The organism is Roseovarius sp. MS2 (assembly GCF_051447875.1).
GTDB classification, from domain to species: Bacteria; Pseudomonadota; Alphaproteobacteria; order Rhodobacterales; family Rhodobacteraceae; genus Roseovarius; species Roseovarius mucosus_A.
Map to the genome: position 1 here is coordinate 3090870 of NZ_JBKHVF010000001.1, position 55470 is coordinate 3146339.

The following is a 55470-nucleotide window of genomic DNA, read 5'->3' on the forward strand; positions in this document are numbered from 1 at the left end:
CGCCAATGTCGGCAACAAGACCTCGCCGCCGCTGCCAAAGACGGTGATGAGCACCAAGAGAGGCAGGATGCCGGGCAGGGCGAGAAAGGCATCGACGAGGCGCAGGGTTATTTCGTCCTCCCATCCACCGCGCAGGCCGAGGTAGACGCCCAAGAGACCGCCCCAGAGAAGGGCGATGGGGATGGCGATGCCGGTGATCAGCAGTGCTTCGCGCCCGCCCAAGAGCACTCGGCTGAATACGTCGCGGCCCAGATGATCGGTGCCGAACCAATGTTCGGATGAGGGACCGGCGAGCGTTTGGAGTGCGTTCATCTCTTTGTAATCAAAGGGAACAATCCAAGGGCTGATGATTGCCAGACAGAGATGAAAGACAACAATGCCAAGCCCGATGGCACCGGATGGGCGGTGCGTCATGGCGCGCAGGATTTCCAAAAACCGGATCACCCTTGCCTCATATGGTGGCTGCGCAGGCGCGGGTTGAGCGCGAGGCTGAGGATGTCGGCGATAAGGTTGATCGCCACATAGGTCGCGGCGACAATAAGGGTGATGGCCTGCACCACAGGCAGGTCACGACCCGAAATCGCATCAATCAGCAATCGACCAAGCCCCGGATAATTAAAGACAACTTCGACCACAACAACCCCGCCCAAAAGCCATGCCACAGTGAGCGCGATGATGTTGATCGCGGGCAAGAGGGCGTTGGGTAGCGCATGGCGAAAAACGATTTGCCAGTAGGGAACGCCCTTGAGTGTGGCCATTTGCACATAGTCGCTGGCCATCACGTCGATCACCGAAGAGCGCACCATGCGCATGATATGGGCCACCATGAGCATGGTCAAAACCACCGCTGCGAGGATGAATTCCGGAAAGAATTCAAGAGGTTGGGCATCGGCCGGCGTGAGGACGATAGCCGGAACCCAGCCAAGCCAGATCGCGAAGACTAGGATCAAAATCGTGGCGGCGACGAATTCGGGGATCGTCATCGCGAGGATCGCACCAGTTGAAAAGAGGATGTCGAGCCATGTGTCGCGCCGCAGTCCAGCCACAGCACCAAGAAAAATTGACAAGGGAATTCCAACACTTAGCGCTCCAGCGGCGAGCATCAGGGAATTGCGAAGGCGGTAGCCTACCAGGTCGCTAATGCGTTCTTGTCCATTGGCGGAAACCCCAAATTCGCCCTGTACCGCAGAGGCCGCCCACGAGAGATAACGGCTGAGCGCAGGCGCGTTTAAGCCCATGACTTCACGACATTTTTCCAAGGCCTCACCATGGGCATCGCGTTCTAGAACGGCGGTGCAGGCATCCCCGGGCAGGGCCTCGACCCCAAGGAAAATGAGCACAGAGACCAGCCAAATGGTAACCAGCCCAAGCGCCAACCGCTTAAAAATCAGAGAAAACATCTGTTCTGTCCCCAATGCGGCAAAGGTCCCCAACCCCCGCCTGCTGGCAGACTAGACCAGTCGTGACGCAGCCGTCGAGAAATTCTTGAGCGCAAACCTTACAGAGCTTACAAATCGGGGCGAGTTTTGTAAGGTCCGGCGATATTCTAGACACCAAGATAGGTATCGGTGATCTCTGGGGTGAGCGCGCGAAAGGTTCCGGTCCAGACGGAGCGCCCTTTTTCAAGGATCACGGCGCTATCGGCGACGCGGGCCAGTTCGCGGATGGATTTGTCGATCACCAAAAGCGCCATGCCGGTTTCGGATTTGAGGCGGGCGAGCGCTGCCCAGATTTCCTGACGCACAACGGGGGCCAATCCTTCGGTCGCCTCGTCGAGGATCAGAAGACGGGGGTTGGTCATCAGCGCGCGTCCAATTGCCAGCATCTGTTGTTCGCCGCCCGAGAGGGACGCGGCGATCTGATCCTGCCGTTCAGCTAAACGCGGAAAGAGCCGGGTGACGGCGGCCATGTCCCAAGGGCCGGGGCGAGCGGCGGCGATCAGGTTCTCGCGCACCGTAAGGCTGGCGAAGCAGCGCCGCCCCTCGGGGACAAGGCCGATGCCCGCGCGGGCGGCGCGGTGCGCGGGCATGCCGCTGAGGTCTCGCCCGGCAAAGGTGGCGGTGCCGCCACTCTGGCGCAGGAGGCGGCAGATCACTTTGACGGTGGTGGATTTGCCCATGCCGTTGCGGCCCATAAGGGCCACCACCTCGCCTTCGCTGACAGAGAGGTTGACATCAAAGAGCGCCTGACTTGCTCCGTAAGAGGCGGTGATCTGGCTGAGGGAGAGGAGTGTCATGCCGTAGCCTCGTCCATGTCGTCACCCAAATAGGCGCTGCGCACCTCGGGGTCGCGCCGGATCTTGTCGACGGTGCCGGTGGCGATGATCTGGCCATAGACCAGCACGCTGATCCGGTCTGCGAGAGCAAAGACCGCGTCCATATCATGCTCGACCAGCAGGATTGGGGCCTCGGCGCGCAGGCCGTCCAGAAGCGTGGTCAGGGCGCGGGTGCCATCGGCACCAAGACCGGCCATGGGTTCATCCATGAGAAACGCGCGGGGGCGGAGCGTAAGGGCAATGGCCACCTCCAACTGCCGGCGTTGGCCGTGCGACAGCTCGGCGCAGCGGGTGTTGCGGGCGTCTGACAAGCCCACGGTATCCAGGGCCGCTTCGGCGCGGGTGCGCAGATCGGCATCGCGCAACACGGGGCGCAGGAAGCGCACGACATCGCCACGTTGGCCAAGCGCGCCCAGAATGGCGTTTTGCAGCACGGTATATTCCATCGGCAGGGCCGAAATCTGAAACGTGCGGGCCATGCCAAGCCGCGCGCGCGCTGCTGTATCGAGGGCTGTCACATCCTGCCCGGCAAAGAGAATGCGGCCTGCGTCGGGGCGCAGCGCGCCTGCGATTTGGGCAATCAAGGTGGATTTTCCCGCGCCATTGGGGCCGATCAGGGCGTGTATTTCGCCCGGCCTGAGATCAAGGGAAATATCGCGGCTGGCGGTGAGCGCGCCAAAGCTTTTGCTGAGGCCTGATATAGCGAGAATGGGATCAGTCATGCGGCTGCCCCCGTCCCGCAAGTAGCCCGAAAAGCCCGCCGCGTGCGAAAAGCACGGTGCCAAGCAGGATCGCGCCCAAGTAGATGTGCCAATAGTCGCTGAGCCCGCCCAAGCTGTGTTCGAGCAGGATAAAGAGTGCCGCCCCTGCGACCGGGCCAAAGACGCGGCCCACCCCGCCTAAGATCACAAACACCATGATCTCGCCCGAGGTTTGCCACGAGAACATCACCGGGCTGACGAAGCGATTGAGATCGGCAAAAAGAGCGCCTGCAAGCCCGGTGATCGCGCCTGAGAGCGTGAAGGCGATGAGATAAAGGCGATAGGGGCGTTGGCCCACGGCGGCAACGCGCGCCTCGTTCTGCCGCGCGGCCCCCAGCATGAGGCCGAAAGGAGAGCGGGCAAGGCGGGCGGTGAAGAAAAGGATCAACGCCAGCAGGCCATAGCAGAGCGCAAAGAACTGGATCGGGTCCATGGTGTTGAGGCCCGGAAAGCCGTTGCGGACATAGATCGAGAGACCGTCTTCACCGCCATAGGCGGGCCAGGAGATCGCGAAATAGTAGAACATCTGCGAAAAAGCGAGGGTGATCATGATGAAATAGACGCCCGTGGTGCGCAACGAAAGCGCGCCTACGGCGAGGGCGGCGAGGGCCGAGGTGAGTGTGGCAATGATCCAGATCACCGGCATGGATTTGGTGCCGGGAATCGTCTGGGGCCAGTCGGTGACGCTGGTGTAGGTCTGGGCGTGATAGGCCAGAATGCCCATGGCATAGCCGCCCAGCCCGAAAAAGAGCGCGTGACCAAAGCTCACCAGCCCACCAAAGCCAAGCGCGATGTTAAGGCCGACACCGGCGATGGCGAGGATCACGGCGCGGGTGGTGAGGGTGATGAGAAACGGCTCGTCCGTGGCCCAAGCGTAGAGGGGGAAAAGCAGAAGTATGGCCATGAGGGCGGCGTTGAGCAGGGTTTCACGGCTCATGTCGCGGCCCCGAAGAGGCCACGGGGCCGAAAGATCAGCACGCCCGCCATGAGGATGTAGATCGCCATAGAGGCCAGCGACGCGCCGACCGAATTGGCCGCTGCTGGCTCCAGGAAGGTGGCGAAAGCTGAAGGCAAGAGGGCGCGGCCCAAGGTATCGGTGAGCCCGACCAGCAGCGCGCCGATAAAGGCCCCCTTGATCGAGCCGATGCCGCCGATCACGATGACCACGAAAGCAAGGATCAGCACCGGCTCGCCCATACCCACCTGCACCGATTGAATGGCGCCGATGAGTGCGCCAGCAAGGCCCGCAAGAGCTGCACCGAGGGCAAAGACCAGTGTATAGAGCGCCGAGATATTGACGCCCAAGGCCGCGATCATCTCGCGGTCATTTTCGCCTGCGCGGATGCGGATGCCGAGGCGGGTTTTTGAGATCATGGCAAAGAGCGCGGCGGCGATCACCAGCCCTGCGCCGATCATCGCAAGGCGGTAGCGTGAATAGTCGATGCCAAACGGCAGGCGCAGCGTGCCCGACAGCCAGTCGGGCGTATCGAGATAGAGCGGAAAAGAGCCAAAGACCCAGCGGGTGCCCTCGGACAGGATGAGGATCAGCGCAAAGGTGGCCAAGACCTGATCGAGGTGGTCGCGGTCGTAGAGGCGGCGGATGACGAGCAACTCAATGAGCACGCCCGCCACCGCGGCGGCGGCGAGGCTGGCGGCGAGGGCCAAGAGGAACGAGCCGGTCAGCCCCGCCACCCAAGCGGCGGCAAAGGCCCCGATCATATAGAGCGAGCCATGGGCGAGATTGATCAGCCCCATCACGCCGAAAATGAGCGTAAGCCCGGCGGCCATGAGGAACAACATAACCCCGAATTGCAGCCCGTTGAGGGCCTGTTCGATGAGCAGGACGGCGGACATTGCCTGTGTCAGCCTTTGGGTTTGAGGCCGATACGACGGCCGATGCCATCGGGGCGGGGCAGGGCGGCATGCGCCTTTGCCATGGCGGCCACGCGGGCGGCGACATCCTCGGGCATGGGCACGACGCGTGGGCCGTTCAGGTCTACATGCAGGGTCAGCCCCTCGCCGGTGGCGGCGATCCAGCCGTCGCTGTGATAGAGTTGCTGAAAGAAGTGAAAGCGTTTGCCGTCGTGGTCGAGCAGATAAAAGCTGCTGCGCAGCTGATCGCCCAATTTCACCTCGCGCAGGTAGCGGATGTGGAATTCAGCGCTGAAGGTGGTGAGGTTGCGGGTGGCGCGGTAGTCGGGGCCAAAGCCCATCTCTTCGAACGCCTCATCGGCGCAGCGGTCAAAGAGCACGGTGTAATAGCCCATGTTCATATGGCCGTTATAGTCGATCCAGCCCTCTTCGACCGGGTGGAACGCGGAGAGGAAGGGCAGGGCGTCTGGCATCGGGCCTCCGGGCGGTTGGTTTGCCAGTCTTTTAGGGGATTTGCGGCGGGAATGGCAATGGCAAGGGGGCGCTGGCGATTTCGTGATTTGGATTTCAGGGCGGCGTGCTTAGCTATGGCGCAGGATGGCTTAGCACGGGATGGGTAGGATGATCACACGGCGCAGGATTTTGGCGGGGGCGGTTCTGGTTGGGGCCGGTGCGCTGGGCTATTTTGTCTGGGGACGGGCCGGGTTGGAGGAACTGGCCGCGGTGCCGGTATTTGCCACAGAGGGCGTGGCGCTGGGCGGCACCGATCCGGTGGGGTATTTCACCGAAGGCCGCCCGGTGGCGGGATTGCCTGCGCATAGTTTCGACTGGAACGGGGCGACATGGCATTTCGCCAGTGCCGAGAACCGCGATGCCTTTGCCGCCGACCCCGCCCGCTACGCGCCGCAATATGGCGGGTTCTGCGCGTGGGCGGTGGCGGAGAAGGGCCAGCTCTTTTCCACCCAGCCAGAGAATTGGGCGATTGTGGAGGGCAAGCTTTACCTCAATTACAACGATGACATTGCCGCGAAATGGCAAGCGGATGTGCCGGGGTTCATCGCCCGTGGGGATGCACGGTGGCCGGAGGTGTTGAAGGGGGAGGGGTAAGGGGGGGCTTACAGGAGCCTTGGGTTTTGTCCGTGTGTGACGGAAGTCAGCCCTTTCGCGAGACGCGCGCATCGTCCAATATGCGGCTAGCAACTAAAGCAAGTCAGCAACTAAGATCGTGAAACTTACCGTCTATCTTGATACCTCGTCTTGGAACTATCTTCTTAGTGGGCAGATGCCGTCGCTGCGACGTGCATTTGGCAGATCGGGTTCTTGCATTCCTTGTTATTCGATCCAAAGCATAGAAGAACTTCTTGGGGTGCGCGACGAAAGGAAAAAAGCCGAACTGGACCTTCAACTTGATGCGGTTGGTGCCAGATACTTTGAAACCCTTTCCGATACCGAAGGTGGCGTGCCAACAGGCCATAGGATAACCGTAATCAATCGAGAAGAGCGATGCCAAATCTACGAGGATATGCAGAAATTCTCATTGGTCGGCGGCTTTGGACTTGGTGACTTGATTCAAAAGTTCATTGGCGGAATTGGTTCAACATCCTTTGAGGACGTCTCCAAGATGGCGCTCGCAGACATTGAGGGACTGCTCGATTTTGATGTTTCAGAGCTTCCTCCCGAACTAGCGGCGATGGTCACGAGCGAGGCGGAAGCGATGAAGGAGCAGGCGCGAAAGGCACAGCACGATCTTCTGGAACAATTAAACCGACAGGATGATATTCGGCTTCAACAGTTGGATCCTGCCCGCATCAACAACTTTACTGGAACTGGGGCTTTTGAACGGATTATTGAAGTAGCTAGAGACCAAGCAGGCACCTCTAAGATGGTTGAGGTATTTCTTGGGGGACCGCCTCGCGTATCGTCAAAGCGCGCTGATGCGCACCTTGGCACTCCAACTTGGGAGCAATTTTATCGGCTCGCCCAGCTTTTGTTTTTACTTGGTTATTGGAGGGAATCGAAGCACCTGAAGGATCGGGAGAGAGCGCGGATTGATTTCGCAGGAGGACAAGCTGATATTTTTCACATCGCAAATGCATCCTTCTGCAGTATTTTTCACACAACAGACAAGCCACAGGCCCACCTCGCAGCGGCGGTCTATGATCACCTTAATGTTCCGACACTGGTTTTGCTCTACACCCCAAAGACCGGCGCTGAAACGACGCTTTACGCACCAAAGAGCATTCAGGCACTTGGTGCGTAAAGCGTCTTTTTAGGGAAAAGAATCTTCGAAGTCTGTATCCGACTGAGGCGTGCTGCGGCGTCATTTTCTATGCGCGCAATCAAGGCACCGTAGGTGCCGCCGCGCGGCGCCCGACCGCCCCCTCGGGCGGGCGCCTTTGCAACGGCGCGCCATCCTGCCAGTGTGGAGGTGTTTGGCTGGGATTAATTGCCAGACTGCGCGGGTTCAGCGCCCACCCGGCGGACGGGCACCGCGCGGCGGCACTCCGCCCCCCTCACGCCCAAGGTCCCCTTTGGGCGCGCTCTCCTGCCATCTCGCGCAGGGCGCGGATGCGGTTGGCGGGGTTGGGGTGGGTGGAGAAGAGTTTGTCATGGGCATGGGCGTGCAGCGGGTTGATGATGAACATATGCGCTGTGGCCGGGTTGCGCTCGGCGGCGTCATTGTCGATGCGGGCGGCGAGGCCCGAGATTTTCTCGAGCGCCGATGCGAGCCAGAGCGGGTTGCCGCAGATTTCGGCCCCGATGCGGTCGGCCTCGTATTCGCGGCTACGGCTGATCGCCATCTGCACAAGGCCCGCCGCAAGGGGGGCGAGGATCATCAGCGCCAGCGTGCCAATGAGGCCCATGCCGTTGTTGCGGTTGCCGCCGAAGAACATCGCGAAATTGGCCAGCATCGAGATGGCCCCGGCAAAGGTGGCCGTCACGGTCATGATCGTGGTGTCGTGGTTGCGGATATGGGCCAGCTCATGCGCCATGACGGCGGCGATTTCCTCGCGGCTGAGATGGCGCAAGAGACCGGTGGTGGCGGCGACAGCGGCATTGGCCGGGTTGCGCCCGGTGGCAAAGGCGTTGGGCTGATCGTTGTCTAGGATATAGACCGCCGGGCGCGGCATGCCGGCGGCATCGGCCATGTCATGCACCATTTGCGTAAGCGCTGCGCCTTCGGGGCCAGAGGCGGGGCGGGCATTGTGCATGCGCAGCACCATCCGGTCTGAATTCCACCAGCTAAAGGCGTTCATGGCGAGGGCCACGATCAGCGCAAAGAGCGCGCCGCCCATGCCGCCCAAAAGCGCGCCGATGCCCAGAAAGAGCGCGGTCATCGCCGCCATCAAAATGCCTGTGCGCAGATAGCCCATCGGGTTCCCCCTCTTGTTTCTGCGCCAAATATGGCGGTTGGCACGGCGCTTGCAAGCCTCTCGCGGGAGGCTGGGTTCGTTAAAATCCAAGGTAATCGGGGCATGAGGGTGCTCTGGCATTAAACGGTCCTTGGGGTTTACGCGGCAGGCTTTCCGTTGAGTCCGACGGAGATATGAGATGGCCACAGCCGCAGAACTGCCGATTGATACCTCTGCCAGTGCAATGGACATGGCCGAAGCCGTGTTCGGTCACGGCATCACGATTGTCTCGGCCAGCTATACAGGGGCCGCCAGCGCCTCGGGGATTTACAGCAATGGCGACACGGTTTCGCCGGAACTGACACCGTCGGATACGGGCGTGATCCTTTCCACGGGCATGGCCACGTCGGTGACCAACGAGGTCAGCCTGCTTAATTTGCTGGGGGATCCGAACCTTTTGCTGGACAGCTCGACCGATCATGGCTTGGCGGGGGATGCCGATCTATCGACGATCTCGGGGCAGGAGACCTTTGACGCGGCGATTTTCGAGGCAGAGTTCATCCCCGAAGGCAGCACGCTGACCATGCAGATCGTGTTCTCGTCCGAGGAATATCTTGAATGGGTCAACACCGGATTCAACGACTCGGTCGGGGTCTGGGTCAACGGGGTGCAGGCCGAGTTGACGGTGGGCACAGGCGACATCACCATCAACAACATCAACAATATAAGTAACTCTAACCTCTACATGGACAATTCCTCGTCCGCAGATACCTACAACACCGAGATGGACGGGTTCACGGTAACGCTGACCCTCAAGGCACCGGTGGTGCCGGGCGAGGTGAACACGATCAAGATCGGTATTGCCGATGGTGGCGATGGGGCGCTGGACAGCAACCTGTTGATTGCCGGGAACTCGATCCAGACATCGCTTGTTGCGGGCGACGATATCATCGACGTGACGCGGTTTTCGCAAGTTGAAACGGATCTTTTGGCGAATGATTCGAATGCGGCGGGCGGCACGCTGACGATCACCGAGGTCAATGGTCAGCCGGTGGTTGCCGGCGATACGGTGATCCTCAGCACCGGGGAGACGCTTCAGATCACGGCGACGGGCTTTGTTCTTGTGTCGTCGGGAGAGGAGGTGGGCGCGTCGAACATGCTGTCCTATACAGTGGCAGACACGTTCGGCAATACCGATGTCGGGTTCATCACGATCAATACGGTGGCCCCCTGTTTTACCGAAGGCACGCAGATTGACACGCCCGAGGGCGCAGTCGCGATCGAGACATTGAAGCCGGGGGATCTGGTGCTGACGTTGGATCACGGCCCCCAAGCTGTGCGCTGGATCGGGCGAAGCCTGCGACGGGCAGAGGGCGCGGATGCGCCGGTGGCGCTTGCGGCCAATGCGCTGGGGCTGCATGACGCGTTGGAGCTGTCGCCCAATCACCGCATCCTGTTGGCGTCGCCACATGCGGAATTGCTGTTTGGCACGCATCAGGTTTTGGTCAAGGCGGCGGCGCTGATCAATGAGTGCTCTATCACGCGGCGGGTTGATGGCGCGCCGGTGGTGTATGTGCATCTGCTGTTTGACCAGCACGAGATCGTGCGGGGTAACGGGCTCTGGAGTGAGAGCTATCATCCCGGGCCGGTGACGCATGGCAGTTTCGATGCCGCGACCGAGGCCGAATTGCGGCGTCTTTTTCCGGTGATATTTGCCGAGGGTGGGGCAGGCTATGGGCCAAGCGCGCGCTCTGGGTTGCGGGCGCATGAGGCGCAGGTGTTGGTTGACGCAATGCGTTGAGGCGCGCGCGAAAAGGGCTTTCACGTCGCGGCGCAGCGGCTAGGGTAGCGGCATGATTATTTCGCCCGGACGCAAGTTTATCTTTGTGCATATCCCCAAGACTGGCGGCACCGCGATGGCGTTGGCGCTGGAGGGGCGGGCGCAGGCCGAGGACATCCTGATCGGTGACACGCCCAAGGCGCGGCGCAGGCGGGCGCGGTTGAAGGGGGTTGAGGCGCGCGGGCGGCTTTGGAAACATTCGACCTTGGCCGATATCGACGGGCTGGTGAACCAAGAGACGCTGAGCGCGGCCTTTGTCTTTACGTTGGTGCGCAACCCTTGGGACCGGATGGTGAGCTATTATCACTGGCTGCGGGGCCAAGAGTTTGATCACTCGGCGGTGCATCTAGCCAACGACCTGCCTTTTCCTGCGTTTCTGGCCGCGCCAGAGACACAGGCCGCGCTGCGCGCAACCCCGGCGCGGCATTATGTGACGGCGGCGGATGGGCGCGAATATTGCCGTCTTTTCATCCGGCTAGAGCATTTGGAGACCGATGCCGCCCCGCTCTGGGCGCATCTGGGATTCGCGGTGACGGTGGCACCGTTCAATACGTCGGAGCGGGGGCCGTATAAGGACTATTACGATAGCCGCACAGCGCAGATCGTAGCGGATTGTGCCGCCGAAGACATCGCGCGATTCGGGTATCAGTTCTGACCGTCCTTGATCGTTTGTTAAGATTGCATGGGGTGTTTGTGCCAATCGCACGGCTTTGGCGGTGTTGTCCACTTGGCCGCAACGGTGCCTTATTCCTGCCGGAATCCGAGCAAAAACGGGTCATGCTAACCATGACTTAGTCAGCTTATCGGAGTGTTGGCCTGTTGACGAAACAGGATGGGTTGTATCGGGAAAGGGATCGACGCGGGTATGCTGGGGTGGTTTGGCATCAGTGAACGCGGGGCGGCGCGGACGCAGGTCGAAGAGCCTGCGGGCGTGCAAAGCGGGCTTTTGAGCGGGACGCGGGTGGCCACGGGCCATGGCTGGCGTCCGGTTCAGGCGCTCTGTGCGGGTGACCGGGTTGTGACCTTTGATGCGGGCGTGCAACCGCTCTGTGGCGTTACGCGGATTCCGGTCTGGACGGGTGAAGGCGCTTGCCCTTCGCGGTTTTGGCCGCTGGATGTGGGGCGCGGGGTGCTGGGAAACCGCGCGCCGGTGCGGGTTATGCCACATCAGGTGCTGATGCTTGAAAGCGATCTGGCCGAAACGCTCTGGGGGGATCCCTTTGCGCTCTTGCCCGGTGTGGCGCTAGAGGCGGTGCCGGGGGTCACGCGGGTGCCGCCCGCTCAGGGCGCAGAGGTGGTCGTGCTGCATTTCGAGAACGAACAGGTGATCTTTGCCGAAAACGGGTTGATGGCGCTTTGCCCGGCGTCGTGCAACCTTCTGGATTACGCGCAGGAGCTTGCAGGGCCACGGTATCACGTGCTGCCGCTGGCCGAGGCGCGGGGTTTGGTTCTGGCAATGGCGCGGCTGGAGACGTCTACGACCCTGCAGGATGGGGTGACGCCGCCCGGCCCTAGGGTTTCTGTCTGACCGGCAGGCCGATACGCTGAATTTGATCAAATTGTGTTTCGGGGCTGGTGTTTCCAGACGGCGCGCAGCAATGTCAGACGTATTGACCTGTCTGCTCGGAGGATGCCATGTCAGAGGACCCCATTCGCATTGCCATCAACGGGTTTGGCCGGATCGGTCGCACAATCCTGCGGATATTGATGCGCGAGGGGGCTGCGTTTGAACTGGTGTGCATCAACGATATCGAGCCGCTGGAGACCTGTGCCTATCTGTTTCAATATGACAGCGTCTTTGGCCCCTGGCCCGGTGTCGTAACCACCCGTCCCGGTGTGCTGATCGTGGATGGGCAGGAAATCCCGTTTCATGCGGCTCGTGATCTGAGCACGCTCGATTTGAGCGGGGTTGATCTGGTGCTGGAGTGTACCGGCATGGGCGGCACGCGCGCCGTGGCCGAGCGGGGGCTGGTGGCGGGGGCGCGGGCCGTGTTGGTTTCGGGCCCATCGGCAGAGGCGGATGCGACGTTGGTGATCGGGGCCAATGAGGGCGATCTTGGGTCGCATCGGATCATTTCCAACGCCTCGTGCACCACGAATGCCCTGGCACCTTTGGCGCGGCTCTTGGATGAGGCCTATGGCATTGTCAGCGGGCAAATGACGACGGTGCATTGTTATACCGGCAGCCAGCCTACAGTGGACAAGCCCCGCGATGCGCCCGAGCGCAGCCGTGCCGCCGCCCTGTCGATGGTGCCCACGACGACAAGCGCCCAGCATCAGACCGGGCTGGTTCTGCCGGGGCTAAAGGGGCGGATCGAGGCTCGGGCGATCCGGGTGCCGGTGGCGAGCGTGTCCTGTATTGATCTGGTGGTGCAATTGCAGGCCGATGTGACGGTCGCGGGGGTCAACACGCTTTTGCAAGAGGCGGCGGAACGTCATGTATGGCTGGGCTGGACCGAGGCACCGCTGGTGTCGTCGGATCTGCGCGCGCGTCCCGAGAGCCTGATCGTAGCGGGGCCGCAAACCTCTGTATCGGTGGGCGGATTGCTGCGCGTCTTTGGCTGGTATGACAACGAATGGGGATTTTCCTGCCGTATGCTGGATATGGCGCGGTTGATCGGGCGGCGGGGATAGGCCGCCGCCCGGAGTTTATTTGCGCAAGCTCACATTGGCAAAGCCCATCGCACGCAGGCGATCAGCCCCGGCGTCGAGCTGCGATTGTGTGGCAAAAGGACCAGCTAGAACGAGGGTCAGGGCGCGTCCGTCGCGTGTCACAGTGCCACGCCGCGCTGGAAGCCCTGCGGCCGCGATGCGCTGTGCGGCGGCCTGAGCCTGCGCCGCATCGGCAAAGAGACCGGCCTGAGCGTAGCGATGGCTGGGCGCAGTCTGGGCGGTCGTCGCAGGCGCTGAGCGGGTCGAGACTGTGGTGCGCGGGGCTGCTTGCGCAGACTCGGTGCGCAGTTGCGCCAGTTGCCGGGTCGTCATCGGGGCGGGCACGTGGCGCCCTTGGGTTGCGACGGTGACACCGGCGGCGCGCTGCGCCTCGAAGCTGGTGTAGGGCGGTTGCAGGCCGGGGAATTGGTGAATCACATCGGCACCCGTGCGCCGGTCGATAAGGCGCTGCGGCACGGTGTTTGTCCACATCACCAACATCTGTTCGCGCCCTTCAAAGGTTTGGTGCGCGCGGTAGGGGTTGAGGCGGTCATCCTCCCACACCGGCTGCATGCCGGGGGGAACCGAGATACCGACGAGGCTGGTCTTTTGGCTGGCATAGACACGCGCCGGGGCGACGCGGGTATAGGCGGGCACGGTTTCAGGGGTGGCCGGGGTGCCGGGGCGTGGGGCAAGCGTGCGGCCCGTGTTGCTGCCGCTGGCATAGGTCACATGCGGTGATCTTTGCGGGCCGCAGCGCACCGGCGAGCCATTATGCTGCACAGTATAGGCCGCCGAGACCGCAGTTAGGTTCGCGCAAGCGCTTTGTGCCGGGTCAGGCTGTGTCAGGCGCACGGCCTTGCCAGAGGTTTTGGCAATTGGTGTGGTTTTGGGCGCGGTCGCCGGTGCCGCGGCGCGGGCCGTCACGGGACGAAGGGCCAAGGGGCGCGGATCAGCCTCGGGCCGAAGCGCGCTGAGCGGCGCTTGGGCAGAGGCGGTGCGGCGTTGTGGTTGGACCGCAGCGACGGGGGCCGGTTGCCGGACGACGCGCGGTGCGGGGGCCGGTGCCGTGGCGACGCGTGGTGCGGGGGCAGGTGCCGTGGCCGTGCGCGGCGCTGGGGCTGGTGCCGTGGCGACGCTTGGCGCTGGGGCGGCTGGCTGCGTGCGTGGGGCGGCCTGTGCCACGGGTTGCGCCGGGGCAGGGGCGGCGGCCTGAACGCTGGGCGCAAGACTGGGCTGGAAGCCACAGAGATGGTCGCGGCCACGTGTCATGCGTGGCACCCAGGTTACATTTCCCGCAACGCCCGCGCGCACGAACACACAGCCGGCACTGTCGACATATTGCCGACCCTGAAAGCTGGAGGGTGGAAACTCCGCCGGCTCCGAAGAGCCGCGAAGAGACTGCGCGGAAAGGTCGACCGTGCCAAGCAGCAGCACTGTCGAGGCCAGAATGGCAAGTGATGAAAATCTCATTACGCCCCCAACATCAATTGGGTGCAGGTTGCCTTATTTTTGCCGTTTAGTAAACAGTGATTGGCTTATTTAGTGCCGAACATGCGGTCACCCGCATCCCCTAGTCCCGGAAGGATATAACCCTTGTCATTCAAGCGCTTGTCGAGCGCGGCTGTGACGACGGGCACATCAGGATGCGCCTCTTGCATGCGCGCGACACCTTCGGGGGCGGCGAGCAGACAGAGAAAACGGATGTCACGGGCCCCTGCATCCTTGAGCATAGAGACAGCCGCCGCAGAGGAATTGCCTGTGGCCAGCATCGGATCGACCACAATCGAGAGGCGCTCGCCAAGTTGTTCGGGCACCTTGAAGTAGTATTTCACGGGTTGCAGCGTTGCCTCGTCCCGGTAGAGCCCGACAAAACCCACGCGTGCTGAGGGGATCAGTTCCAACATGCCGTCGAGCAGGCCGTTGCCCGCGCGCAGAATCGAGATGAGCGCCAATTTGCGCCCGGCCAAGACTGGCGCGTCCATTTCCATAAGCGGCGTGTCGATGGCGCGGGTGGTCATCGGCAATTCGCGCGTGACCTCATAGGCGAGCAACTGGCTGATTTCGCGCAAGAGCTGGCGGAAGACGGCTGTGGAGGTTTCCTTTTGCCGCATCAGGGTCAGTTTGTGCTGAACGAGCGGGTGATCGACGATGGTGAGATTCGGAAACATGACGGGCCTCTTGCGCTGCGGTGTAATCCGTCATTCCAGAAAACGCCGCCAAGGGCAACGCTGCGATGCAGGCATGCAATCGGCATTGCGCGGCGCGGCGCGGCGGTGCAAGCTCGGGCTTGAAAAATCGCGGGGGCATGGTATGAGCATGCCGTAGCGGTAGTTTAATATTAAACTATATTGCCCGCAGGGAGATGAGGACCATGACCGACAGCCAAAAGGAAGCCACCCGTCAGGCGGCGCTCGATTATCACGCGCAGCCCCGACCCGGGAAGCTGGAGATCCGCGCGACCAAGCCGATGGCCAATGGACGCGATCTGTCGCGCGCCTATAGCCCCGGCGTGGCGGAGGCCTGTTTGGAGATCAAGGCCGATCCGGCCAATGCCTCGAAATACACCACGCGGGGCAATCTGGTGGCGGTTGTCACCAATGGCTCGGCGGTTCTGGGGCTTGGCAATATCGGCGCGCTGGCCTCTAAGCCCGTGATGGAGGGCAAGGCGGTCCTTTTCAAGAAGTTCGCCAATATCGACTGTTTCGACATCGAAGTGAACGAGAGCGACCCGGAAAAGCTGGCGGCGATTGTCTGTGCGTTGGAGCCGACCTTTGGGGCGATCAACCTTGAAGATATCAAGGCACCGGATTGTTTCATCGTTGAACGAATTTGCCGTGAGCGGATGAATATTCCGGTATTCCATGACGATCAACATGGCACGGCAATCGTGGTGGGCGCGGCGGCCACCAATGCGTTGCATGTTGCGGGCAAGACGTTTGAGGAAATCAAAGTGGTCTCGACCGGTGGTGGGGCGGCGGGCATTGCCTGTCTCAACATGCTGGTCAAGCTGGGCGTGAAGCGCGAGAATATCTGGCTGTGCGATATTCACGGGCTGGTGCATGTGGGCCGTGAGGCAGACATGAACCCGGAAAAGGCGGCCTTTGCGCAGGCGACGGATTTGCGCAGCCTTGACGATGTGATCGCGGGCGCGGACCTGTTCCTTGGGCTATCGGGCGCGAATATCATGACGCCGGAGATGGTAAAGAAGATGGGCAAGCGGCCTATTGTCTTTGCTCTGGCCAACCCAAACCCCGAAATCATGCCGGATTTGGCGCGTGAGGCGGTGCCGGATGCGATTATTGCGACCGGGCGCTCGGATTTCCCAAATCAGGTCAATAACGTGCTGTGTTTCCCGTTCATTTTCCGGGGCGCGCTGGACGTGGGCGCAACCGAGATCAACGATGCGATGCAGGTGGCGTGTGTTCAGGGCATTGCAGAATTGGCGCGCGCCTCGACCAGTGCGGAGGCGGCGGCGGCCTATCATGGCGAGCAGATGACATTCGGCGCGGATTACCTGATCCCCAAGCCGTTTGATCCGCGCCTGTCCGGGGTTGTGTCGACCGCCGTGGCGCGGGCGGCGATGGAGAGCGGCGTGGCGACGCGGCCGATGGCGGATCTGGAGGCCTATAAGGCGGGTCTGGATGCCAGCAAGTTCAAATCGGCGCTGCTGATGCGGCCGGTGTTTCAGGCGGCCTCCACCGCTTCGCGGCGCATCGTCTTTGCCGAGGGCGAGGATGAGCGGGTTTTGCGCGCGGCGCAGGCCATTCTGGAGGAAACGACAGAGCAGCCGATTCTGATCGGACGTCCCGAAGTGATCGCGCGGCGGTGCGAGCGGGCCGGGCTGTCGATCCGGCCAGAGCGGGATTTCAATATCGTGAACCCGCAGGATGACCCGCGCTATCGCGACTATTGGGAGACCTATCACGGCGTCATGGCGCGCAAAGGGGTCACGCCTGATCTGGCGCGGGCAATTATGCGCACCAATACCACCGCGATTGGCGCAGTGATGGTCTATCGCAATGAGGCCGATAGCCTGATCTGCGGCACCTTTGGCGAGTTCCGCTGGCATATGAAATATGTGACCAATGTTCTGGAAGACGTCAGCCGCCGTCCGCATGGCGCATTGAGCATGATGATCCTAGAAGACGGGCCGCTCTTTATCGCCGACACCCATGTGCGCGTGACGCCGAATGCGGCGCAATTGGCTGAGACCGCGATTGGTGCGGCGCGGCATGTTCGGCGGTTCGGCATTGCGCCCAAGGTGGCGTTTTGTTCGCAGTCGCAATTCGGCAACCAGCCAGATGAAGGTGCGGAAAGGTTGCGGCAGGCGATTGCGCTCTTGGATCAGGCGCCGCGCGATTTCACCTATGAGGGTGAGATGACGATTGATGCCGCCCTTGACCCCGAATTGCGCGAGCGGCTGTTGCCGGGCAACCGGATGCAGGGCGCGGCGAATGTGCTGGTCTTTGCCTATGCTGATGCGGCGTCGGGGGTGCGTAATATCCTCAAGATGAAAGCGGGCGGTCTTGAAGTGGGGCCGATCCTCATGGGGATGGGCAACCGGGCTCATATCGTCACGCCGTCGATCACCGCGCGGGGGCTGCTCAACATGGCGGCGATCGCAGGAACGCCGGTGGCGCATTACGGGTAGAATCAGGGTTTGCAGGCGAATTCTTTGCAGGTTTGCAAAGTCGCTGGCAATTTCCGGTGAGATGAACAAAAAAAGCCGCTTTGCAAAAATTTGCAGGGCGGCTTTGGTCATTTCTGCAAAATTTCTGCGGCCATCTGTCCCGTGCCCCTGCATGATGCTTGCCCCAAGGCAGGGTGATCCGTAACACATATTCAACGGACCGGAGGAGGATACCATGGGATACACTGAGGTTTACGAGCGGTCGCTTGCAGATCCCGAAGGCTTTTGGATGGAGGCGGCAGAGGCGATTGATTGGGTGAAGAAGCCCAGCAAGGCGCTGTTTGAGGCCAACGCGCCGCTCTATGAATGGTACAAGGATGCAGAGGTCAACACCTGCTGGAATGCGGTTGACCGGCATGTGGCGGCGGGGCGGGGCGCGCAGACCGCGATCATCCATGACAGCCCCGTGACAGGCATCAAGCAAAAGATCAATTATTCGCAACTGCGCAGCCGCGTGGCGCGGCTTGCGGGGGCGTTGCGCGCCCGAGGCGTGGAAAAAGGCGACCGCGTCATCATCTACATGCCGATGGTGCCCGAGGCATTGGAGGCGATGCTGGCCTGCGCGCGGCTGGGTGCCGTGCATTCGGTGGTGTTTGGCGGGTTTGCCGCGCATGAATTGGCGGTGCGGATCGACGATTGCCAGCCCAAGGCGATTATCGCCGCCTCTTGCGGGATCGAGCCGGGGCGGGTGGTGCATTACAAGCCGCTTTTGGATGGCGCGATTGAGCAATCCAGTCACAAGCCCGAGTTTTGCGTGATCTTTCAGCGCGAAGAAGAGGTGGCCAAGCTGATCGAGGGGCGCGATTACGATTGGCATGCGTTTCAATATGGGGTGGAGCCTGCGGACTGTGTGCCAGTGTCGGGCGATCATCCGGCCTATATCCTTTATACATCGGGTACCACCGGCGCACCCAAGGGCGTGATCCGTGCCACGGCAGGGCATCTGGTGGCGCTCAACTGGTCGATGAAGAACATCTATAACGTGAACCCCGGCGAGGCGTTCTGGGCCGCGTCCGATGTGGGCTGGGTCGTGGGGCACAGCTATATCTGCTATGGGCCTCTGATCCATGGCAACACGACGATTGTGTTCGAGGGCAAGCCGGTGGGCACACCCGATGCGGGCACGTTCTGGCGGGTGATGTCCGAACACAAAGTGCGTAGTTTCTTTACCGCGCCCACGGCGCTGCGCGCGATCAAGCGGGATGATCCCAAAGGCGAGTTGATCAAGAATTACGACATGTCGCATCTGCGCGCGCTTTACCTGGCAGGAGAGCGGGCCGATCCGGATACGATCGAATGGGCGCAGCGGGTGATGCAGGTGCCGGTCTATGACCATTGGTGGCAGACCGAAACCGGCTGGGCGATTGCGGGCAATCCGGCCGGCTGTGAGGCGCTGCCGGTCAAGATCGGGTCGCCGACGGTGGCGATGCCGGGCTATGACGTGCGGATTCTCGACGAGGGCGGGCATGAGGTGGCACCGGGCACCTTGGGCGCGATTGCGGTCAAACTGCCGCTGCCGCCGGGCACCCTGCCAACGCTGTGGAATGCTGAAGAGCGCTTTCGCAAATCCTATCTCAACACCTTTCCCGGCTATTACGAGACTGGCGATGCCGGGATGAAGGACGAGGACGGCTATCTGTGGATCATGGCGCGCACGGATGATGTGATCAACGTGGCGGGCCACCGCCTCAGCACTGGCGCGATGGAAGAGGTGCTGGCCAGCCATCCCGATGTGGCCGAATGTGCGGTGATCGGCGCGGCAGATGAGTTGAAGGGGCAGACGCCAGTCGGCTTTCTGTGTCTGACCAAGGGCGTCAACCGCGCGCATGAGGAGATCGTGAAAGAATGTGTCAAGCTGGTGCGTGACCAGATTGGCCCGGTCGCCGCGTTCAAGCTGGCAGTGGTGGTGGACCGGCTGCCCAAGACACGTTCGGGCAAGATCCTGCGGGCGATCATGGTCAAGATCGCGGACAGTCAGTCGTATAAAATGCCTGCAACCATCGACGATCCCGCCATTCTGGACGAGATCAAGAGCGCCCTGCAAAGCCTTGGTTTGGCGAAATAATCAAAAAAAGAGGGTTCCGGAGGAAGCCGGAACCCTCATCCCCCAGAAGGGACATCTGGAAGAAATGCTGTCTGGCGCGACGCACTCACAAACGTCAGGCCAGACAGCGAGACCGGCCGATAAGTTCCCGTCATGAAGTCCGGGTGGCACTTGACCGGTGTATCCCGCACAAAAGGGTAAGGGTTTGCGATAAGAAAAGGGCTTGGGACACCCCTACACGCGAGATACCCTTACTGTATGGCAGCTTGTGCGCGAAGGTTCTGTGAGGCATCTCACAGGAATGGTTAAAAAAGGAGTCTGGCAGATGTCAATTCGGGCCACGCCGCAATGCGACGCACCGGGGCTGGTCGGCATTCTGGAGCGGCATGGCCGTGCGGTTGACTATCCCAAGGGCCAGATGATCTATTCAGCGGGTGCCCATGACAGCACAATGATGCTGATCCTCAAGGGCCGGGTCGAAATCAGCCGCAGTTCGGTTGATGGGCGGCGGTCTATTCTGACGCATCTGGGGCCGGGGGACATGCTGGGCGAGTTGGCGGCGCTGGATGGCGGCGCGCGCAGTGCTGACGCGGTGGCGGCCACCGCAGTGCGGGGCCGTATTCTGGAGGGGGCGCTGGTGTTGCAACGCCTGCGCGAGGAACCCGACGCGGCGCTCGACGTGATCGGCATGCTGTGCCAGCGTCTGCGCCAGACCTCGGGGATGTATACTGCGCATGTGTTGGCGGATGGTCAGGCGCGTCTGGCGCGGCTATTGCTGCATCTGTCGGAAAAATGGGGCGAGACCTTGCCGGGGGGCAAGTTGCGGTTGGCAGAGCGGTTTTCGCAATCGGATCTGGGTGATCTGGTCGGGCTGAGCCGCGAGAGTGTGAACCGGCAGATTCGCGATTGGGAACAGGCCGGTTTGATCGAACGACAGGGCATGGGCATCGTGCTCTGTGATCCGGCGGCATTGGCGCGCACGGCGGAGCGGGCGGAATGAGGCATATTCTGGCCCTGCTGATCGGACTGTTGGCAGCGCCCGCTGTGGCGCAGGAGGGCGGCATGCTGGAGTATATCCCACCCCCGGCTGAGAACTGGCGCTATGTCAGCGATCAGGTGATGGGGGGCGTGTCCGAGGGGCAGGCTCAGATCGTGGGCCCAGAGGGGGCACGGTATCTGCACCTGAGCGGCACGGTGAGCACGGCCAATCGGGGCGGTTTCATTCAAATACGCGGCGATTTGATGACGCCTCTGCCCGAAGGCGCGCAGGGCGTTGTGGTGCGCGTCAAGGGCAATGGCGAGGGCTATTTCATCCATCTGCGCACGCGCGGTACGATGCTACCCTGGCAATATTATCAGGCCCCGATCCCAAGCGGAGCGGCGTGGCAAGAGCTGCGCGTGCCCTTTACCGCCTTTCGCGCCTCGGGGGCGATGCTGCGGGATGTGCCGCGTGCGGGCGATATCAAGAGCCTGGCAGCGGTGGCCTATGGGCGGGATCATCAGGCCGATCTATCGTTTCAGTGGCTTGGGGTGTATTGATGTATTTTGTAAATAAAGTGGCTTATTTCAGGGGATAGTTCCACAATAAAGTTCGATTAGGTAAACTGCTCACGCAGCAACCGCTCTTCCAGGCCATGGCCCGGATCGAACAGGATGCGATGCTTGATGCGGTTTTCCGAGCGGATCTCGACCCAGAGCACGTTTTCAACCCAGCGACTGTCGGCGTCGGCCATGACCGGGCGTTTCTCGGGATCGACCACATCGAACCGCACCACGGCGGTCTTGGGCAAGAGCGCGCCGCGCCAGCGACGGGGGCGGAATGCCGCCACCGCCGTCAGCGCCAGCACATCCGAGCCAATAGGCAGGATCGGGCCATGGGCGCTGTAGTTATAGGCAGTAGACCCGGCCGGAGTGGCGACAAGTGCGCCGTCGCACACGAGTTCCTCGAGGCGCAGGCGCCCGTCGATGGTGATGCGCAACTTGGCCGCTTGCGGACCGGCGCGCAGGAGCGAGACTTCGTTGATTGCCAATGCCTCGTGCAGGGTGCCGTCGAGGGATTCGGCGCGCATGGCCAGCGGGTTGATCACCTCTTCTGCGGCGGCGACGAGGCGCTCGATCAGGTCTGTTTCGCTGTATTCGTTCATCAAAAAACCAACGGTGCCGCGATTCATGCCGTAAACGGGAATATCGAGCGCCTGTGTGCGGTGGAGCGTGTGCAGCATGAAGCCATCACCGCCAAGCGCCACGATCACATCGGCCTCATCCTCGGGCGCATGGCCAAAGCGGCTGGCAAGGGTGGCGCGCGCGGTCTGGGCGATGGGCGCATCGCTGGCGACGAAGGCGATCTTGCGGGGCATGGGGTGTCCTGTTTCCAAAAGGCGATGGCATGCGGCGGATCGAACCATAATTCCCCCGCCAAGACCAGCCATGCCGGTGATACAGGTGAAATCGTCGCTTTACATTCTTTCAAACCGGACGAGTTTCCTTTAGGAAAATGACCAATTCACCCCTTTCCGGAGTTGCCCCTATGCCCCATGACGGACACCAGCCTGTTGCAGATCAAGGCTTTTTCACCGAATCTCTGGCCTCACGCGATCCCGACCTCTTTGGCGCGATCCGCTCTGAACTGGGGCGGCAGCGCGACGAGATCGAGCTGATCGCGTCTGAAAACATCGTCTCTGCCGCCGTGATGGAAGCGCAGGGCAGCGTGATGACCAACAAATATGCCGAAGGCTATCCCGGCAAGCGCTATTATGGCGGCTGCCAATATGTTGATATCGCGGAAAATCTGGCGATCGAGCGGGCTTGCGCATTGTTTGGCTGTAGCTTTGCCAACGTTCAGCCGAATTCCGGCTCGCAGGCCAATCAGGGCGTGTTCACGGCGCTGTTGCAGCCGGGCGATACGATCCTTGGCATGAGCCTTGATGCGGGCGGTCACCTGACCCATGGGGCAGCGCCGAACCAATCGGGCAAATGGTTCAACGCCATTCAATACGGCGTGCGGCGCGAGGACAATCTGATTGACTACGATCAGGTGCAAGCGCTGGCGACCGAGCATCAGCCCAAGCTGATCATCGCGGGCGGATCGGCCATTCCGCGCCAGATCAATTTTGCCCGGATGCGCGAGATTGCCGATAGCGTTGGGGCCTATCTGCTTGTTGATATGGCGCATTTTGCCGGTCTGGTGGCCGCCAAAGAGCATCCGAGCCCGTTCCCCCATGCGCATGTGGCCACCACCACGACGCATAAGACATTGCGCGGCCCGCGCGGTGGCATGATCCTGACCAATGACGAGACGCTGGCCAAGAAATTCAACTCGGCGATTTTCCCCGGTATTCAGGGTGGTCCGCTGATGCATGTGATTGCGGCCAAGGCTGTGGCCTTTGGCGAGGCGCTGCGCCCGGAGTTCAAGAGCTATATCCAGCAGGTGATCCGCAATGCGCAGGCGCTGTCGGATCAGCTGATCAAGGGCGGGTTGGACACGGTGACGCATGGTACTGATACGCATGTGTTGCTGGTCGATCTGCGCCCCAAAGGCGTGAAAGGCAATGACACCGAAAAGGCGTTGGGCCGCGCACATATCACCTGCAACAAGAATGGTGTGCCGTTCGATCCCGAGAAACCGACCGTAACCAGCGGCATTCGCTTAGGCTCGCCTGCGGGGACGACGCGCGGTTTTGGCGAGGCGGAATTCCGTCAGATCGCGGATTGGATTATTGAGGTGGTTGATGGGCTGGCGGCCAATGGGGCCGATGGAAATGGCGCGGTCGAGGCCAAGGTGAAAGCCGAGGTCGAGGCGCTGTGCAAGCGGTTCCCGCTCTATCCGAACCTCTGATTTCTGCGCAGGAACATGCCCCGCGTGAGCCAAGGCTTGCGCGGGGTTTCTATTTCATTTCAGGATATTTGTGGGCGCTTTTAAAGCGGGGACTGCCAGCGGATCAGCGCATAGATCAAACCTGCGAGAAGCATCAGGTTAAGCACGATCCCCCCGACGAGGCGCAGAACGGCGGTCTTGCGCGCCTCTTGCGGGTCGAGCGTATCGAGATAGGCGTGCAGATCCGAAAAGGCGCGATCAACTTGGCCCATGTCGAGCACGCGGGCGAGTTTGGCATGGGCCATCCAATCCTGTGCGCCCAGAACAATGGCCCCGGCGCGGCGCTGACGGCGAGGCAAGCGCCGCCCGGCACGGCGCAATTGCCGTTCAAGCGTGGGACCGCGCAGGCGCATCCGGTCTGTTAGGGCCTGTTGTAGCCGTGTGGTCTTGGTATTAAATTCTTCTGTATCAATCACTTGGAAATCCCTCTTGAGGTAGTTTACCGGTTGCTGGGCTACGCGGCAATAGGGCTGGAAACGCTGTGATTGCGGCGGTATGAGGGGATATGTTGAACCGGATCGAACATGGCGCGCCGACTGAGCGGCCGGGATTGGTGATTGTGCATGGGCTCTACGGGTCTGCGCGCAATTGGGGGGTCATTGCCAAGCGGCTGTCGGACACGCGCCATGTGATCGCGGTGGATATGCGCAATCACGGCGCAAGCCCTTGGTTTGAAACGCATTCCTATGAGGATATGGCTGGCGATCTGGCCGAGGTGATCAAGGGGTTGGACGGCCCATATGATGTGCTGGGCCATTCAATGGGCGGCAAGGCGGCGATGGTGCTGGCGCTGACGCAACCGGCCTTGGTCAATCGGCTGATCGTTGCGGATATTGCGCCGGTGTCCTATGGCCACAGTCAGGTGCAGTATATCAAGGCGATGCAGGCGGTCGATCTGGCAGCGGTTGAGCGAAGGTCGGACGCGGCCGCGCAATTGCAGGCCACGGTGGACAATCCGGCGCTGGTGCCGTTTTTCCTTCAGGCGTTGGATGTGGCGGAAAAGCGGTGGTTGTTGAACCTAGAAACGCTGGCGCGCGAGATGCCGAAAATTCTGAGCTTTCCCGATATTTCAGGGTCTTATGAGGGGAAGGTGATGTTTCTCACTGGGGCAGACTCGGCCTATGTGACCCGCGAGCACCGCGACCGGATCAAGGCGCTGTTCCCTGCGGCACAGTTTGCCAAAATTCCCGGTGCGGGCCATTGGCTCCATGCCGAAAAGCCGCGCGAGTTTGAGGCGGCGGTGCGCACCTGGTTGGGGTGAGCGGCACCTTGGTTCAACGCAGTTCGTAAAGCTTTCTGGCCACGATGTAGGACACCGGGAAGGCAGCGATAAATCCCAGAAGGGCGGCGATCAGGATCGGTTTCAGCGTGTCCTGTCCCATGACGAGGGCGGCGATCACCGCAGAGCCAGAGAGCGTGGAGCCGATGAAAAGATGCAGGATGAGGCCGAGGCGTAACATGGCGGAGACTTTCCCTTTTGGTGCGTTTGTTTATGGTACCGCACCTCGATTGAGCGGGCCTTGATCTGGGTCAGGGATTGCTTCTGAACATGAAAAAACCCGCCGGAGGGTGATCCGGCGGGTTCCATTTTAGCGTTTGCGGTTCAGGCCGCTGCTATTCCTGTTGCCCCATGAACATCAGCAGGAACTGGAACATGTTCAGGAAGCTGATGTAGAGGCTCAGCGCGCCGTCGTAGGCGGATTTGTCCAACCATTCCTGATCCCCATGTGCCGCGTGTGCGACATAAGTGTTCTTGATCTCTTGCGTGTGGAACGCGGTAAGACCGGCGAAGATCAAGAGGCCGATGGCCGAGATGGCGAACATCATGGCCGGGCTTTGCAGGAAAATGTTGATCACCATGGCGACAACAAGACCGATCACGCCCATGATGAGGAAAGAACCCCAACCCGAGATGTCCTTTTTCGTGGTGTAGCCAAAGAGCGAGAGACCCGCAAAGGCTATGGCGGTCACGATAAAGGTCTGGACGATCGAGAAGCTGGTGAACATCAGGAAGATCGAGCTCATCGAAATACCGATGAGCGCGGCGAAGGCGAAGAAGCCAAGCTGCACGGCGGCAGCCGAAGCCCGACGCACGAGCGCGCCCCAACCAAGGAAGATGAACGCCAGCGGGGCCAGCATCACCACCCACTTGAGCGGCGAAAGGTAAAGCGCTGCGCCAAGGCCCGTCAGCATCTTGCCATTGGGAAGTTGTGCGGCGGCGGCGGAAGGATCGGTTGTCACGGCAAGCCCCGCGATGGCCCATGCCGCAAGCGCCGTGATGAGCATGCCCACGGACATCGTGCCGTAGACCTTGTTCATGTGCGCGCGTAGGCCCGCGTCAATCTGGGCGGTGCGTGTGCCCGTCGCCGTCCGGATCGTGTTTAACTCTGCCATGTAACCCTCCGATATGTGAATGGCGATCCCGTTGTGGGACATTGCCAGTAATATCGGTAGGCCTGTCCGACATTTCAAGCGTTCATGCTTGTTTTAGACAGGTTTTATGCGGGGATTTTTGGCGCGCGCTTGACGCGAGAGGCGGTATCGCGGCGCGGCACCTCAGATATCCGTGGGGTGGCCGTGTCAGGGCGGGCCCTGACACTGTCCTTGAGCGGGTCAGCAATGCAGCCGACGGGGCAAATCCCAGAAGGGGCGGCTTGCCTCGCGCAGCGCGGCTTCGCGGGTTAGACCAAGGTCTTCGAGCGCGGCATCGTCGAGCCGATAGAGGGCGCGGCGCTGTGTCCAGACAGCCAGCATCTCGGCAAGGCGCGGAGCGCGCAGGGCGGACCGGAGGACGGAGGTTTGGGCATGGACGGTCATGGTCTTTCCTTTCCCTTTGGTGATGTGGCTTGGGGTTTTCATTTCGGATGTTGATCTTTTGCCCGGATTCGTTCAATTTTGAAAATGAATGTTTGGCCGACTCATCATCAAGGAATGTGATATATGCGAAACCTCGACATCACTACGTTGCGCTCGTTGGTGGCGGTGGCCGACCATGGCGGTGTGACGCGCGCGGCGACGGCGTTGAATCTGACGCAATCAGCGGTCTCGATGCAGATCAAGCGGTTAGAGGAAATGCTGGATCTTACGCTTTTAGAGCGCGCCAATCGTCGGGTGTCATTGACCGCGCCGGGTGAGCAATTGGTGGGCTATGCGCGGCGTATGCTCGATCTGAATGACGAGGTGATGGGGCGGCTGACCGAAGAGACATTTGAGGGGGAATTGGCGCTCGGTGTGCCGCATGACATCGTTTATCCGGTGGTTCCACGTGTGCTCAAGCAGTTCAACGCGGCCTTTCCACGGGTCAAGGTCAACCTGCGCTCATCCAGCACGCTGCGGCTGCGCGAGGCGCTTGCGCGGGGCGAGGTGGATGTGATCCTGACCACCGAGGAAGGCGTGGGCGAGGGGGGCGAGACCTTGACGCAGATGAATCTGCGCTGGACCGGTGCGCAAGGCGGCGTGTCGTGGAAGCGACGCCCGCTGCGGTTGGCGTTTTGCCGCCAGTGCATTTTCCGGCCCATCGTGCTGCGCAAGCTGGATGCGGCTGGGGTGGATTGGGAGTTGGCGGTCGATTCCGAGGATGATCGCGCGGTTGAGGCATTGGTGAGTGCCGATCTGGCGGTTGGGGCGCTGCTCGAGAGCAGCATCCCGCCACATCTCGAGGCGATCCACCCCGGCGGGGCGCTGCCGGATCTGGGGATTCAAAAGATCAACCTGTACGGCAATGCGGGCCGCGATGCGGTGCGCGCCGAATTGATGCGGATGTTGCGGCAGGGATTTGGCGCGCTGACATCGCCGGTGCTTATGTCAGCGTGACCACGACCTTGCCGGTGGATTTGCGCAAGCGCAGCAGATCAAGCGCCTCTGCGGCCTGTTCAAGCGGCAAAAGATGCGAGACATGCGGGCGCAAGCGCCCAGCTGCATACCAGTCAAACAGGGTGGCCATGCTCTGGGTTACCACCTCGGGGCGGAATTTGAGATAGCCGCCCCAATAGAGGCCCATCACAGTGATATTCTTGACCAGAAGGTGATTGGCGGGGATTTGTGGCACATCGCCAGAGGCAAAGCCGATCGTCAGGATGCGCGCCTCGGGGTTGCAGGCGCGCAGTGCGGCGGTGAATTGATCGCCCCCCACCGGATCATAAACCACATCGACGCCGCCAAGCGCGCGGCAGGCATTGCGGATATCTTGGGTTGCCGCGTCGATCAGGTGATCGGCCCCAGCCTCTTGGGCCACGGCGAGTTTGTCGGCGCCGCGAGCGCAGGCGATCACACGCGCGCCCATCTGCTTGCCGATTTCAACAGCCGTGAGGCCCACACCCCCGGCGGCCCCCAGAACCAACAGGGTTTCCCCCGGTTGCAGCCGCGCCTTGTGATCCAGCGCAACGTGGCTGGTGCCATAGGCCACTTGAAAGGCCGCTGCATCGGCAAAGCTCATGGCATCGGGCAGGGGCACCGCGCGGTCGGCGGGAAAACAGCCATAGTCTGCAAGCCCGCCCTGACCGCCAAAGACCGCGATACGGGTGCCGGGGGCGGGGCCATCGGTGCCGGGGCCAAGGGCGTCAACCGTGCCTGCCACCTCCATTCCTAGGGTAAAGGGCGGCTCTGGCGTGTCCTGATAGGCCCCCTTGATCATCAGCAGATCCGCAAAGTTGAGCCCGCAGGCCGCGATCCGTACTCTGATTTCGCCCGGACCCGGGGTTGGGCGGGGCAGATCGGTCAAGAGGGGCTCTGCGCCCTTCGCGGGCAGGTGGTAGGCGCGCATGTTGAACCCTTGTGATTCTGACGAGGCGAGATAAAACTGTGATCGTGGTTAGACGAATTCGATTCGCTCTGTCAAACCTGTGCAAGCCAAGCACAAAAAGTGGAAAACACCCTATCCAAAAGGATAGGTGCCCGCTTAGATTGTGTTTCATTGGGATAGGTCACGCAAATGGATAGCGATATTTCTTGAATTTTAACACCATCTTGGTAGGGTCTGGCACGCGCTGCTGGGATGCGTGGCGTCTTGCTCGGGGCATTTGTTTCGGGTGATCGAATTACGGTAATTCTCAGAGTAGGTAAGAAGGAACACTATATGCCGCACCCCGTTGATGTGCACGTCGGCAAACGTATTCGGCACCGCCGCTGGCTGGTGGGAATGACCCAGCAGCAGCTGGCAGAGAGCGTCGGAATCAAATTTCAACAGATTCAAAAATATGAGACAGGTGCGAACCGCGTAAGCGCGTCGCGGCTCTGGGACATTGCCGAATCGCTGGATGTCGAGATCAGCTTTTTCTTTGAAGGCCTGGATCAAGAGGGCGGTGTGGAGCGCGAAAAGAGCGATCCAGCACGGGCCGACCTGATGGGCGACAAAGAGGCGCTGGATCTGGTGCGTTCGTATTACGCCATTCCCGAAAACCAGCGTCGGCGTTTGTTCGACCTTGCCCGGGTTTTGAGCGAGGTGGCTTGAGCCGAGCCGGCCTTGGGTCTATCCCTCTGCGCAAGCGGTAGGAAAGGCGGGCCGGAATGGACAAGACAGATATCGTCAGGACAGCCCACGCGGTGGCAGATGCCGCGCGTGAGGCTGTTTTGCCGTTTTTTCGCAGTGCCGGGCTGACGGCGGATAACAAACTGCCTGAGGGGCGGTTTGATCCGGTGACAGAGGGCGACCGTGCCACAGAACGCGCCATGCGCGAGGTTCTGCGGCGGTTGCGTCCGCAGGATGGAATCCTTGGCGAGGAATATGGCGCGGTTTCGGGCACCAGCGGCCTGACATGGGTGCTGGACCCAATCGACGGCACGCGGGCATTTATGTCTGGGGCCCCGACATGGGGCGTGCTGATCGCGGTTTCTGACGAGACTGGCCCGATCTATGGGATCATTGACCAGCCCTATATTGGCGAGCGGTTTGAAGGCGGCTGGGGCACGGCACGGATGACCGGGCCGATGGGCGCGCGGGATCTGCGGGTGCTGGGCGCGCGGGCCTTGTCGGATGCGATCGTCTTTACCACCTTCCCAGAGTTGGGCAGCCCGGCAGAGGCGGCAGGCTTTGCCGAGGTCGCGGCCTGCGCGAAGGTAACGCGCTATGGGCTTGATTGTTATGCCTATTCTCTTGTTGCGGCGGGGCATGTCGATCTGGTGATCGAGGCTGGTTTGGCGGCCTATGATATTCAGGCACCGATTGCCGTGATCGAGGCGGCGGGCGGTATTGTCACCGACTGGCAGGGCGGGCCTGCGCATCAGGGTGGGCGGGCGATTGCCGCCGCCGGGCGCGCGCAGCATGAGGCGGCGCTGGAGATATTGTCGAAAGTGGTGTGAGGCGGGCAGTCGCTGGGCCGCGGGACGGCCCGGCGATCGCGCGGCACCCTTCGGGCTTGATTCCGCGCGGGGCGCTTTGTGCAAGCGTTGACAAAAGGTCAGATACGCACCGCCTTGCCCGCCACCCAAACGCCGGCAATGGCGCGGTCGTCGCCCATCATGATCGTGGGAAAGAGCGCCTCCCAGATGTCGTTTGCTTGCGCGCTGCGTTGCGCGATGGCGGGGGTTGAGGCGAGATCGAGGGCAACCAGATCGGCCTCCATTCCCGGTGCGATAGTGCCGATATGCGCGCCCATGTGCAGCGCCTTTGCCGAACCTGCGGTGGCGAGCCAGAGAAGCTGTGCCGGGTGCAGTGCTGTGCCGGTCAATTGCCCGATTTCATAGGCGGCGGCCATGGTGCGCAGCATGGAAAAGGACGAGCCCCCGCCGGTGTCGGTGGCAAGGCCCACACGCTGCCCTTCGGCCACACGCGCGGCGAGGTTGAATAGGCCCGATCCGATAAAGGTGTTGGAGGTGGGGCAATGGATGAGGGCTGCGCCCATCTCGCGCAGGCGGTCGCGCTCGCGCGTCTCAAGGTGGATGGCGTGGCCATAAAGCCCGCGCGCCCCCAAAAGGCCGTGCGATTCGTAGGTGTCGAGATAATCGCGCGCCTCAGGGTAGAGGGATTTGACCCAGGCGACCTCGTCCACCTGCTCGGACAGGTGGGTTTGCATCAGGCATTCGGGGTATTCCGACCAGAGCGCACCCAAGGCCGCAAGCTGATCCGGCGTTGAAGTGGGCGAGAACCGGGGCGTGATGGCGTAAGAGAGCCGGTCCACGCCGTGCCAGCGTTCCAGCAGTGCTTTGCTGTCGTCGTAGGCCGATTGCGCGGTGTCGCGCAGCCCCTCGGGTGCATTGCGATCCATACAGGTCTTGCCCACCACGGCGCGCAGGCCACGCGCCTGCGCCGCCTCGAAAAACGCGGTCACGCTGGCGGGATGGATGGTGGCGTAGCTCGCGCAGGTGGTGGTGCCATGGGCGAGCATGAGGTCAAGATAGCGGCCCGCGATGTCCGCCGCATAGGCGGGATCGGCAAAGCGCATTTCTTCGGGAAAGGTATAGGTGTTGAGCCAGTCGATCAGGCGTTTGCCCCAACTGGCGATGATCGCGGTCTGGGGGTAATGCACATGCGCATCGACAAACCCGGCGCTGATGAGGCGGCTGCCCATGTTGGTCACGGTGGCCTGTGGGGCCTGCGCGCGTAGCTCCTGCGCGGTGCCGACGGCAGCGATCCGGCCATTTTCGATCAAGAGCGCCTCATGCAGGGTCGAGGCCCCGGCGGGGTCGCCGTCGAACGGTGAACGATCGAAGGCGAGAACTTGGCCGGTGATCAGGGTGAGTGACGACATTTGCCCCCCGTGGGCTAAGGATTGCGCAGGGGGCAGGATAAGGGGGCACAAGGCCGGGGTAAATCGGCCCAATGTGATTGTTTTCCGCAAGACGGTTCTTTAATCCTGCGCGCAACAGAAACGCAGGGGGGCAACATGGCAGAACACGAAGACGATCTGGCCCCCGAGGTGGAACAGGACGAGGATGATACGCCGCTCACGCGGTCCTTGATTGCGCGGATCATGTATGCGGTCGAGACGCAGGACCGTGAAATGCTCTGGGCCGAGATGGAGCCGCTTCATGCGGCTGACATCGCCGACCTTCTGGAACAGAGCAACGCCTATGACCGACGGCGCTTGATCGCGCTTTACGGGCAGGAGTTCGACGGCGATATTCTGTCGGAACTCGACGAATCGATCCGCGAAGAGGTGATCAACCTTCTGACGCCGCAGGTTCTGGCCGATGCGGTGCGCGAGCTTGATTCCGATGATGTGGTCGATCTGGTCGAGGATCTGGAGGATCAGCAGCAAGAAGCGATCCTGAGCGTTCTGGAAGACAGCGACCGTGCGGCGGTCGAACAATCGCTGACCTATCCGGAATATTCCGCTGGCCGCCTGATGCAGCGCGAAGTGGTGATGGCCCCCGAGCATTGGACCGTCGGCGACGCGATTGATTTCATGCGCCATGCCAAGGAATTGCCAGAGCAGTTCTATCACATCGTGCTGGTCGATCCGCGGCTGCACCCGGTGGGCAATGTCACGCTGGGGCGGATCATGGCCTCGCGTCGGGATGTGCCGCTGAAAGACATTGTGGAGGAGACATTCCACACTATTCCGGTCACGCGCTATGACGGCGATGTGGCCTATATGTTTAACCAGTATCACCTGATTTCGGCCCCCGTCGTGGATGAGGATGGCCGGTTGGTGGGCGTGATCACCATCGACGACGCGATGGCGGTGCTGGATGAAGAGCACGAAGAAGACATCATGCGTCTGGCCGGTGTGGGCGAGGGCGGGATCAACGATTCCGTGATCGAGACCTCCAAGCAGCGGGTGCCGTGGCTTGCCGTCAATCTGGGCACGGCGATTCTGGCCTCGTTGGTGATTGCACAGTTCGAATTGGCGATTGCGCAACTGGTGGCGCTGGCCGTCTTGATGCCGATTGTCGCCTCGATGGGGGGCAATGCGGGCACACAAAGCCTGACGGTGGCAGTGCGCGCCTTGGCGACCAAAGACCTGACCGGCGCGAATGTCTGGCGGGTGCTGCGGCGCGAAACGCTGGTTGGGCTGATTAACGGGTTGATTTTCGCGCTGGTGATGGGCGCGGTTGGGGTGGTCTGGTTTGGCGGGCCGGAATTGGGCTATGTGATCGGTGCCGCGATGGTGATCAATCTTGTCGTTGCCGGGTTGGCAGGGGCGGCCATACCGGTGATCATGGACCGGATGGGCGTTGATCCGGCGCTGGGTTCGGGCACCTTTGTCACCACGGTGACGGATGTGGTGGGTTTTTTCGCGTTTCTGGGGCTGGCGACGGTGTTTCTGATATGACCGATTTGACAGAGGTGAAGGCCGCGGCGCGCAAGACCGCGTTTGAGCGGCGCGCCGAGGCGCATCGCGCCCGGATGCCGGGGACGGCGGCGCTTTTGTCGGGGGTATTGGCGGGGTATCGGGGCGTGCCGCTGGCAGGCTATATGCCGATCCGGTCCGAGATTGATCCGCTGACCGCGATGGAAGAGGCGGCAGCGCATGGGCCGGTGGGCGTGCCTGTCATTCGCGGCGCTGGTCTGCCGCTTGATTTTTCGCGCTGGGGGCCGGGATGCGCGCTGCGCGAGGGGCCGTTTGGCGCGATGGTGCCCGAGGTGGACGATTTTTTCGAGCCAGAAATCTTGATTGTGCCTTTGGTGGCCTTTGATCGCCGGGGCGGGCGTCTGGGCTATGGCGGCGGATTTTATGACCGCACGCTCGAGATGCTGCGTGCCCGGCGCGGGACATTGGCCATCGGCTTTGCCTATGGTGCGCAGGAGGCGGCGGAACTGCCGCTTGAACCCACGGATCAGCCGCTTGATATGGTCGTGACCGAGGTGGAGGTGATCAGCTTTGGCACGCGCGGTCAGAGTGGGAGATAATCCATCATTTCCCCGGCTGCACGCGCAGGATCGCTGACCGGGCGCACCATCAGCGCGTTGGCATTGGCGAGGATGGTCAAGAGTGAGCTGTCCTGTTTATCCTCGGGATGAATACCTTCAGGCGTGAGGGCCGCGCGCATGTAATGCTCGCGCGGGCCGTTGGCGGGCAGGGCAATCGCCAAGGGCGCGCGCAGGCGCGGCGCGGGGGCGGTGCCCAAACCCAGCATGGCATTGATCATGGGCGCGATGAACACATGACCGCAGACCATGGCCGACACCGGATTTCCGGGCAGGCCGACCATGGCTGCGCCGTTCAGACGCCCGGCCATCAAGGGCTTGCCGGGGCGCATAGCGACCTTGTAAAAGGCGCGGTCCATGCCCAGATCGCCCGCCACGCGCCCCACGAGATCATGATCGCCGACCGAGGCACCGCCGATGGTGATGATCAGATCAGCGCCTCGCGTCAGGGCAAAACATGCGGTGAGCGAGGCCACGGTATCGCGGGCGATGGGCAGGATGCGCGCCTCTGCCCCCATCGCGTCGAGCATTGCCTTAAGGCCAAAGGTGTTGGACGCGATGATCTGATCGGGGCCGGGGGCCTCTCCGGGCATGACCAATTCGTCGCCGGTGGACATCAGCGCCACCTGTGGTTTGCGGCGCACCGGCACGGCGGCGATGTTCATCGAGGCGAGAAGTGCAATGTCAGCGGGGCGCAGACGTCGGGGGGCGGTGATGGTCTGACCTTCGCGGAAATCGCAGCCCAAGGGGCGAATATGATCCTTGGGGTCAAGATTTTGGCCAAGGGTGATCTGGTCGGCGTCGCGGGTCACATCCTCTTGGATGATCACGCGGGTGGCCCCTGTTGGAATGGGCGCGCCGGTAAAGATGCGCACCGCTTGGCCGGACGACACGGACCCGGCGTAGGCATGGCCTGCCGCGGCCTCGCCGATCACCCTGAGGGTGGTGCCGGGGGCCGCATCAGCGCCGCAGACCGCATAGCCGTCCATGGCAGAGGCGGCGAAGGGCGGCTGATCGCGCCGCGCGGCCACATCGCGGGCAAGGATGCGGCCTGCGGCCTGCGCGAGCGGCACCTCTTCGATGTCGAGCGGTTGAACAAGGCTGAAGAGATGCGCGAGGGCCGCGTCAACAGTGATCATGTCGCCTCATACCGTCCTGATTTTCCACCATCTTTTAGGATCACGCGAAGGCCGCCGATTTCCATCGCCTTATCCACCGCCTTGGTCATGTCATAGACCGTGAGGGCCGTGACGGAGGCGGCGGTCAGCGCCTCCATCTCGACGCCGGTCTGGCCTGTGGTCTTGACCGTTGCGGCGATGCGCACGCCGGGAAGATCGGGGTCAAGGGTGAGGTCCACCGTGACTTTGGTGATGGCAAGCGGGTGGCAGAGCGGGATAAGGTCGGGCGTTCGCTTGGCGGCCATGATCCCGGCAAGGCGGGCGACGGCCAGAACATCGCCTTTCTTGGCGCGGCCTTCGGCAATGATATCAAAGGTTTCGCGGGCCATCTTGATGTGGCCTTCGGCCACGGCCACGCGCGCAGTCACATCCTTGTCCGAGACATCGACCATATGGGCATGGCCTTGGCCGTCGAAATGGCTGAGCCCGGACATCAGAATCCGCCCGGTGTCAGCGGATTGGCCAGCAAGTTGCGCGTGGCCTGTGCCACATCCTCGGCGCGCATCAGGGTTTCGCCGATCAGGAATGTGCGCGCGCCGTAACGGGCCATGTCGGCCAGATCCTCGGGCGTTGCGAGGCCGCTTTCGCAGACGATCATGCGTTCGGGCGGCACGAATTTGGACAGTTGCCGCGTGGTGTCGAGCGTGGTCTCGAAAGTGTTGAGATCACGGTTGTTGATGCCGATCATCCGGGATTTGAGATGGTTGGCGCGGTCGAGTTCGGCGCGGTTATGGACCTCGATCAGCGCATCCATGCCCCAATGGGTTGCAGCCTCTTCCAATTCGAGCGCTTGCGCGTCCGAGACACTGGCCATGATGATCAGGATGCAATCGGCCCCCCAAGCGCGCGCTTCGGCCACCTGATAGGGATCATACATGAAATCCTTGCGCAGCACGGGCAGGTCGCAGGCATTGCGCGCCTGTTCAAGGTAGTCCGGCGCGCCCTGAAAGCTGGGCGTATCTGTCAGCACCGAAAGACAGGTGGCCCCGCCGGTCGCATAGGCCTGCGCCAGCGCGGCGGGGTCGAAATCGGCACGGATCAAGCCCTTGGAGGGGCTGGCCTTTTTGATTTCGGCAATGAGGCCATAGCCGGTTTTGGTGGCCTTAAGCAGCGCATCCGCGAAGGGGCGGACGTGCGGAGCCTCATGGGCCAGTGTCTCGATCTCGGCCAAGGGGTGCGCGGCCTTGGCTGCGGCAATTTCTTCGAGTTTATAGGCTTTGATCTTGTCCAGAATGGTCGGCGTTGTCATGCAGTCTCCGATGTCAGTTTCGCAAGGGCAGCGATTTTTGCGCGGGCTGCGCCGCTGTCGATGCTTTCTGCGGCCTGGGCCACGCCGGCGCGCAGGTCGCTGGCATGTCCGGCAACCGTCAGGGCGGCGGCGGCGTTGAGCAGCACAGCATCTCGGTAGGCGCCCGGCGCACCATCAAGAAGCGCGCGCAGGGCGGCGGCGTTTTCCGCAGGGGTGCCCCCCAAAATGGCCTCGAATGGATGTACGGGCAAGCCAAAATCCTCGGGGTGCAATTCGGTCTCGTGGATGCTGCCGTCGTCTTCGAGGGCCGCGACCCATGATACGCCGGTGATGGTCATCTCATCGGTGCCGTCCGAGCCATGCACAAGCCAGGCGCGGGTTGAACCCAATTGGCCCAAGGTTTCGGCCATGGGGCGGATAAGATCGCGGGAAAACGCGCCGGTGAGTTGGCGCTTGACGCCTGCGGGGTTGGTAAGGGGGCCAAGGATGTTGAAAATTGTCCGGGTGCCCAATTCGGTGCGTACCGGCCCGACATGTGCCATGGCCGGGTGGTGCATGGGGGCCATCATAAACGCTATGCCCACTTCCGTCAGCGCGCGTTCGACCACCGGCACGCCGACCATCACCTTGATCCCCATTTCCGTGAGCGCATCCGCCGCCCCGGATTTGGAGGAGAGGTTGCGGTTGCCATGTTTGGCCACGGGCACGCCCGCGCCCGCCACAACAAAGGCCGTCGCGGTCGAGATATTGAGCGTGCCCTTGCCATCACCACCGGTGCCGACGATGTCCATGGCCCCCTCTGGCGCGCGCACGGCGTTGCATTTGGCGCGCATCACGGCGGCGGCGGCGGCGTATTCATTCACCGTCTCGCCGCGCGTGCGCAAAGCCATGAGAAAGCCCCCGATCTGGGCAGGTGTCGCTTCGCCTTCGAACAGGATCTCAAAGGCGGTTTCGGCCTCTGTGCGACTGAGGGGGCGGTCGACAGCGGCAGCGATCAGCGGTTTGAGCTGCTCGCTCATGCCGGAACCTGCATCATGTCGATGAAATTCTTGAGCAGCGCGTGACCGTGTTGCGATGCGATGGATTCGGGGTGAAATTGCACGCCCTGAATGGGCAAGTCGCGGTGTTGCAGGCCCATGATGGTGCCGTCTGCCAGTTCTGCGGTGATTTCAAGGCAGTCGGGCAGGCTGGAGCGTTCGACCACAAGCGAGTGATAGCGCGTCGCCTCAAAGGGAGAGGGTAGGCCAGCAAAGACGCCTTTGCCCTCATGAAGGATCTGGCCCATCTTGCCATGTACGATTTCGGAATGGCGGATAACCTTGCCGCCAAAGGCCTGACCGATGGTCTGATGCCCAAGGCAGACGCCCAAAAGCGGAATACCCGCCTCGGCGGCTGCAAGGGTGAGCGGCAGGCAAATGCCCGCCTGATCCGGATCGCAGGGGCCGGGCGAAAGCAGGATGCCATCGGGGCGCATCGCCATCGCTTCTTGCACATTGAGCGCATCATTCCGCACAACGCGGGTTTCTGCACCCAATTCGCCTACGTAATGGACGAGATTATAGGTGAAACTGTCGTAGTTATCGATCAAGAGCAGCATTCGCGCCTGTCCTCATGCAAAGGGGGCTGGAGGCCAAGGGGCCGGTCGCGGTATACTTGTTCAGTCTTGCGCGGCACCGTCAAGGGGCGCTAGGCCGGATAACAGGCAAAACAGGCAGATGTGGGGGCAAAGGCAGTGGCACGCGGAGTATTGGCAGGCATGATGACGGGAACGCTGGTGTCGGGGCTGGCGTTGGGCACACTGTCTGTGCTGAGCGGGGCACCGGGTACGGTGCCGCCCGAAGCGGTGAGTTTGGAGGTGCCTGCGGGGTCGGGGTTTGATCTGCGGCGCGAGGATGCAGAGGCGGCCTTGCCCGAGACGCAGGCCGCGCCCGAGACGGCGGGAGTGTCGCAGGCCGCACCGCCTGCGCCCGATGACAGCGCTGGCATCGGTGCAGTCGAGACCGCGCCGGCAGCGGTGCCGGAAACGGGGGAGGCGGCCGCTTTGGCTGAGGCTCCCGAAGTGGCGGCCGATAGTGGCGGTGTGGCGGTCGAGAGCGACGAGCCGGTTCTGCCAAGCCCGCTAGTGCCAGCGCCTGTGGTGCCGAACAGCGAGGGCGCGGTGGCGGTTTCGACCGATCCCGCGCAGCCGCCCGCACCCCCTCCAAGCGAGGAGAGTGCTGGGCTGAGCGCGCCAGAGGCGGCGCAGAGCGAGTCGATTTTTCCATCCGAGGAGCCTGCGCCGGTGCTGATCCCTGACGCCACGGATGGCGAGGGCGTGGCGGATCTGTCGCCGGAAGCCGAGGCACAAGCAGAAGTGGCCCCTGTGCCGGAAGCGGACGCAGAGACTGTGGCCAAGACCCTGCCTGCGCTGGGCACGATCGGCAACCGGGCCGAAGGGGTGACAACCAACCGCCTGCCCAGCCTTGGCGATCCTGCGCCCGAGGTTGCCGAGGCCATCGCAGAGCCTGAGGCGGCGGAGGGTGCCTTGGTGCGCAATCGGGTGGCGTTCGACAATCCCGAGGGCAAGCCGCTTATGGCGATCATTCTGATGGATGACGGGCAGAGCCCGATTGGGATCGAGGCGCTTCAGAGTTTTCCCTATCCGCTGAATTTCGCGGTGGATGTCACCTGGTCCGGGGCGGCGGATGCGGCAGAACGCTACCGCGCCGCCGGATTCGAGGTTTTGGCCATGGCCGATTTGCCCGAAGGGGCGCGGCCCGAGGATGCCGAAGTGGCGATGCAGGCCTGGTTTACGCAGGTGCCGCAAGCGGTGGCGGTTTTGGAAGGGGCAGGCGCGGGCCTGCAATCGAGCCGCGAAGCCACGGCGCAATTGGCCCCGATTCTGAAAGAGAGCGGGCATGGGCTGGTGATGCATCCCAACGGGCTGAACACGGCGCAAAAGCTGATCGCGCGCGAGGGCGTGCCCTCGGCCAGCCTGTTTCGGGATTTTGACGGGCAGGGACAGAATGCCGCCGCCATCCGGCGGTTTCTGGATCAGGCCGCGATGCGGGCGGATCAGCAGGAGGATGGCGTGATCATGCTGGGTCGGTTGCGGGCGGATACAATCAGCGCCCTGCTCCTCTGGGGCTTGGCAGACCGAGCCGCAAGCGTGGCCTTGGCGCCGGTGTCGGCGGTGCTTCGGGCGGAGTGATCCCGGCGCCTGCCCTGTCCGGTCGTTGACCGGGGGTGCCGTTCGCGGCTACGCTTGGGCCATAGTCATGCGAAATGGAGTTTTTATGATGTCCAAAAGATTGATTTTGGCACTTGGTCTTTCATTGATGGGATCGGCGGCCTTTGCGGATATGACCGTGCAATTGGGCGGTGGCTGGGATGGTCGCAAGGTGCCCGCCGGTCAGCATTGCCCTTTGTCCGGTGGCAAAGGCAGCACGCCCCCGATGACGGTCTCGGGTATTCCTGCGGGCACGGTCTGGCTGATTGCCTATTACAACGACAAGTCTTACGGCCCGCTGTCGCAGAATGGGGGCCATGGCACGATCGGCTATCCTGTCAAAGGAGCCACGGCCGATCTGCCTGCGGTGCCCGGAATGACCGCAAAGCTGCCCGGTGGCGTGCGGGTCATCAAGCCTGCGCGCTCGACCGGGGATTACGCAAGCCCGGGATATCTGCCGCCATGCTCTGGCGGTCGCGGCAATCGGTATACGGTGGATATTCGGGCGGTCGATGCCGCGGGCAAGGTGTTGTCTGAACTGAAGAACGTCGACATCGGAAAATACTGAGCGCTGCGCCGATCTGGCCCATTGGGCCGCGAAAGGCCCGCATCATGCCGCACCGGGGACAGCCGGGGGGACGCTATGACCGCAGGTTGGGACCACAACCATAGCGAAAGGTGCTGGCGATGATCCTCTATCCGACCTTGGAAATACTGGACGGAAAATGTGTCACTCTGACGCGCGGGCGGCTGGATGAGCCGGTCTTCTGGCATGTGGACCCGGTCGAAACCGCGCGCCGTTTTGTGGCCGCCGGGGCAGATTGGATGCACCTCACCGATATGAACGGGCTGCGCGGCGCGGGTGACAATGATGCGCTTATCGAGCAGATCATCCGGGCCGTGGGTATTCCGGTGCAGCTTGGCGGCGGGTTTCGGGGACGCGAAGCGGTGGAGCGCTGGATCGACAAGGGGGCGGGGCGGATCGTGCTGGGCACAATGGCGGTTCAGAACCCCGAAGCGGTCAAGGCGCTGGCCAAGTATCACCCGGATCAGATCGTCGTGGCGGTGGATATCTATCAGGGGCAGTTGATGACCGATGGTTGGCGCACGGCCTCTGCCTTTGGTCCGGGTGAGTTGATCGCAGCCTTTGACGGTGTGCCGCTGGCGGGGATTTTGATTACAGATATTGATGCCGATATCGAGGATAGTGATGGCAGTCTCGGGGTGATTTCCGGGCTGGCAGCCAAGACGCGGCATGCGGTGATTGCGCGGGGCACGGTGCGGACGGTCGATGACGTGGCGCGGCTGCGCTACATTCCCAATATCGACGGCACGATCATCGGGCGCGCGCTTTTGTCCAAGGATGTCGATCTGGGCGAGGCTCTGGCGATTGCGCGGGCCGCCCCCGAGGCGAAGGCAGAGTTCATCTGAGCGCGCGGCCTTAGCCCCGCCACTCTCCGGGGCCGAGGCCGTCGAGTGTCCAGTCCCCGATGCGCCACCGGATGAGGCGCAGGGTGGGGTGGCCGATATGGGCGGTCATGCGGCGCACCTGCCGGTTGCGCCCTTCGGAGATCGTAAGTTTCAGCCAGCAATCGGGCACGGATTTGCGAAAGCGGACGGGCGGGGTGCGCGGCCAGAGGGTCGGAGGCTCTGTCCGCTCGACCCTTGCAGGCCGCGTCGGGCCGTCGCTCAGCGTGACACCGGCACGCAGGGCTGCGAGGGCTGTGTCATCCGGCAGACCTTCGACCTGCGCGTAATATGTTTTTTCTGTTTTAAAACGAGGATTTGCGATGCGCGCTTGAAGTTGGCCATCATCGGTCAGCAACAAGAGCCCTTCGCTGTCGCGATCCAGCCGACCGGCGGGATAGACGCGGGGGATGTCGATGAAATCCGAGAGCGTGGCACGCGGGCTGCCCTCGCTGCCGCGATCGGTGAATTGCGACAGCACGTCATAGGGTTTGTTGAAGAGGATGAGGCGGGCCATACCCCTGTCTTGCCCGAGGGCAAGGCCCGCCGCAAGTCTCAGTTATAGCCGGGGCGCAGGCCTTGGCGGATCTTGTAGGTCCAGGGCAGACCGGCGTTGCGCCAGCCGTTGACGGCGCGCGCGCCAGCCTCGTTGGTGTCGCCCTCGAACCCATCCACGACGTTGTAGAGCGTCACGTCAATGCCGCCGTCGACGAGTTTGCCTATGGCCTCGGCGCTGCGCGAGCCAGAGCGGCACATCACCAAGAGCGTATCCACACCTGCAGCGGCATCACTGGCAAGCCATGCCTTGACCTCGTCAACAAAGGCGGGGTTGTCCACCATCTTGTAAGAGCCTTTCTTGGCGTCGAAGGTCAGGGCAGGGTCCATCAGTTTTGACGGGATATTCGCAGCAGCGGCCGTGGCATAGCCAATCAGGGTCACCTCGGACGGGGTGCGCACATCAATAAGGGCGACGTTGGGATGATCGGCCAGCACGCGGGCAGCGTCGGCGGCAATCATATAGAGGCCGGGGGCGGTCTGTTTGCTCTTGCTCAGTGTGTCGACAGCCACGGGCTCTTGTAGGGTCAGGGCACCGCCACCCGCGCTTGCGAGCGGCGCGAGTGCCAAGGCCAAGGCCACAAGGGCCGGGGCGGCGAATCGTGTGATGCGGTTCATTGGGCTTCCCTCCATTACATTCCTAAAGTGGAATATGATTGGAAAGACCTACGCCCGCCTGCACCCGTGCGCCTTGACCTGTGTCAAACGGGATTAGCCGTTGCTGTCGCCACCAAAACGCGCGGCATCGGCAGCTGCGCGACGTATGGCGTTCGATTTATGGACGGTTTCCATATATTCCGCCTCGGGGTCGCTGTCATAGACAACGCCGCCGCCTGCCTGAATATAAAGGTTCTGATCCTTGACCACGGCGGTACGCAGGGCGATGCAGACATCCATATCGCCGCCCGAGCTGAAATAGCCGACACCGCCGCCATAGACGCCGCGTTTCTCGGGCTCCAACTCGTCGATGATCTCCATCGCGCGGACCTTGGGCGCGCCCGACACGGTGCCTGCGGGCAGACCGGCGAGAAGGGCGCTGAGCGCATCCTGATCCTCCGCCAACTCGCCCACCACATTCGAGACGATGTGCATCACGTGGCTATAGCGCTCGATGATGAATTTCTCGGTCGGATGAACTGTGCCGATCTTGCAGACGCGACCGGCGTCGTTGCGCCCCAGATCCAGCAGCATGAGATGCTCGGCCAGTTCCTTTTTGTCGGCCAAAAGATCGGCCTCAAGGGCGCGATCCTCTTCGGGGGTGGCGCCACGGGGGCGTGTGCCTGCGATGGGGCGGATCGTCACCTCTTGGCCAAACACACGCACGAGGATTTCGGGGCTGGCCCCGATCACCTGAAAGCCGCCAAAGTTGAAATAGAACATGAAAGGCGACGGGTTGGTGCGCCGCAAGCTGCGGTAGAGGGAAAAGGGCGGTTGGCGAAAGGTCTGGGTCCAGCGCTGGCTGGGCACCACCTGAAAGATATCGCCTGCGCGGATGTAATCCTTGGCCTTTTCAACGGCTTGCTTATAGCCGTCGCGGGTGAAATTCGAGACCGGGGCGGCATCTTCATGGGCCTCACCCAAGCGGCGGCTGGATTGGGGCAGGGCGCGTTCCAGATCGCGGACCGCGTCCATCACCCGCTCGGCGGCCTGCGCATAGGCGGCGCGCGCCGATTGGCCGCTGCTGACCCATGCGGGGGCCACAACCATGACCTCGCCCTTGACGCCATCCAGAACGGCAATCACCGAGGGGCGCAGCATCACCGCATCCGGCAGGCCAAGCGGATCGGGGTTCACATTGGGCAGGTGTTCAACCAGCCGGATCATATCATAGCCCAGATAGCCAAAGAGACCGGCACTGGCAGCGGGCATGCCCTCGGGCAGGGCGATGCGGCTTTCGGCGATGAGGGCGCGCAGATTGGCCAGCGGATCGCCGTGCTGATCCTCGAACGCGTCATGATCAAACCGCGCCTGACGGTTGATGCGGCTGGTGGTGCCGTGGCAGTGCCAGATGACATCGGGTTTCATGCCGATGATGGAATAGCGCCCGCGCAATTCGCCGCCCGTCACCGATTCGAGCAGGAAGGCATCGCGCGCGGCACCTGTCAGCTTGAGCATCAGCGAGACGGGCGTGTCGAGATCGGCCGCAAGCCGCGCATGCACCACCTGATTTTCGCCCGCTTCATAGGCGCGCGCAAATTCCTCAAAGGACGGGGTCAGTTCCAATTTTGGCGGTCCTCAGTTGAAATTGGCGTGCACGGCATTGAGGGCCGCCTGATCAAGTTCGACGCCCGCACGGCTGCGGATGTCATTGGCCAGCACTTGAAACAGATCCTGTCCCAGATCGGCGGCGGCCTGATCTTGCAGGGCGGCGCGCAGGCGGGCGAGATCCTCGTCCTCTTCCGCGGGCAGGGGCGGCGCGATGCTGTCAAGGCGCAGAACAAAGAGGCGACCATTGCCCTCGATCACGCGCACCTCGCCTTGGACCATGTCAAACACCGTGTCGATGAATTCTGCGGGGGCCTCGGGGCGGTAATCGCGGCGGGTCATGTCGGTCACTTCCGTTGCCGTCAGCCCCAGATCGGCAAAACTGGCACCGGCGCGCAGTTCTGCGAGCTGTGGTTCGAGCTGCGCGCGCAGGGCTGTCACCGTCGCCTCAGCGCGCCAGCCACGCAGGACGGCGTCGCGCACATCCTCAAGGGGTTGGATGCGAGGCTCGACGATCCCGTCGAGACGGAGGGCAAAGATGCCGCCATCCGCCAGTTGTTCAACCTCGGGATAGTCGCCCGTTGCCACGGCCTGCGCTGCGGCGCGAAAGCTGTCATAGCCTGCCATGCCTTCGGTCAGGCCGGGGTGCCAGTCGATGCTGCCAAGTTCGAGATCGGTTTCCTTGGCCACATCTTCGAGCGTGGCGCCTCCAGCAAGGAGATCATCGACCGTGTCGATTTTGGCCTCGATGACGCGGCGCGCCCGGTCGGCGGCCAGTTCTTCGCGCAGGCGTGGTTCCGCCTCTTCAAAGGTTGTGATCTGCTCCGCGAGAACGGCGTTGACGCGAAAGAGGGCCGGGCCAAGATTTGTGTCGATCGGTCCAACCACCTCGCCCGCCTGAGCGGAGAAGACGGGATCCGCGGCAGCGCCCAAATCCTCGCGGCTGACATCGCCCATGTCGATATCGGCCATATCCAGCCCGCGCTCAGAGACCAGCATTTCAAGCGCGATCCCGTCGTCGATCCGGGTGCGCGCGCGGGTCGCGGCCGCGGAATCGGCAAAGACCAGACGTTCGACCAACCGCCGCTCGGGCATGTTGAATTCGGTCTCGCGCTCGGCATAGGCCTCGCGCAGGGCGGCTTCGTCGACCTCGACACTATCAAGGATCATCGCGGGCGTGACCCAGGCAAAGGTGATGGTTTTGGTTTCGGGTGTCGTGAAATCGGGCAGATGGCCTTGATGATAGGTCTTGAGGTCGTCCTCGGACGGGACGGGCAGGCCAGATTGCAGCGCGGCGCGGTCAAGCACGGCAAAGGCCAAGCTGCGCCGCTCGGCCAGATAGGTCATCATCGTGTCCATATAGGTGCTTGGCGTTTGCAGACCGGCGAGGGCTGCGGCCTGCACCAGTGTGCTCGCGGTTTCGGCGCGGATGTTCTCTTCGAACTGGCTTTCATTCAGGCCGGCCTGATCGAGGGCAAAACGATACGCCTCACGGTCAAAGCTGCCATCGAGCCCCTGAAAGGAGGGAATGTCGAGGATTTGCTCGCGCAGGTTCTCATCGCCGATGGACAGGCCAAGGCGGTCTGCCTCATGCTCTAGGGCTGCGCGGGCCACCAGACGGCCCAGCACGTCGGTATCAACCCCGGCGGCGCGCGCCTCGGCAAAGCTCATGGCGCTGCCGCGCTCAGCCTCTAGCGCGCGGATTTCGTTTTGCAGGGCGCGGGCGTAGGTGGTTACGTCAATTTCGGCGGTGCCAACATGGCCGATGCTGCGGACATTGCCAGAAAGGTTGGTTGCGCCAAATCCGGCAAGGCCCACAATCAGAAGGCCCATCAGAACCCACATCGCGCCTTTGGATATGCTGTTGCCTGCCATGGTGGCCCCCTGTCCGTTTGTGGCTTGTGCCCTGCTTGGGCGACTGTCTACGCGCTGTGGCCGGTCTGGACAAGAGGCCAGCGGAGGGCAGCCAGCCGGTCAAAGAGCGTGTCGATCCCGGCACGATCAAGATTGGCGAAGGCCACGCGCAACTCACGCGCGCCCTGCGGGTCATCAGACGGGCGGAACATGGTGCCGGGCAGCAAGAGAACGCCCGCCTCGGGCACTAGCGCCTGCGCTAAGTTGTGCGAGTCCATCGCGAAAGGATGCGCCATATAGGCGAAATACGCACCGCATCCCAAAAGCCGCCAGCCTTGGCCTTTGAGTTTCGGCATGTTGTCATGGATCGCTGCACGCCGGTCGAGGATTTCGGCGCGCTCGCCTGCCAGCCATTGCCCCAAATTGCGCATGCCCCAAAGCGCCGCGATCTGACCCAGTTGGTTGGGGCAGATCGTGACGGTGTCGAGGAATTTCTCGACTTCGGCCAGACGGGTCGGAGAGGCGACCATTGCGCCCACGCGGTGGCCGGTCAGGCGGTACGCCTTGGAAAAGGAATAAAGCTGGATGAGCGTCTTGGCCCAGTCGGTATCGTGAAAGAGGTCGTGCCCCGCGCCGGGGCGGGCATCGAAATCGCGGTAGGTTTCATCGACGATAAGGGCAAGACCGCGCTCTTTGGCCAAGGTGTAGAACGCATGTGTGAGGTCGGCGGGATATTCCAAGCCGCCCGGATTGTTGGGGGTGACGAGCACGATGGCACGGGTGCGGGGCGTGATGAGCGCCGCCGCGTGATCCGGATCGGGCAAAAGTTCCGCGCCCGCAGGCAGCGGGACAGCGCGCACACCCGCCATATCGAGCCACATTTTATGATTGAAATACCATGGGGTTGGAAGGATAACCTCATCCCCTTCGGCGCAAAGGGTCGTGATCGCCGCGCAAAAGGCCTGATTGCAGCCAGAGGTGATGGCGACCTCGGCGGGTGTGATGCTTCCGCCATAGGTGGCGGACCACTGCGCCGCCACTTCGGCACGCAGGTCAGGCAGGCCCAGCACGGGGCCATAAAGATGCGCCTGCGGCTCATTCAGTGCCGCTTCGGCCACCGCGCGGCGCAGTGCCTCGGGGGGCGGGGCCACGGGGGCGGCTTGGCTTACATTGATGAGCGGGCGATGGGGCGGGAATGTCACCCCGTCAAGCCAGCGCCGCGCCTCCATGACAGGGGGCGAAAAGGTGCAGGCAGTGCGAGGCGGATTGATCATGTCAGGCCCCCCGGTAGGGTTCGACATATTGCAGGGCCATATCCCACGGAAAGAAAATCCACGTATCCTGGCTGACCTCGGTCACGAAGGTGTTGACCTGCGCGCGGCCCATCGGCTTGGCGTAGACGGTGGCAACATGGGCGCGCGGCATATGCTGGCGCACCACCTCAAGCGTGCGGCCGGTATCCACAAGGTCATCGACGATGAGCACGCCCGCGCCGTCGCCGATGATCGACATATCGGGCGATTTGATCACGACAGGGGCGGTCTGGGCCTGATGGTTGTAGGATTTGACGCTGATCGTATCGACGGTGCGAATGTCCAATTCGCGTGCGACGATCATCGCGGGGGCCATGCCGCCCCGCGTGATGGCCACCACTGCGCGCCACCCACCTTCGGGGGCCTCGCTCTGGAGCCGCCATGCAAGCGCGCGGGCATCGCGGTGCAACTGGTCCCAGCTTACGTGAAAGCCTTTTTCATGGGGGAGGCGGTCCATCATGGTGTTACCTGCTCAAGAGAAGTTTCAGCCCGAGCGCGCCCAGCAATAGGGCCGCCGCGCGGTCGATGATCGGTTTCGCGCCCAGATAGGCGCGACGCGCCGCAGCGCCGCTGAGAAGTGTGGCAAAGCCCGCGTAAAATAGCCATTCGACCAGCATGTGATTAACAGTGATGAGGGCAATTTCCGAGGCTGTAAGGCCTTTGGGAAAGATCACCACAAGCACAGAGGCCGCGAACAGCACCGATTTGGGATTGCCGAGGTTGATCAGCACCCCGTCAAGAAAGGCCCGCCCGCGTGGTTTGCGTGGGCCTTCATTCACGGGCCGGCGCGCGGCACGCCACGTGGTCCACGCGATATAGAGCAGATAGGCCGCGCCCGCGATTTTGAGGGTGATATAGGCCCAAGGGAAGAGGGTAAAAAGCGCCTCTAGCCCCAAGAGCGCCGCCAGTGTCCAGAGTGCCGCGACAAGGCCAAGGCCCAAGCCCGCCGCGATACCCGCCGCGCGCCCATCGGCAAGGGCGGTGCGCAGGGCAAAGAGCAGGGCGGGACCGGGGCTGAGAATGGCGGCGGCCAGAACCGCGTTGAAAGCCAAAAGATCGAGCGCGGTCATGTACGAACCTCTCAGGTGGCGTCGATGTCGGGGGCGTCTACGGCCTTCATGCCAACAATGTGATAGCCCGCATCGACATGCAGCGTCTCGCCGGTCACGCCAGAGCCCAGATCGCTGAGCAGGTAAAGCGCGGAGCGGCCGACGTCGTCGATGGTCACGTTGCGGCGCAGCGGTGAATTCAATTCGTTCCATTTCAGGATATAGCGGAAATCGCCGATGCCCGAGGCGGCCAGCGTCTTGATCGGCCCCGCGCTGATGGCGTTGACGCGAATGCCGTCTTTGCCCAAATCCTCGGCCATATATTTGACAGAGGCCTCAAGCGCCGCTTTGGCGACACCCATCACGTTGTAATGCGGCATGACCTGTTCAGCGCCATAATAGGTGAGGGTAAGGGCCGATCCGCCCTCGCCCATCATCTTTTCGGCGCGTTGCATCACGGCGGTGAAGGAATAGACCGAGATATCCATCGTCATCAGGAAATTGTCGCGGCTCGTATCAACATAGCGCCCGCGCAATTCGTTCTTGTCGGAAAAGCCGATGGCGTGAACAACAAAGTCGAGGCTGTCCCAATGGGTGCCCAGATCGACAAAGAGCTGATCGACAGAGGCCATATTGCCGACATCGCAGGGCAATACGATGGTCGAACCCAGCTCAGCCGCCAGCGGATCAACCCGCTTTTTCAGAGCATCGCCCTGATAGCTGAACGCCAGTTCCGCCCCCGCATTGGCGCAGGCGCGGGCAATGCCCCAGGCGATTGATTTGTCATTGGCGAGCCCCATGATGAGCCCGCGTTTTCCCGCCATCAGATTGTTCGACATTCCCAGCCCCCGACCATCAGATTTTTCTGACCTTTAGGCGATTGGGGGGATTGCATCAAGGGCTGGTCATTTTTGCTGGCGCGGTGTCAAATGCCGTTGGGAACACTAGTTTGACACATATGGAAACATATGCGCGAGAATTCGCAGACAGGAATAAGAGATCTCATGGAACGCGACGGACACTTTGCAGGCGACGACCCCTTTGAGATTGCCAGAGGCTGGTTGGCCGAGGCAGAGAAATCAGAACCGAACGACCCCAATGCTGTGGCGCTGTCCACGGTGGATGCCGACGGGTTGCCAAATGTTCGGATGGTGTTGCTCAAGGAAATCTCCGACGACGGATTTGTGTTTTACACCAATTACAACAGCGCCAAGGGGCGGGAGCTCGCGGCCAACCCCAAGGCGGCGATGGTGCTGCATTGGAAATCCTTGCGCCGTCAGGTCCGCATTCGTGGTATGGTGAGTCGCGAGGAGGGTGAGGGTGCGGATGCGTATTATGCGTCGCGCTCGCTCAAGAGCCGGCTTGGTGCTTGGGCGTCGGAACAATCGCAGCCGCTCGACAGCCGGACGACCTTGATGGCGAAAGTCGCGAAGATCACCGCGCAGAAAGGACCGAATCCGCCGCGACCGCCGTTTTGGGGCGGTTTCAAGATCACGCCGGTCGAAATCGAATTCTGGGCGGATGGGGCGTTTCGCCTGCATGATCGGTTTGTCTGGCGGCGCTCGGACATAGGGGAAAGCTGGAAAATTCAACGACTGAACCCATGAATTTCACGTTGCGTGAAATGCAATGCATTGAAGTTATTGATTATTAACCACTTGCAAGCGGGGGTGAATATAACGCAAGTGTAATGCAGTCTTGGGGATGAAGGCTGTTAGGTAGGAAAAAGTGACGACACAGGATGATGATATTCGCAGAATAAAGGGGCGTGTTAAGTGGTTTGACCCTGTTAAAGGGTTTGGGTTTGTAATTGCCGATGAAGGCGGCCCGGATATTTTGCTTCATGCCAATGTTCTTAGGAACTTTGGGCAAAGTTCGGTTGCGGATCGCGCCGGGGTGGAATTGGATGTTCAGCAGACCGAGCGCGGTCGGCAAGCAGTGGCGGTGCATACGATTTCACCGCCCGATGATCTTGAACACACGGGGCTTGCTGATCTCGATGAGATTGATCCCGAGATCATTCGCAATGCTCCGTTGCAGCCCGCGCGCGTGAAATGGTTCGACAAAGGCAAAGGATTTGGCTTTGCCAATACCTTTGGTCGCGACGAAGATGTTTTCGTGCATATCGAGGTTTTGCGCCGCTCTGGTCTTGCGGATGTTCAGCCCGGTGAGGCGCTGGCAATCCGCGTGATTGATGGTAAAAGGGGGCGGATGGCAACCGAGGTATGTGGATGGGAAACGGCGGTAAAATTGTCCGAATGATAGCGGCGGTTGTGCTTGCCGGTTTGGCGAGCACAGCAGCGGCTGAAACCTGCCGTGAGGATGTGGTGATGTTGCGCAGTGATGCCGGCAGCGCCCGCTTCAGTGTGGAGGTTGCCGATGACAAGGCGGAGCGTGCCCAAGGCCTGATGAACCGCGAGAGTATGGCGATGAGCGCGGGCATGCTCTTTGTCTATCCCGAACCGCAAGCGGTCGGATTTTGGATGAAGAACACCTTGATTCCGCTCGACATGATTTTCATGGACGAGACTGGCACCGTGAAAAAAGTGCATCACGAAGCACAGCCCTTGGACGAGTCGCCGATTTTTGGGGGCCAGGACATTCTGGCAGTGTTGGAAATCAACGGTGGTCTGGCGCGAAAAATCGGTATTTCCGAGGGCTGGACCATGCGGCACGCCGCGATTGATCAGAGCAAGGCCGCTTGGCCCTGCTCTGAAAGCCAATAAAGCAGCGCGAGGCCTGTTTTTGGCTTTTCAAGCCCAGTAATCCTCAGTATGCAGGCGCACGGTCCGGGGCGTAGCGCAGTTTGGTAGCGCACCTGTTTTGGGAACAGGGGGTCGTAGGTTCGAATCCTATCGCCCCGACCATTTTACCCACAAGTGCACAACTAAGACCCTCTGGGGTCTGTGCCTTTGGGTGCGCGCGCCGCAATTTTCGACAAACGCCCGGCGCGCCAAACTTCAACCTCTTTTGCAGCTATGCCCGGCAAATGTGCCGGAAATAACGGCTTCTTTGCGGGGCCGCCTGTGGATGAATCATGTCCGCGTCCGGGGGGGCGTGACCTGAGACATAGTCAAACGATTTTTCTGCCAAAATCCGAAAAGTTTTCGTTGACCGCCTATGGCAATATACGTCAGTTTGTGTGGACGGGCAGCAAGGCCACAACATATAGTGGCTCGCCCCGGCAGGGACATGACACCAACACTCAGGACGACGAGATAGCGACCACTCCGCACGGCATGGCCAGAGGGCGTTTCAGGGCGCCAAACCGCCACCGTTCAAGGTTGAAACGACCGACTCACATCAGGCGAGACGCCTGAAAATCACACGGGGCCAAAGGCCTGAAAAACGATTGCGATGGGGCAGAAGACATGAAGATCGAAAGAAAATTCACGACCGCCGGACAAGACGCCTATGCAGCGCTTGAGTTCGTGACCACGAGTTCCGAAATCCGCAATCCGGATGGCACAACGGTGTTCCGGCTGGATGACATCGAGGTGCCCCGCGGCTGGAGCCAAGTTGCAAGCGACGTGATCGCGCAAAAATATTTCCGCAAGGCGGGCATTCCGAACCGCATCGAAAAGGTCAAGGAAGAGGGGGTGCCTGAGTTTCTGTGGCGGTCTGTTCCGGCAGCGGACAATGACGGTTTTGGCGGCGAAACCAGCGCCAAGCAGGTATTTGACCGGCTGGCGGGTGCCTGGTGCTATTGGGGCTGGAAGGGTGGCTATTTCACCAAAGAGGCCGATGCCCGCGCCTATTTCGACGAGATGCGCTATATGCTGGCGCGCCAGATGGCTGCGCCCAACAGCCCGCAGTGGTTCAACACCGGCCTGCATTGGGCCTATGGTATCGACGGTCCGAGCCAAGGGCATTACTACGTTGATTTCCAAACCGGCGAGCTGACCAAATCCACCTCGGCCTATGAGCATCCGCAGCCGCATGCCTGCTTTATCCAGTCGGTCAAAGACGATCTGGTGGGCGATGGCGGCATCATGGACCTTTGGGTGCGTGAAGCGCGGCTGTTCAAATACGGCTCTGGCACTGGCACCAATTTCAGCAGCCTGCGCGCCGAGGGCGAAAAGCTGTCGGGTGGTGGCAAGTCGTCTGGCCTTATGGGGTTCTTGAAAATCGGTGACCGCGCGGCAGGGGCGATCAAATCGGGCGGCACCACGCGGCGTGCGGCCAAGATGGTGATCTGTGACGCCGACCATCCCGATATTCAGGAATTCATCAACTGGAAGGTCAAGGAAGAGCAGAAGGTTGCCAGCATCGTGGCCGGGTCCAAGATGCACGAGCAGAAGCTCAACCAGATTTTCGCCGCGATCCGCGCTTGGGATGGCAGCTCTGAGGATGCGGTTGATCCCAAGAAGAACGAGCAGCTGAAAGCGGCCATTCGTGGCGCCAAGCAGGTGCAAATCCCCGAGACCTATGTCAAGCGGGTGCTGGATTACGCACGGCAAGGCTATGAGAGCATCGAATTCCCGACCTATGACACAGATTGGGATTCAGAGGCTTATGCCAGCGTGTCGGGCCAGAATTCCAACAATTCGATCCGCGTCACCGATGCGTTTCTGAAGGCGGTCAAGGATGATGCCGATTGGGCGCTGATCAACCGCACCGATGGGTCGGTTGCCAAGACGATCAAGGCGCGCGATCTGTGGGAAGATGTGGGGCACGCGGCCTGGGCCTGTGCCGATCCGGGTATTCAGTATCACGACACCGTCAACGCCTGGCACACCTGCCCGGAGGATGGCGAAATCCGGGGCTCCAACCCCTGTTCGGAATACATGTTCCTCGACGATACCGCCTGTAACCTGGCGTCGATGAACCTGTTGAAGTTCTTTGGGGACGGCAAGTTTGATGCCGATGCCTATATGCACGCCACGCGCCTGTGGACCGTGACGCTGGAAATCTCGGTGACGATGGCGCAGTTCCCGTCCAAGGAAATCGCACAACTCAGCTATGAGTTCCGCACGCTGGGTCTGGGCTATGCCAATATCGGCGGTTTGCTGATGAACATGGGCTTTGGCTATGACAGCGACGAGGGCCGCGCGCTGTGTGGGGCGCTGACCGCGATCATGACCGGCGTGGCCTATGCCACAAGTGCCGAGATGGCCGGAGAGTTGGGGGCCTTTGCGGGCTACAAGCGCAACAGCAAGCATATGTTGCGCGTGATCCGCAACCACCGCAACGCGGCCTATGGCGCGACCGAAGGGTATGAAGGGCTGGCGGTGAAACCCGTGCCGCTTGATCACAAGAATTGCCCCGATGCGCGGCTCGTTGATCTGGCGATGGCATCTTGGGACGAGGCGCTGAAGCTGGGCGAAAAGCACGGCTACCGCAATGCGCAGACTTCGGTCATCGCGCCGACGGGCACCATCGGTCTTGTGATGGATTGCGATACCACCGGGATCGAGCCTGATTTCGCGCTGGTCAAGTTCAAGAAACTGGCGGGCGGTGGCTATTTCAAGATCATCAACCAGTCGGTGCCTGCCGCCTTGGAAAAGCTGGGCTATGGTCCGGCGCAGATCGAGGAAATCGTAAGCTATGCGGTGGGCCATGGCACTATCGGCAATGCGCCGGGGATCAACCACACGTCGTTGATTGGCCACGGCTTTGGCCCCAATGAATTGGCCAAGGTGGATGCCGCGCTCGGCTCTGCCTTTGACATCCGGTTCGTGTTCAACCAGTGGACGCTGGGCGCGGAGTTCTGCACCAATGTTCTGGGCATTCCGACGGAAAAGCTGAACGATCCGACGTTCGATATTCTGGCGCATCTGGGTTATTCCAAGCGCGATGTCGAATTGGCCAACGACCATGTGTGCGGCACGATGACATTGGAGGGCGCGCCCTATCTCAAGACGGATCATTACCACGTCTTTGACTGCGCCAACCCCTGCGGCAAGAAGGGCAAGCGCTATCTTGGCGTCGAGAGCCATATCACCATGATGGCGGCGGCGCAGTCGTTTATCTCGGGGGCGATTTCCAAGACCATCAACATGGCCAATGACGCCACGATCGAGGATTGTCAGAAAGCCTATGAATTGTCGTGGTCGCTGGGCGTCAAGGCGAATGCGCTTTATCGCGATGGATCGAAGCTGAGCCAGCCGCTTGCGGCAAGTTTGGTTGAGGATGATGACGAGGCCGCCGAAATCCTCGAATCCGGCACGCCGCAGCAAAAGGCGCAGGTGCTGGCCGAGAAGATCGTCGAAAAGGTGATCATCAAGGAAATCCAGAAATCGCACCGCGAGAAGCTGCCGGAGCGCCGGAAGGGCTATACGCAAAAGGCCATTGTCGGCGGTCACAAGGTTTACTTGCGCACCGGCGAATATGAAGATGGCAAGCTGGGTGAAATCTTTATCGACATGCACAAGGAAGGTGCAGGGTTCCGGGCGATGATGAACAACTTTGCCATCGCCGTGTCGGTTGGCCTGCAATACGGTGTGCCGCTGGAGGAATTCGTCGATGCCTTCACCTTCACCAAGTTCGAGCCAGCAGGCATGGTGCAGGGCAATGACAGCATCAAGAACGCCACCTCGATCCTTGATTATATCTTCCGCGAATTGGCGGTAAGCTATCTGGATCGCACCGATCTGGCGCATGTCAAACCCTCGGGCGCGTCGTTTGACGATCTGGGGCGCGGCGAGGAAGAAGGCGTGCGCAATGTCTCGGAGATGAGCGAGGCTGCGGCCAGCCGTTCGCTGGAAGTGCTCAAGCAGATCAGTTCAACGGGCTATCTGCGCAAGCGTTTGCCGCAAGAGTTGGTGGTGTTTCAGGGCGGTCAGACCCTCGCCCGCGCGTCGGGTGATGGCATGGACCCAATGACCATGCTGGCCACGCTGGTGCCCGAGACGGCGACAGCCACCGTGTCGGCGGCGATGACCACGACAACGGCGGTCGCCTCTGGCTCGGTCAGCATGGATGCCCGCACCAAGGCGCGGCTTCAGGGCTACGAAGGCGAGGCCTGCGGCGATTGCGGCAACTACACGCTGGTGCGCAACGGGACCTGCATGAAGTGCAACACCTGCGGTGCGACAAGCGGGTGTAGCTGAGTGCCCATATAAATAACGAGCGGAGTAACGACATTGGAAGATAAAAACTTCAAATTCCAATCAGTTAAATTCGATGCTGAAAACAGCACTTGGCGCGGGCGCATCGAGTTTGATCGGGTTTATGAAAATGGAAATGTGCAAAGAACTGTCTTGGACATTTCTGGAGTAAGCGCACCTGAAGGTGCCTCGGAAACCAATGTGCGAGCTATGCTCAAGCAAAAAGCACAGATGGAAGCCGGACGAATTTGATAGTTCTCGTGTAATCGAACAGAGACACGGGGCGGGTGCGCTCGCCCCGGACGCGGATCGGAAGCAGGCAACAACCATAGTCGGGCAGTGAATGACACCCGGTTCGCGAGACTCGAGGGGGCCTAGTGCCCCCTCTTTTTCTGTCTAGCGTGTGTCGCGCCCGATCAAAAACCGTCCCGGGCTTGACCCGGGACCTCTCCGACGCAGAGCAGAGGCCCCGGCTTGGGGCCGGGGCGATGTGAATTTGATCGGATGCAACATGCAGGCGCCCGTGTGGGGGTCAGTGACCCATCTTGGAATGATCCACGCCATCGGTCGGATCGACCATGAATTCGACCTCAACCGGACCCATCTGCTCGAAAAGGAAGGTCGCGGGCACCATATCGCCTTCTTTGAGTGGGGCGGTCAGGCCCATGAGCATCACATGCATGCCACCCGGCACCAGCACCACGGTTTCGCCTGCGGGGATGTCGATCCCGGCAATCGGCTGCATCCGCGCCACCCCGTCGCTGCCATGTTCGGTGGTGTGCAGGGAGGTTACTTTGGCGGCGGCGGTGTCGATGCCAATCAGGCGAATCGCGGTCTCGCCCTCATTACTGATGGCCATATAGGCCGCCGCTGATCTGGCCCCGGCGAAGGGCTCGTTGATATGGGGGTGGATGATTTCGATCGCGTCTTTCTTGACGCTATGGGCTTGGGCCGCGCCGCAAAGCGACAATGTCGCCAAAAGGGCCAAGGCAAGCTGTTTCATGACTGTCCTCATGTGTCTGTCGGGTGGCAGGGGCGTGCCCTAGTGGGCCACGATGCCCGATGTATAGAAGGGGCGGCGAGATGCGTCCATGCGGCTGATCCCCGCAAGAAAAAGGGGCGCTCGAGAGCCCCCCTTGATCCGCCTGTCCTCTGTCCACGAAAGCGAGAT

At 61.6% G+C, this 55470-nt stretch carries 57 protein-coding genes and 1 tRNA gene (2 of these 58 running past the window's edge); 26 read left to right on the forward strand and 32 right to left on the reverse strand.

Features of this window, described 5'->3' with window-relative positions; genetic code table 11:
- The 7 genes from ACLGGT_RS15175 to ACLGGT_RS15205 all read right to left on the reverse strand — a co-directional run.
- Positions 1-444 carry the 5' portion of an ABC transporter permease gene (locus tag ACLGGT_RS15175; protein ID WP_437196722.1) on the reverse strand. It extends 408 nt beyond the left edge of the window, so the window shows 444 of its 852 coding nt (coding positions 1-444); the start codon lies at positions 442-444; its stop codon lies off the left edge, out of view.
- Complete coding sequence (locus ACLGGT_RS15180) at positions 441-1400, reverse strand: ABC transporter permease (protein ID WP_008282029.1); 960 nt, start codon at positions 1398-1400, stop codon at positions 441-443. The genes ACLGGT_RS15175 and ACLGGT_RS15180 overlap by 4 nt, the downstream gene beginning before the upstream one ends.
- 146 nt (positions 1401-1546) lie before the next feature.
- The gene (locus ACLGGT_RS15185) at positions 1547-2236 is read right to left on the reverse strand and encodes an ABC transporter ATP-binding protein (protein ID WP_151979114.1); all 690 of its coding nucleotides are present in this window, start codon (positions 2234-2236) and stop codon (positions 1547-1549) included.
- Entirely contained in the window at positions 2233-2997 is a 765-nt protein-coding gene (locus tag ACLGGT_RS15190) for an ABC transporter ATP-binding protein (protein ID WP_437196723.1), read from the reverse strand. Before ACLGGT_RS15190 ends, ACLGGT_RS15185 begins: the two co-directional genes overlap by 4 nt.
- Positions 2990-3973: a branched-chain amino acid ABC transporter permease gene (locus tag ACLGGT_RS15195; RefSeq protein ID WP_437196724.1), complete on the reverse strand. Its 984-nt coding sequence runs from the start codon at positions 3971-3973 to the stop codon at positions 2990-2992. Before ACLGGT_RS15195 ends, ACLGGT_RS15190 begins: the two co-directional genes overlap by 8 nt.
- Entirely contained in the window at positions 3970-4890 is a 921-nt protein-coding gene (locus tag ACLGGT_RS15200; protein WP_081508342.1) for a branched-chain amino acid ABC transporter permease, read from the reverse strand. The genes ACLGGT_RS15195 and ACLGGT_RS15200 overlap by 4 nt, the downstream gene beginning before the upstream one ends.
- 8 nt (positions 4891-4898) lie before the next feature.
- Positions 4899-5381, reverse strand: a complete 483-nt coding sequence (locus ACLGGT_RS15205) for a thioesterase family protein (protein WP_008282034.1) — start codon at positions 5379-5381, stop codon at positions 4899-4901.
- A gap of 148 nt (positions 5382-5529) precedes the next feature.
- Between ACLGGT_RS15205 and ACLGGT_RS15210 the strand changes: the two genes are divergently transcribed.
- Positions 5530-6015: a YHS domain-containing (seleno)protein gene (locus tag ACLGGT_RS15210; protein ID WP_081508344.1), complete on the forward strand. Its 486-nt coding sequence runs from the start codon at positions 5530-5532 to the stop codon at positions 6013-6015.
- 118 nt (positions 6016-6133) lie between these two features.
- Entirely contained in the window at positions 6134-7168 is a 1035-nt protein-coding gene (locus tag ACLGGT_RS15215; RefSeq protein ID WP_437196725.1) for a hypothetical protein, read from the forward strand.
- 253 nt (positions 7169-7421) lie between these two features.
- Here the strand turns inward: ACLGGT_RS15215 and htpX are convergent, their stop codons facing one another.
- A complete protein-coding gene (htpX, locus tag ACLGGT_RS15220) occupies positions 7422-8282 on the reverse strand; it encodes a zinc metalloprotease HtpX (protein ID WP_375553817.1) in 861 nt (286 codons plus the stop codon).
- Positions 8283-8460: 178 nt separating this feature from the next.
- On the opposite strand from htpX, the gene ACLGGT_RS15225 reads away from it, so the two are divergent.
- From ACLGGT_RS15225 to ACLGGT_RS15240, 4 genes are all read left to right on the forward strand, one after another.
- Entirely contained in the window at positions 8461-10062 is a 1602-nt protein-coding gene (locus ACLGGT_RS15225) for a choice-of-anchor L domain-containing protein (RefSeq protein ID WP_437196726.1), read from the forward strand.
- A 52-nt stretch (positions 10063-10114) separates the two neighbouring features.
- A complete protein-coding gene (locus tag ACLGGT_RS15230; protein ID WP_437196727.1) occupies positions 10115-10756 on the forward strand; it encodes a sulfotransferase family 2 domain-containing protein in 642 nt (213 codons plus the stop codon).
- A 210-nt stretch (positions 10757-10966) separates the two neighbouring features.
- Entirely contained in the window at positions 10967-11629 is a 663-nt protein-coding gene (locus tag ACLGGT_RS15235) for a Hint domain-containing protein (RefSeq protein ID WP_437196728.1), read from the forward strand.
- A gap of 107 nt (positions 11630-11736) precedes the next feature.
- Positions 11737-12735, forward strand: coding sequence for a type I glyceraldehyde-3-phosphate dehydrogenase (locus tag ACLGGT_RS15240; protein WP_375553813.1), 999 nt, complete (start codon positions 11737-11739; stop codon positions 12733-12735).
- Positions 12736-12750: 15 nt separating this feature from the next.
- Here ACLGGT_RS15240 and ACLGGT_RS15245 read toward each other — a convergent pair whose 3' ends face one another.
- Both ACLGGT_RS15245 and upp read right to left on the reverse strand, forming a co-directional pair.
- Complete coding sequence (locus ACLGGT_RS15245; RefSeq protein ID WP_437196729.1) at positions 12751-14226, reverse strand: SPOR domain-containing protein; 1476 nt, start codon at positions 14224-14226, stop codon at positions 12751-12753.
- A gap of 65 nt (positions 14227-14291) precedes the next feature.
- The gene (gene upp / locus ACLGGT_RS15250) at positions 14292-14924 is read right to left on the reverse strand and encodes a uracil phosphoribosyltransferase (protein ID WP_008282044.1); all 633 of its coding nucleotides are present in this window, start codon (positions 14922-14924) and stop codon (positions 14292-14294) included.
- Positions 14925-15127: 203 nt separating this feature from the next.
- On the opposite strand from upp, the gene ACLGGT_RS15255 reads away from it, so the two are divergent.
- The 4 genes from ACLGGT_RS15255 (at position 15128) to ACLGGT_RS15270 (ending at position 21029) form a co-directional block, all read left to right on the forward strand.
- On the forward strand, positions 15128-17407 hold the full coding sequence (locus ACLGGT_RS15255) for an NADP-dependent malic enzyme (protein ID WP_151979122.1): 2280 nt from the start codon (positions 15128-15130) through the stop codon (positions 17405-17407).
- A 214-nt stretch (positions 17408-17621) separates the two neighbouring features.
- Entirely contained in the window at positions 17622-19511 is a 1890-nt protein-coding gene (prpE, locus tag ACLGGT_RS15260) for a propionate-CoA ligase PrpE (protein WP_151979123.1), read from the forward strand.
- Between the two features lie 304 nt (positions 19512-19815).
- The gene (locus ACLGGT_RS15265) at positions 19816-20490 is read left to right on the forward strand and encodes a Crp/Fnr family transcriptional regulator (RefSeq protein ID WP_437196730.1); all 675 of its coding nucleotides are present in this window, start codon (positions 19816-19818) and stop codon (positions 20488-20490) included.
- A complete protein-coding gene (locus ACLGGT_RS15270; protein ID WP_437196731.1) occupies positions 20487-21029 on the forward strand; it encodes a CIA30 family protein in 543 nt (180 codons plus the stop codon). The genes ACLGGT_RS15265 and ACLGGT_RS15270 overlap by 4 nt, the downstream gene beginning before the upstream one ends.
- 56 nt (positions 21030-21085) lie before the next feature.
- Here the strand turns inward: ACLGGT_RS15270 and ACLGGT_RS15275 are convergent, their stop codons facing one another.
- Positions 21086-21847 carry an NAD kinase gene (locus ACLGGT_RS15275; RefSeq protein WP_008282050.1) on the reverse strand — a complete coding sequence of 254 codons (762 nt, stop codon included), beginning with the start codon at positions 21845-21847 and terminating at the stop codon, positions 21086-21088.
- A 170-nt stretch (positions 21848-22017) separates the two neighbouring features.
- On the opposite strand from ACLGGT_RS15275, the gene glyA reads away from it, so the two are divergent.
- Positions 22018-23325 carry a serine hydroxymethyltransferase gene (gene glyA, locus ACLGGT_RS15280; RefSeq protein ID WP_008282051.1) on the forward strand — a complete coding sequence of 436 codons (1308 nt, stop codon included), beginning with the start codon at positions 22018-22020 and terminating at the stop codon, positions 23323-23325.
- 80 nt (positions 23326-23405) lie between these two features.
- Here glyA and ACLGGT_RS15285 read toward each other — a convergent pair whose 3' ends face one another.
- A complete protein-coding gene (locus ACLGGT_RS15285; protein ID WP_375553808.1) occupies positions 23406-23780 on the reverse strand; it encodes a hypothetical protein in 375 nt (124 codons plus the stop codon).
- A gap of 89 nt (positions 23781-23869) precedes the next feature.
- Here ACLGGT_RS15285 and ACLGGT_RS15290 point away from each other — a divergent pair, with 89 nt between their 5' ends.
- On the forward strand, positions 23870-24625 hold the full coding sequence (locus ACLGGT_RS15290) for an alpha/beta fold hydrolase (RefSeq protein WP_437196732.1): 756 nt from the start codon (positions 23870-23872) through the stop codon (positions 24623-24625).
- A gap of 13 nt (positions 24626-24638) precedes the next feature.
- Here the strand turns inward: ACLGGT_RS15290 and ACLGGT_RS15295 are convergent, their stop codons facing one another.
- From ACLGGT_RS15295 to ACLGGT_RS15305, 3 genes are all read right to left on the reverse strand, one after another.
- Positions 24639-24824 (reverse strand): CTP synthetase, encoded by a 186-nt coding sequence (locus ACLGGT_RS15295; protein WP_219436039.1) that lies wholly within the window; start codon positions 24822-24824, stop codon positions 24639-24641.
- A 154-nt stretch (positions 24825-24978) separates the two neighbouring features.
- On the reverse strand, positions 24979-25758 hold the full coding sequence (locus tag ACLGGT_RS15300; RefSeq protein WP_008282055.1) for a Bax inhibitor-1/YccA family protein: 780 nt from the start codon (positions 25756-25758) through the stop codon (positions 24979-24981).
- A 219-nt stretch (positions 25759-25977) separates the two neighbouring features.
- Positions 25978-26181, reverse strand: coding sequence for a DUF1127 domain-containing protein (locus tag ACLGGT_RS15305; protein ID WP_037298278.1), 204 nt, complete (start codon positions 26179-26181; stop codon positions 25978-25980).
- Between the two features lie 123 nt (positions 26182-26304).
- Between ACLGGT_RS15305 and ACLGGT_RS15310 the strand changes: the two genes are divergently transcribed.
- Complete coding sequence (locus tag ACLGGT_RS15310; RefSeq protein WP_008282057.1) at positions 26305-27177, forward strand: LysR family transcriptional regulator; 873 nt, start codon at positions 26305-26307, stop codon at positions 27175-27177.
- Here the strand turns inward: ACLGGT_RS15310 and ACLGGT_RS15315 are convergent.
- Entirely contained in the window at positions 27164-28126 is a 963-nt protein-coding gene (locus ACLGGT_RS15315; protein WP_437196733.1) for an NADPH:quinone oxidoreductase family protein, read from the reverse strand. The genes ACLGGT_RS15310 and ACLGGT_RS15315 overlap by 14 nt on opposite strands.
- 312 nt (positions 28127-28438) lie before the next feature.
- On the opposite strand from ACLGGT_RS15315, the gene ACLGGT_RS15320 reads away from it, so the two are divergent.
- Both ACLGGT_RS15320 and ACLGGT_RS15325 read left to right on the forward strand, forming a co-directional pair.
- A complete protein-coding gene (locus ACLGGT_RS15320; protein ID WP_008282060.1) occupies positions 28439-28813 on the forward strand; it encodes a helix-turn-helix domain-containing protein in 375 nt (124 codons plus the stop codon).
- Between the two features lie 56 nt (positions 28814-28869).
- Positions 28870-29661: an inositol monophosphatase family protein gene (locus tag ACLGGT_RS15325; RefSeq protein ID WP_437196734.1), complete on the forward strand. Its 792-nt coding sequence runs from the start codon at positions 28870-28872 to the stop codon at positions 29659-29661.
- Between the two features lie 98 nt (positions 29662-29759).
- Here the strand turns inward: ACLGGT_RS15325 and guaD are convergent, their stop codons facing one another.
- Complete coding sequence (gene guaD / locus ACLGGT_RS15330) at positions 29760-31049, reverse strand: guanine deaminase (RefSeq protein ID WP_437196735.1); 1290 nt, start codon at positions 31047-31049, stop codon at positions 29760-29762.
- A 135-nt stretch (positions 31050-31184) separates the two neighbouring features.
- On the opposite strand from guaD, the gene mgtE reads away from it, so the two are divergent.
- Both mgtE and ACLGGT_RS15340 read left to right on the forward strand, forming a co-directional pair.
- Positions 31185-32576, forward strand: coding sequence for a magnesium transporter (gene mgtE, locus ACLGGT_RS15335; protein WP_081508360.1), 1392 nt, complete (start codon positions 31185-31187; stop codon positions 32574-32576).
- Complete coding sequence (locus ACLGGT_RS15340; RefSeq protein ID WP_008282064.1) at positions 32573-33154, forward strand: 5-formyltetrahydrofolate cyclo-ligase; 582 nt, start codon at positions 32573-32575, stop codon at positions 33152-33154. The genes mgtE and ACLGGT_RS15340 overlap by 4 nt, the downstream gene beginning before the upstream one ends.
- Here ACLGGT_RS15340 and ACLGGT_RS15345 read toward each other — a convergent pair.
- Genes ACLGGT_RS15345 through ACLGGT_RS15365 form a run of 5 tightly spaced genes read right to left on the reverse strand, consistent with a single transcriptional unit; the run spans position 33139 to position 37187 of the window.
- The gene (locus ACLGGT_RS15345; RefSeq protein WP_437196736.1) at positions 33139-34311 is read right to left on the reverse strand and encodes a molybdopterin molybdotransferase MoeA; all 1173 of its coding nucleotides are present in this window, start codon (positions 34309-34311) and stop codon (positions 33139-33141) included. The two genes, ACLGGT_RS15340 and ACLGGT_RS15345, sit on opposite strands and share 16 nt — an antisense overlap.
- On the reverse strand, positions 34308-34784 hold the full coding sequence (gene moaC, locus ACLGGT_RS15350; protein WP_151979130.1) for a cyclic pyranopterin monophosphate synthase MoaC: 477 nt from the start codon (positions 34782-34784) through the stop codon (positions 34308-34310). The genes ACLGGT_RS15345 and moaC overlap by 4 nt, the downstream gene beginning before the upstream one ends.
- Entirely contained in the window at positions 34784-35599 is an 816-nt protein-coding gene (trpC, locus tag ACLGGT_RS15355; protein ID WP_008282067.1) for an indole-3-glycerol phosphate synthase TrpC, read from the reverse strand. Before trpC ends, moaC begins: the two co-directional genes overlap by 1 nt.
- Entirely contained in the window at positions 35596-36618 is a 1023-nt protein-coding gene (trpD, locus tag ACLGGT_RS15360) for an anthranilate phosphoribosyltransferase (protein WP_008282068.1), read from the reverse strand. Before trpD ends, trpC begins: the two co-directional genes overlap by 4 nt.
- Positions 36615-37187, reverse strand: a complete 573-nt coding sequence (locus ACLGGT_RS15365; RefSeq protein ID WP_375554811.1) for an anthranilate synthase component II — start codon at positions 37185-37187, stop codon at positions 36615-36617. Before ACLGGT_RS15365 ends, trpD begins: the two co-directional genes overlap by 4 nt.
- 144 nt (positions 37188-37331) lie before the next feature.
- Between ACLGGT_RS15365 and ACLGGT_RS15370 the strand changes: the two genes are divergently transcribed.
- The 3 genes from ACLGGT_RS15370 (at position 37332) to ACLGGT_RS15380 (ending at position 40238) form a co-directional block, all read left to right on the forward strand.
- A complete protein-coding gene (locus ACLGGT_RS15370) occupies positions 37332-38789 on the forward strand; it encodes a divergent polysaccharide deacetylase family protein (protein WP_437196737.1) in 1458 nt (485 codons plus the stop codon).
- Positions 38790-38877: 88 nt separating this feature from the next.
- The gene (locus ACLGGT_RS15375) at positions 38878-39375 is read left to right on the forward strand and encodes a hypothetical protein (RefSeq protein ID WP_437196738.1); all 498 of its coding nucleotides are present in this window, start codon (positions 38878-38880) and stop codon (positions 39373-39375) included.
- 119 nt (positions 39376-39494) lie between these two features.
- Complete coding sequence (locus tag ACLGGT_RS15380; RefSeq protein ID WP_081508366.1) at positions 39495-40238, forward strand: 1-(5-phosphoribosyl)-5-[(5-phosphoribosylamino)methylideneamino] imidazole-4-carboxamide isomerase; 744 nt, start codon at positions 39495-39497, stop codon at positions 40236-40238.
- Between the two features lie 10 nt (positions 40239-40248).
- On the opposite strand, the gene ACLGGT_RS15385 is transcribed toward ACLGGT_RS15380, so the two are convergent.
- The 8 genes from ACLGGT_RS15385 to fabI form a co-directional block, all read right to left on the reverse strand.
- Positions 40249-40791 carry a pseudouridine synthase gene (locus ACLGGT_RS15385; protein ID WP_008282074.1) on the reverse strand — a complete coding sequence of 181 codons (543 nt, stop codon included), beginning with the start codon at positions 40789-40791 and terminating at the stop codon, positions 40249-40251.
- Positions 40792-40829: 38 nt separating this feature from the next.
- Positions 40830-41447: a sulfurtransferase gene (locus tag ACLGGT_RS15390; protein WP_437196739.1), complete on the reverse strand. Its 618-nt coding sequence runs from the start codon at positions 41445-41447 to the stop codon at positions 40830-40832.
- A gap of 93 nt (positions 41448-41540) precedes the next feature.
- Positions 41541-43052 (reverse strand): anthranilate synthase component I, encoded by a 1512-nt coding sequence (trpE, locus tag ACLGGT_RS15395; RefSeq protein ID WP_219436029.1) that lies wholly within the window; start codon positions 43050-43052, stop codon positions 41541-41543.
- A 12-nt stretch (positions 43053-43064) separates the two neighbouring features.
- A complete protein-coding gene (locus ACLGGT_RS15400) occupies positions 43065-44909 on the reverse strand; it encodes a peptidyl-prolyl cis-trans isomerase (RefSeq protein ID WP_437196740.1) in 1845 nt (614 codons plus the stop codon).
- Positions 44910-44956: 47 nt separating this feature from the next.
- A complete protein-coding gene (locus ACLGGT_RS15405; RefSeq protein ID WP_437196741.1) occupies positions 44957-46162 on the reverse strand; it encodes an aminotransferase in 1206 nt (401 codons plus the stop codon).
- 1 nt (position 46163) lies between these two features.
- Positions 46164-46661, reverse strand: a complete 498-nt coding sequence (gene gpt, locus ACLGGT_RS15410; protein WP_081508372.1) for a xanthine phosphoribosyltransferase — start codon at positions 46659-46661, stop codon at positions 46164-46166.
- 4 nt (positions 46662-46665) lie between these two features.
- Positions 46666-47271: a LysE family translocator gene (locus ACLGGT_RS15415; RefSeq protein WP_437196742.1), complete on the reverse strand. Its 606-nt coding sequence runs from the start codon at positions 47269-47271 to the stop codon at positions 46666-46668.
- Between the two features lie 11 nt (positions 47272-47282).
- Positions 47283-48089, reverse strand: coding sequence for an enoyl-ACP reductase FabI (fabI, locus tag ACLGGT_RS15420; protein WP_081508374.1), 807 nt, complete (start codon positions 48087-48089; stop codon positions 47283-47285).
- 165 nt (positions 48090-48254) lie between these two features.
- Between fabI and pdxH the strand changes: the two genes are divergently transcribed.
- The 6 genes from pdxH (at position 48255) to ACLGGT_RS15450 (ending at position 54551) form a co-directional block, all read left to right on the forward strand.
- On the forward strand, positions 48255-48857 hold the full coding sequence (gene pdxH, locus ACLGGT_RS15425; RefSeq protein ID WP_151979137.1) for a pyridoxamine 5'-phosphate oxidase: 603 nt from the start codon (positions 48255-48257) through the stop codon (positions 48855-48857).
- 121 nt (positions 48858-48978) lie between these two features.
- Positions 48979-49512 (forward strand): cold-shock protein, encoded by a 534-nt coding sequence (locus tag ACLGGT_RS15430; RefSeq protein WP_081508376.1) that lies wholly within the window; start codon positions 48979-48981, stop codon positions 49510-49512.
- A complete protein-coding gene (locus tag ACLGGT_RS15435; RefSeq protein WP_081508377.1) occupies positions 49509-49976 on the forward strand; it encodes a DUF192 domain-containing protein in 468 nt (155 codons plus the stop codon). The genes ACLGGT_RS15430 and ACLGGT_RS15435 overlap by 4 nt, the downstream gene beginning before the upstream one ends.
- A gap of 64 nt (positions 49977-50040) precedes the next feature.
- A tRNA-Pro gene (locus ACLGGT_RS15440) sits at positions 50041-50117 on the forward strand.
- A 504-nt stretch (positions 50118-50621) separates the two neighbouring features.
- Positions 50622-54302 (forward strand): vitamin B12-dependent ribonucleotide reductase, encoded by a 3681-nt coding sequence (locus ACLGGT_RS15445; RefSeq protein ID WP_219436024.1) that lies wholly within the window; start codon positions 50622-50624, stop codon positions 54300-54302.
- Between the two features lie 33 nt (positions 54303-54335).
- Positions 54336-54551 carry a hypothetical protein gene (locus tag ACLGGT_RS15450; protein WP_219436023.1) on the forward strand — a complete coding sequence of 72 codons (216 nt, stop codon included), beginning with the start codon at positions 54336-54338 and terminating at the stop codon, positions 54549-54551.
- A gap of 280 nt (positions 54552-54831) precedes the next feature.
- On the opposite strand, the gene ACLGGT_RS15455 is transcribed toward ACLGGT_RS15450, so the two are convergent.
- Positions 54832-55302 (reverse strand): copper chaperone PCu(A)C, encoded by a 471-nt coding sequence (locus ACLGGT_RS15455; protein WP_437196744.1) that lies wholly within the window; start codon positions 55300-55302, stop codon positions 54832-54834.
- A gap of 167 nt (positions 55303-55469) precedes the next feature.
- Position 55470 carries a 1-nt sliver of a fructose-6-phosphate aldolase gene (gene fsa, locus ACLGGT_RS15460; protein WP_081508381.1) on the reverse strand. Its footprint extends 653 nt past the window's final position, so only 1 of the gene's 654 nt is visible here; the start codon falls outside the window, past its right edge — the gene reads right to left on this strand; only part of the stop codon is in view: it crosses the right edge, with 1 base visible at position 55470.

Excerpts from the sequence above, each read along its gene's own strand:
- ACLGGT_RS15180 (WP_008282029.1), bottom strand. The coding sequence starts at position 1,400 with ATGTTTTCTCTGATTTTTAAGCGGTTGGCGCTTGGGCTGGTTACCATT.
- ACLGGT_RS15185 (WP_151979114.1), bottom strand. The coding sequence starts at position 2,236 with ATGACACTCCTCTCCCTCAGCCAGATCACCGCCTCTTACGGAGCAAGT.
- ACLGGT_RS15190 (WP_437196723.1), bottom strand. The coding sequence starts at position 2,997 with ATGACTGATCCCATTCTCGCTATATCAGGCCTCAGCAAAAGCTTTGGC.
- ACLGGT_RS15195 (WP_437196724.1), bottom strand. The coding sequence starts at position 3,973 with ATGAGCCGTGAAACCCTGCTCAACGCCGCCCTCATGGCCATACTTCTG.
- ACLGGT_RS15200 (WP_081508342.1), bottom strand. The coding sequence starts at position 4,890 with ATGTCCGCCGTCCTGCTCATCGAACAGGCCCTCAACGGGCTGCAATTC.
- ACLGGT_RS15205 (WP_008282034.1), bottom strand. The coding sequence starts at position 5,381 with ATGCCAGACGCCCTGCCCTTCCTCTCCGCGTTCCACCCGGTCGAAGAG.
- ACLGGT_RS15210 (WP_081508344.1), top strand. The coding sequence starts at position 5,530 with ATGATCACACGGCGCAGGATTTTGGCGGGGGCGGTTCTGGTTGGGGCC.
- htpX (WP_375553817.1), bottom strand. The coding sequence starts at position 8,282 with ATGGGCTATCTGCGCACAGGCATTTTGATGGCGGCGATGACCGCGCTC.
- ACLGGT_RS15225 (WP_437196726.1), top strand. The coding sequence starts at position 8,461 with ATGGCCACAGCCGCAGAACTGCCGATTGATACCTCTGCCAGTGCAATG.
- ACLGGT_RS15230 (WP_437196727.1), top strand. The coding sequence starts at position 10,115 with ATGATTATTTCGCCCGGACGCAAGTTTATCTTTGTGCATATCCCCAAG.
- ACLGGT_RS15235 (WP_437196728.1), top strand. The coding sequence starts at position 10,967 with ATGCTGGGGTGGTTTGGCATCAGTGAACGCGGGGCGGCGCGGACGCAG.
- ACLGGT_RS15240 (WP_375553813.1), top strand. The coding sequence starts at position 11,737 with ATGTCAGAGGACCCCATTCGCATTGCCATCAACGGGTTTGGCCGGATC.
- ACLGGT_RS15245 (WP_437196729.1), bottom strand. The coding sequence starts at position 14,226 with ATGAGATTTTCATCACTTGCCATTCTGGCCTCGACAGTGCTGCTGCTT.
- upp (WP_008282044.1), bottom strand. The coding sequence starts at position 14,924 with ATGTTTCCGAATCTCACCATCGTCGATCACCCGCTCGTTCAGCACAAA.
- ACLGGT_RS15255 (WP_151979122.1), top strand. The coding sequence starts at position 15,128 with ATGACCGACAGCCAAAAGGAAGCCACCCGTCAGGCGGCGCTCGATTAT.
- prpE (WP_151979123.1), top strand. The coding sequence starts at position 17,622 with ATGGGATACACTGAGGTTTACGAGCGGTCGCTTGCAGATCCCGAAGGC.
- ACLGGT_RS15265 (WP_437196730.1), top strand. The coding sequence starts at position 19,816 with ATGTCAATTCGGGCCACGCCGCAATGCGACGCACCGGGGCTGGTCGGC.
- ACLGGT_RS15270 (WP_437196731.1), top strand. The coding sequence starts at position 20,487 with ATGAGGCATATTCTGGCCCTGCTGATCGGACTGTTGGCAGCGCCCGCT.
- ACLGGT_RS15275 (WP_008282050.1), bottom strand. The coding sequence starts at position 21,847 with ATGCCCCGCAAGATCGCCTTCGTCGCCAGCGATGCGCCCATCGCCCAG.
- glyA (WP_008282051.1), top strand. The coding sequence starts at position 22,018 with ATGCCCCATGACGGACACCAGCCTGTTGCAGATCAAGGCTTTTTCACC.
- ACLGGT_RS15290 (WP_437196732.1), top strand. The coding sequence starts at position 23,870 with ATGTTGAACCGGATCGAACATGGCGCGCCGACTGAGCGGCCGGGATTG.
- ACLGGT_RS15295 (WP_219436039.1), bottom strand. The coding sequence starts at position 24,824 with ATGTTACGCCTCGGCCTCATCCTGCATCTTTTCATCGGCTCCACGCTC.
- ACLGGT_RS15300 (WP_008282055.1), bottom strand. The coding sequence starts at position 25,758 with ATGGCAGAGTTAAACACGATCCGGACGGCGACGGGCACACGCACCGCC.
- ACLGGT_RS15305 (WP_037298278.1), bottom strand. The coding sequence starts at position 26,181 with ATGACCGTCCATGCCCAAACCTCCGTCCTCCGGTCCGCCCTGCGCGCT.
- ACLGGT_RS15310 (WP_008282057.1), top strand. The coding sequence starts at position 26,305 with ATGCGAAACCTCGACATCACTACGTTGCGCTCGTTGGTGGCGGTGGCC.
- ACLGGT_RS15315 (WP_437196733.1), bottom strand. The coding sequence starts at position 28,126 with ATGCGCGCCTACCACCTGCCCGCGAAGGGCGCAGAGCCCCTCTTGACC.
- ACLGGT_RS15320 (WP_008282060.1), top strand. The coding sequence starts at position 28,439 with ATGCCGCACCCCGTTGATGTGCACGTCGGCAAACGTATTCGGCACCGC.
- ACLGGT_RS15325 (WP_437196734.1), top strand. The coding sequence starts at position 28,870 with ATGGACAAGACAGATATCGTCAGGACAGCCCACGCGGTGGCAGATGCC.
- guaD (WP_437196735.1), bottom strand. The coding sequence starts at position 31,049 with ATGTCGTCACTCACCCTGATCACCGGCCAAGTTCTCGCCTTCGATCGT.
- mgtE (WP_081508360.1), top strand. The coding sequence starts at position 31,185 with ATGGCAGAACACGAAGACGATCTGGCCCCCGAGGTGGAACAGGACGAG.
- ACLGGT_RS15340 (WP_008282064.1), top strand. The coding sequence starts at position 32,573 with ATGACCGATTTGACAGAGGTGAAGGCCGCGGCGCGCAAGACCGCGTTT.
- ACLGGT_RS15345 (WP_437196736.1), bottom strand. The coding sequence starts at position 34,311 with ATGATCACTGTTGACGCGGCCCTCGCGCATCTCTTCAGCCTTGTTCAA.
- moaC (WP_151979130.1), bottom strand. The coding sequence starts at position 34,784 with ATGTCCGGGCTCAGCCATTTCGACGGCCAAGGCCATGCCCATATGGTC.
- trpC (WP_008282067.1), bottom strand. The coding sequence starts at position 35,599 with ATGACAACGCCGACCATTCTGGACAAGATCAAAGCCTATAAACTCGAA.
- trpD (WP_008282068.1), bottom strand. The coding sequence starts at position 36,618 with ATGAGCGAGCAGCTCAAACCGCTGATCGCTGCCGCTGTCGACCGCCCC.
- ACLGGT_RS15375 (WP_437196738.1), top strand. The coding sequence starts at position 38,878 with ATGTCCAAAAGATTGATTTTGGCACTTGGTCTTTCATTGATGGGATCG.
- ACLGGT_RS15380 (WP_081508366.1), top strand. The coding sequence starts at position 39,495 with ATGATCCTCTATCCGACCTTGGAAATACTGGACGGAAAATGTGTCACT.
- ACLGGT_RS15385 (WP_008282074.1), bottom strand. The coding sequence starts at position 40,791 with ATGGCCCGCCTCATCCTCTTCAACAAACCCTATGACGTGCTGTCGCAA.
- ACLGGT_RS15390 (WP_437196739.1), bottom strand. The coding sequence starts at position 41,447 with ATGAACCGCATCACACGATTCGCCGCCCCGGCCCTTGTGGCCTTGGCC.
- ACLGGT_RS15400 (WP_437196740.1), bottom strand. The coding sequence starts at position 44,909 with ATGGCAGGCAACAGCATATCCAAAGGCGCGATGTGGGTTCTGATGGGC.
- ACLGGT_RS15405 (WP_437196741.1), bottom strand. The coding sequence starts at position 46,162 with ATGATCAATCCGCCTCGCACTGCCTGCACCTTTTCGCCCCCTGTCATG.
- gpt (WP_081508372.1), bottom strand. The coding sequence starts at position 46,661 with ATGATGGACCGCCTCCCCCATGAAAAAGGCTTTCACGTAAGCTGGGAC.
- ACLGGT_RS15415 (WP_437196742.1), bottom strand. The coding sequence starts at position 47,271 with ATGACCGCGCTCGATCTTTTGGCTTTCAACGCGGTTCTGGCCGCCGCC.
- fabI (WP_081508374.1), bottom strand. The coding sequence starts at position 48,089 with ATGTCGAACAATCTGATGGCGGGAAAACGCGGGCTCATCATGGGGCTC.
- pdxH (WP_151979137.1), top strand. The coding sequence starts at position 48,255 with ATGGAACGCGACGGACACTTTGCAGGCGACGACCCCTTTGAGATTGCC.
- ACLGGT_RS15435 (WP_081508377.1), top strand. The coding sequence starts at position 49,509 with ATGATAGCGGCGGTTGTGCTTGCCGGTTTGGCGAGCACAGCAGCGGCT.
- ACLGGT_RS15445 (WP_219436024.1), top strand. The coding sequence starts at position 50,622 with ATGAAGATCGAAAGAAAATTCACGACCGCCGGACAAGACGCCTATGCA.
- ACLGGT_RS15455 (WP_437196744.1), bottom strand. The coding sequence starts at position 55,302 with ATGAAACAGCTTGCCTTGGCCCTTTTGGCGACATTGTCGCTTTGCGGC.